General features: G+C 62.8%; 59 protein-coding genes and 2 tRNA genes. 12 read left to right on the top strand and 49 right to left on the bottom strand.

The window, feature by feature from the left end; all coding sequences use genetic code 11:
- Window positions 1-132: 132 nt before the first annotated feature.
- Window positions 133-390, bottom strand: coding sequence for a 50S ribosomal protein L27 (gene rpmA, locus ACODSM_RS18875; protein ID WP_005794180.1), 258 nt, complete (start codon window positions 388-390; stop codon window positions 133-135).
- A 15-nt stretch (window positions 391-405) separates the two neighbouring features.
- Window positions 406-717 carry a 50S ribosomal protein L21 gene (rplU, locus tag ACODSM_RS18870; RefSeq protein WP_005794184.1) on the bottom strand — a complete coding sequence of 104 codons (312 nt, stop codon included), beginning with the start codon at window positions 715-717 and terminating at the stop codon, window positions 406-408.
- 234 nt (window positions 718-951) lie between these two features.
- Here rplU and ACODSM_RS18865 point away from each other — a divergent pair, with 234 nt between their 5' ends.
- The 8 genes from ACODSM_RS18865 to ACODSM_RS18830 all read left to right on the top strand — a co-directional run bounded on the left by ACODSM_RS18865 (window position 952) and on the right by ACODSM_RS18830 (window position 7,767).
- Entirely contained in the window at window positions 952-1,881 is a 930-nt protein-coding gene (locus ACODSM_RS18865; RefSeq protein ID WP_488806548.1) for a polyprenyl synthetase family protein, read from the top strand.
- Between the two features lie 40 nt (window positions 1,882-1,921).
- Window positions 1,922-1,998, top strand: a tRNA-Pro gene (locus ACODSM_RS18860).
- 131 nt (window positions 1,999-2,129) lie between these two features.
- Window positions 2,130-3,869 carry a type IV-A pilus assembly ATPase PilB gene (gene pilB / locus ACODSM_RS18855; protein WP_488806522.1) on the top strand — a complete coding sequence of 580 codons (1,740 nt, stop codon included), beginning with the start codon at window positions 2,130-2,132 and terminating at the stop codon, window positions 3,867-3,869.
- Between the two features lie 20 nt (window positions 3,870-3,889).
- A complete protein-coding gene (locus ACODSM_RS18850; protein ID WP_488806521.1) occupies window positions 3,890-5,110 on the top strand; it encodes a type II secretion system F family protein in 1,221 nt (406 codons plus the stop codon).
- A complete protein-coding gene (locus tag ACODSM_RS18845) occupies window positions 5,110-5,982 on the top strand; it encodes a prepilin peptidase (protein WP_488806520.1) in 873 nt (290 codons plus the stop codon). The genes ACODSM_RS18850 and ACODSM_RS18845 overlap by 1 nt, the downstream gene beginning before the upstream one ends.
- A gap of 9 nt (window positions 5,983-5,991) precedes the next feature.
- Window positions 5,992-6,612 (top strand): dephospho-CoA kinase, encoded by a 621-nt coding sequence (gene coaE / locus ACODSM_RS18840; protein WP_488806519.1) that lies wholly within the window; start codon window positions 5,992-5,994, stop codon window positions 6,610-6,612.
- An 85-nt stretch (window positions 6,613-6,697) separates the two neighbouring features.
- A complete protein-coding gene (gene zapD, locus ACODSM_RS18835; RefSeq protein WP_060987282.1) occupies window positions 6,698-7,453 on the top strand; it encodes a cell division protein ZapD in 756 nt (251 codons plus the stop codon).
- Between the two features lie 95 nt (window positions 7,454-7,548).
- On the top strand, window positions 7,549-7,767 hold the full coding sequence (locus ACODSM_RS18830) for a DNA gyrase inhibitor YacG (RefSeq protein WP_488806518.1): 219 nt from the start codon (window positions 7,549-7,551) through the stop codon (window positions 7,765-7,767).
- Window positions 7,768-7,884: 117 nt separating this feature from the next.
- Here the strand turns inward: ACODSM_RS18830 and ACODSM_RS18825 are convergent, their stop codons facing one another.
- From ACODSM_RS18825 to ACODSM_RS18805, 5 genes are all read right to left on the bottom strand, one after another.
- The gene (locus tag ACODSM_RS18825) at window positions 7,885-8,355 is read right to left on the bottom strand and encodes an NUDIX domain-containing protein (protein ID WP_488806547.1); all 471 of its coding nucleotides are present in this window, start codon (window positions 8,353-8,355) and stop codon (window positions 7,885-7,887) included.
- Window positions 8,333-9,205: an ATP-binding protein gene (locus tag ACODSM_RS18820; RefSeq protein ID WP_056060299.1), complete on the bottom strand. Its 873-nt coding sequence runs from the start codon at window positions 9,203-9,205 to the stop codon at window positions 8,333-8,335. Before ACODSM_RS18820 ends, ACODSM_RS18825 begins: the two co-directional genes overlap by 23 nt.
- 62 nt (window positions 9,206-9,267) lie before the next feature.
- Window positions 9,268-10,497, bottom strand: coding sequence for a bifunctional glutamate N-acetyltransferase/amino-acid acetyltransferase ArgJ (argJ, locus tag ACODSM_RS18815; protein WP_488806517.1), 1,230 nt, complete (start codon window positions 10,495-10,497; stop codon window positions 9,268-9,270).
- A gap of 96 nt (window positions 10,498-10,593) precedes the next feature.
- Window positions 10,594-13,350 (bottom strand): preprotein translocase subunit SecA, encoded by a 2,757-nt coding sequence (gene secA, locus ACODSM_RS18810; protein WP_488806516.1) that lies wholly within the window; start codon window positions 13,348-13,350, stop codon window positions 10,594-10,596.
- A gap of 137 nt (window positions 13,351-13,487) precedes the next feature.
- A complete protein-coding gene (locus ACODSM_RS18805; RefSeq protein WP_488806515.1) occupies window positions 13,488-14,471 on the bottom strand; it encodes a M23 family metallopeptidase in 984 nt (327 codons plus the stop codon).
- Window positions 14,472-14,503: 32 nt separating this feature from the next.
- On the opposite strand from ACODSM_RS18805, the gene ACODSM_RS18800 reads away from it, so the two are divergent.
- The gene (locus ACODSM_RS18800) at window positions 14,504-14,803 is read left to right on the top strand and encodes a hypothetical protein (protein WP_015012705.1); all 300 of its coding nucleotides are present in this window, start codon (window positions 14,504-14,506) and stop codon (window positions 14,801-14,803) included.
- A gap of 39 nt (window positions 14,804-14,842) precedes the next feature.
- Here ACODSM_RS18800 and ACODSM_RS18795 read toward each other — a convergent pair.
- The 6 genes from ACODSM_RS18795 to petA all read right to left on the bottom strand — a co-directional run bounded on the left by ACODSM_RS18795 (window position 14,843) and on the right by petA (window position 19,074).
- Window positions 14,843-14,918 (bottom strand) — tRNA-Thr (locus tag ACODSM_RS18795).
- A gap of 48 nt (window positions 14,919-14,966) precedes the next feature.
- Window positions 14,967-15,503 (bottom strand): ClpXP protease specificity-enhancing factor, encoded by a 537-nt coding sequence (locus tag ACODSM_RS18790; protein ID WP_488806514.1) that lies wholly within the window; start codon window positions 15,501-15,503, stop codon window positions 14,967-14,969.
- A 52-nt stretch (window positions 15,504-15,555) separates the two neighbouring features.
- On the bottom strand, window positions 15,556-16,167 hold the full coding sequence (locus ACODSM_RS18785; RefSeq protein ID WP_005794209.1) for a glutathione S-transferase N-terminal domain-containing protein: 612 nt from the start codon (window positions 16,165-16,167) through the stop codon (window positions 15,556-15,558).
- 101 nt (window positions 16,168-16,268) lie between these two features.
- Window positions 16,269-17,030, bottom strand: coding sequence for a cytochrome c1 (locus ACODSM_RS18780; protein WP_488806513.1), 762 nt, complete (start codon window positions 17,028-17,030; stop codon window positions 16,269-16,271).
- 17 nt (window positions 17,031-17,047) lie between these two features.
- On the bottom strand, window positions 17,048-18,463 hold the full coding sequence (locus ACODSM_RS18775) for a cytochrome b (RefSeq protein ID WP_015012702.1): 1,416 nt from the start codon (window positions 18,461-18,463) through the stop codon (window positions 17,048-17,050).
- 11 nt (window positions 18,464-18,474) lie between these two features.
- Entirely contained in the window at window positions 18,475-19,074 is a 600-nt protein-coding gene (petA, locus tag ACODSM_RS18770) for a ubiquinol-cytochrome c reductase iron-sulfur subunit (protein WP_015012701.1), read from the bottom strand.
- A gap of 145 nt (window positions 19,075-19,219) precedes the next feature.
- Here petA and mscL point away from each other — a divergent pair, with 145 nt between their 5' ends.
- Window positions 19,220-19,648 (top strand): large conductance mechanosensitive channel protein MscL, encoded by a 429-nt coding sequence (gene mscL, locus ACODSM_RS18765; RefSeq protein ID WP_015012700.1) that lies wholly within the window; start codon window positions 19,220-19,222, stop codon window positions 19,646-19,648.
- 185 nt (window positions 19,649-19,833) lie between these two features.
- Here mscL and pdxA read toward each other — a convergent pair whose 3' ends face one another.
- Both pdxA and ACODSM_RS18755 read right to left on the bottom strand, forming a co-directional pair.
- Window positions 19,834-20,862 (bottom strand): 4-hydroxythreonine-4-phosphate dehydrogenase PdxA, encoded by a 1,029-nt coding sequence (pdxA, locus tag ACODSM_RS18760; RefSeq protein ID WP_488806512.1) that lies wholly within the window; start codon window positions 20,860-20,862, stop codon window positions 19,834-19,836.
- 123 nt (window positions 20,863-20,985) lie between these two features.
- Window positions 20,986-21,759: a Nif3-like dinuclear metal center hexameric protein gene (locus ACODSM_RS18755; RefSeq protein ID WP_488806511.1), complete on the bottom strand. Its 774-nt coding sequence runs from the start codon at window positions 21,757-21,759 to the stop codon at window positions 20,986-20,988.
- A 134-nt stretch (window positions 21,760-21,893) separates the two neighbouring features.
- Between ACODSM_RS18755 and ACODSM_RS18750 the strand changes: the two genes are divergently transcribed.
- Window positions 21,894-23,042, top strand: coding sequence for a Do family serine endopeptidase (locus ACODSM_RS18750; RefSeq protein ID WP_291445535.1), 1,149 nt, complete (start codon window positions 21,894-21,896; stop codon window positions 23,040-23,042).
- 345 nt (window positions 23,043-23,387) lie between these two features.
- On the opposite strand, the gene tatC is transcribed toward ACODSM_RS18750, so the two are convergent.
- The 16 genes from tatC to ACODSM_RS18670 all read right to left on the bottom strand — a co-directional run bounded on the left by tatC (window position 23,388) and on the right by ACODSM_RS18670 (window position 34,286).
- A complete protein-coding gene (tatC, locus tag ACODSM_RS18745; RefSeq protein WP_110959728.1) occupies window positions 23,388-24,182 on the bottom strand; it encodes a twin-arginine translocase subunit TatC in 795 nt (264 codons plus the stop codon).
- A gap of 59 nt (window positions 24,183-24,241) precedes the next feature.
- Window positions 24,242-24,706 (bottom strand): Sec-independent protein translocase protein TatB, encoded by a 465-nt coding sequence (gene tatB / locus ACODSM_RS18740; protein WP_015012695.1) that lies wholly within the window; start codon window positions 24,704-24,706, stop codon window positions 24,242-24,244.
- A 52-nt stretch (window positions 24,707-24,758) separates the two neighbouring features.
- The gene (gene tatA, locus ACODSM_RS18735; protein WP_488806510.1) at window positions 24,759-25,001 is read right to left on the bottom strand and encodes a Sec-independent protein translocase subunit TatA; all 243 of its coding nucleotides are present in this window, start codon (window positions 24,999-25,001) and stop codon (window positions 24,759-24,761) included.
- A 106-nt stretch (window positions 25,002-25,107) separates the two neighbouring features.
- On the bottom strand, window positions 25,108-25,464 hold the full coding sequence (locus ACODSM_RS18730) for a histidine triad nucleotide-binding protein (RefSeq protein ID WP_488806509.1): 357 nt from the start codon (window positions 25,462-25,464) through the stop codon (window positions 25,108-25,110).
- A 72-nt stretch (window positions 25,465-25,536) separates the two neighbouring features.
- A complete protein-coding gene (locus ACODSM_RS18725) occupies window positions 25,537-26,574 on the bottom strand; it encodes a patatin-like phospholipase family protein (protein ID WP_295937703.1) in 1,038 nt (345 codons plus the stop codon).
- The gene (locus tag ACODSM_RS18720; protein ID WP_015012691.1) at window positions 26,567-26,953 is read right to left on the bottom strand and encodes a DUF4870 family protein; all 387 of its coding nucleotides are present in this window, start codon (window positions 26,951-26,953) and stop codon (window positions 26,567-26,569) included. The genes ACODSM_RS18725 and ACODSM_RS18720 overlap by 8 nt, the downstream gene beginning before the upstream one ends.
- The gene (locus ACODSM_RS18715; protein ID WP_056062032.1) at window positions 26,950-27,324 is read right to left on the bottom strand and encodes a phosphoribosyl-ATP diphosphatase; all 375 of its coding nucleotides are present in this window, start codon (window positions 27,322-27,324) and stop codon (window positions 26,950-26,952) included. Before ACODSM_RS18715 ends, ACODSM_RS18720 begins: the two co-directional genes overlap by 4 nt.
- A gap of 20 nt (window positions 27,325-27,344) precedes the next feature.
- On the bottom strand, window positions 27,345-27,743 hold the full coding sequence (gene hisI, locus ACODSM_RS18710) for a phosphoribosyl-AMP cyclohydrolase (protein ID WP_082522382.1): 399 nt from the start codon (window positions 27,741-27,743) through the stop codon (window positions 27,345-27,347).
- A 124-nt stretch (window positions 27,744-27,867) separates the two neighbouring features.
- Entirely contained in the window at window positions 27,868-28,668 is an 801-nt protein-coding gene (hisF, locus tag ACODSM_RS18705) for an imidazole glycerol phosphate synthase subunit HisF (protein ID WP_295937711.1), read from the bottom strand.
- 123 nt (window positions 28,669-28,791) lie between these two features.
- Window positions 28,792-29,532 (bottom strand): 1-(5-phosphoribosyl)-5-[(5-phosphoribosylamino)methylideneamino]imidazole-4-carboxamide isomerase, encoded by a 741-nt coding sequence (hisA, locus tag ACODSM_RS18700; protein WP_015012687.1) that lies wholly within the window; start codon window positions 29,530-29,532, stop codon window positions 28,792-28,794.
- A 65-nt stretch (window positions 29,533-29,597) separates the two neighbouring features.
- Window positions 29,598-30,275, bottom strand: coding sequence for an imidazole glycerol phosphate synthase subunit HisH (gene hisH / locus ACODSM_RS18695; protein WP_488806508.1), 678 nt, complete (start codon window positions 30,273-30,275; stop codon window positions 29,598-29,600).
- Window positions 30,276-30,326: 51 nt separating this feature from the next.
- A complete protein-coding gene (gene hisB / locus ACODSM_RS18690; RefSeq protein ID WP_488806507.1) occupies window positions 30,327-30,965 on the bottom strand; it encodes an imidazoleglycerol-phosphate dehydratase HisB in 639 nt (212 codons plus the stop codon).
- Window positions 30,962-32,083, bottom strand: a complete 1,122-nt coding sequence (gene hisC / locus ACODSM_RS18685) for a histidinol-phosphate transaminase (RefSeq protein ID WP_488806506.1) — start codon at window positions 32,081-32,083, stop codon at window positions 30,962-30,964. The genes hisB and hisC overlap by 4 nt, the downstream gene beginning before the upstream one ends.
- Entirely contained in the window at window positions 32,080-32,532 is a 453-nt protein-coding gene (locus ACODSM_RS18680; protein ID WP_488806505.1) for a PIN domain-containing protein, read from the bottom strand. The genes hisC and ACODSM_RS18680 overlap by 4 nt, the downstream gene beginning before the upstream one ends.
- A 14-nt stretch (window positions 32,533-32,546) precedes the next feature.
- Window positions 32,547-32,771 carry a CopG family transcriptional regulator gene (locus ACODSM_RS18675; RefSeq protein WP_488806504.1) on the bottom strand — a complete coding sequence of 75 codons (225 nt, stop codon included), beginning with the start codon at window positions 32,769-32,771 and terminating at the stop codon, window positions 32,547-32,549.
- 60 nt (window positions 32,772-32,831) lie between these two features.
- Window positions 32,832-34,286, bottom strand: coding sequence for an aminotransferase-like domain-containing protein (locus ACODSM_RS18670; RefSeq protein ID WP_488806503.1), 1,455 nt, complete (start codon window positions 34,284-34,286; stop codon window positions 32,832-32,834).
- A 151-nt stretch (window positions 34,287-34,437) separates the two neighbouring features.
- Here ACODSM_RS18670 and ACODSM_RS18665 point away from each other — a divergent pair, with 151 nt between their 5' ends.
- Entirely contained in the window at window positions 34,438-34,869 is a 432-nt protein-coding gene (locus tag ACODSM_RS18665) for a DUF2917 domain-containing protein (protein WP_488806502.1), read from the top strand.
- On the opposite strand, the gene hisD is transcribed toward ACODSM_RS18665, so the two are convergent.
- The 18 genes from hisD to ACODSM_RS18575 form a co-directional block, all read right to left on the bottom strand.
- On the bottom strand, window positions 34,856-36,238 hold the full coding sequence (gene hisD / locus ACODSM_RS18660) for a histidinol dehydrogenase (RefSeq protein ID WP_488806501.1): 1,383 nt from the start codon (window positions 36,236-36,238) through the stop codon (window positions 34,856-34,858). The two genes, ACODSM_RS18665 and hisD, sit on opposite strands and share 14 nt — an antisense overlap.
- Before the next feature lie 20 nt (window positions 36,239-36,258).
- Window positions 36,259-36,918: an ATP phosphoribosyltransferase gene (gene hisG, locus ACODSM_RS18655; RefSeq protein ID WP_015012679.1), complete on the bottom strand. Its 660-nt coding sequence runs from the start codon at window positions 36,916-36,918 to the stop codon at window positions 36,259-36,261.
- The gene (murA, locus tag ACODSM_RS18650; RefSeq protein WP_291445509.1) at window positions 36,915-38,189 is read right to left on the bottom strand and encodes a UDP-N-acetylglucosamine 1-carboxyvinyltransferase; all 1,275 of its coding nucleotides are present in this window, start codon (window positions 38,187-38,189) and stop codon (window positions 36,915-36,917) included. The genes hisG and murA overlap by 4 nt, the downstream gene beginning before the upstream one ends.
- Window positions 38,190-38,284: 95 nt before the next feature.
- On the bottom strand, window positions 38,285-38,527 hold the full coding sequence (locus ACODSM_RS18645) for a BolA family protein (RefSeq protein ID WP_094286504.1): 243 nt from the start codon (window positions 38,525-38,527) through the stop codon (window positions 38,285-38,287).
- 1 nt (window position 38,528) lies between these two features.
- A complete protein-coding gene (locus ACODSM_RS18640) occupies window positions 38,529-39,284 on the bottom strand; it encodes an ABC transporter permease (RefSeq protein WP_488806500.1) in 756 nt (251 codons plus the stop codon).
- Window positions 39,281-40,219 carry an ABC transporter ATP-binding protein gene (locus ACODSM_RS18635; protein ID WP_015012675.1) on the bottom strand — a complete coding sequence of 313 codons (939 nt, stop codon included), beginning with the start codon at window positions 40,217-40,219 and terminating at the stop codon, window positions 39,281-39,283. The genes ACODSM_RS18640 and ACODSM_RS18635 overlap by 4 nt, the downstream gene beginning before the upstream one ends.
- 134 nt (window positions 40,220-40,353) lie before the next feature.
- Window positions 40,354-40,626: an STAS domain-containing protein gene (locus ACODSM_RS18630; RefSeq protein WP_309826443.1), complete on the bottom strand. Its 273-nt coding sequence runs from the start codon at window positions 40,624-40,626 to the stop codon at window positions 40,354-40,356.
- A 13-nt stretch (window positions 40,627-40,639) separates the two neighbouring features.
- Window positions 40,640-41,287, bottom strand: a complete 648-nt coding sequence (locus ACODSM_RS18625) for an MlaC/ttg2D family ABC transporter substrate-binding protein (RefSeq protein WP_295937785.1) — start codon at window positions 41,285-41,287, stop codon at window positions 40,640-40,642.
- Window positions 41,288-41,436: 149 nt separating this feature from the next.
- On the bottom strand, window positions 41,437-42,234 hold the full coding sequence (locus ACODSM_RS18620; protein ID WP_488806499.1) for an MlaA family lipoprotein: 798 nt from the start codon (window positions 42,232-42,234) through the stop codon (window positions 41,437-41,439).
- Window positions 42,231-42,719 (bottom strand): outer membrane lipid asymmetry maintenance protein MlaD, encoded by a 489-nt coding sequence (gene mlaD, locus ACODSM_RS18615; RefSeq protein WP_015012671.1) that lies wholly within the window; start codon window positions 42,717-42,719, stop codon window positions 42,231-42,233. The genes ACODSM_RS18620 and mlaD overlap by 4 nt, the downstream gene beginning before the upstream one ends.
- A gap of 35 nt (window positions 42,720-42,754) precedes the next feature.
- On the bottom strand, window positions 42,755-43,537 hold the full coding sequence (gene mlaE, locus ACODSM_RS18610) for a lipid asymmetry maintenance ABC transporter permease subunit MlaE (RefSeq protein WP_488806498.1): 783 nt from the start codon (window positions 43,535-43,537) through the stop codon (window positions 42,755-42,757).
- Window positions 43,534-44,352: an ABC transporter ATP-binding protein gene (locus ACODSM_RS18605; protein WP_488806497.1), complete on the bottom strand. Its 819-nt coding sequence runs from the start codon at window positions 44,350-44,352 to the stop codon at window positions 43,534-43,536. Before ACODSM_RS18605 ends, mlaE begins: the two co-directional genes overlap by 4 nt.
- A gap of 298 nt (window positions 44,353-44,650) precedes the next feature.
- On the bottom strand, window positions 44,651-46,129 hold the full coding sequence (locus ACODSM_RS18600) for a glutamate synthase subunit beta (RefSeq protein WP_488806496.1): 1,479 nt from the start codon (window positions 46,127-46,129) through the stop codon (window positions 44,651-44,653).
- Between the two features lie 48 nt (window positions 46,130-46,177).
- Window positions 46,178-50,911 carry a glutamate synthase-related protein gene (locus ACODSM_RS18595; protein WP_110959744.1) on the bottom strand — a complete coding sequence of 1,578 codons (4,734 nt, stop codon included), beginning with the start codon at window positions 50,909-50,911 and terminating at the stop codon, window positions 46,178-46,180.
- 170 nt (window positions 50,912-51,081) lie between these two features.
- Window positions 51,082-51,789: an REP-associated tyrosine transposase gene (locus ACODSM_RS18590; RefSeq protein ID WP_488806495.1), complete on the bottom strand. Its 708-nt coding sequence runs from the start codon at window positions 51,787-51,789 to the stop codon at window positions 51,082-51,084.
- Between the two features lie 142 nt (window positions 51,790-51,931).
- Window positions 51,932-52,843 (bottom strand): class I SAM-dependent methyltransferase, encoded by a 912-nt coding sequence (locus tag ACODSM_RS18585; protein ID WP_488806494.1) that lies wholly within the window; start codon window positions 52,841-52,843, stop codon window positions 51,932-51,934.
- Window positions 52,844-52,863: 20 nt separating this feature from the next.
- Window positions 52,864-53,526 carry a DUF1415 domain-containing protein gene (locus tag ACODSM_RS18580; RefSeq protein ID WP_488806493.1) on the bottom strand — a complete coding sequence of 221 codons (663 nt, stop codon included), beginning with the start codon at window positions 53,524-53,526 and terminating at the stop codon, window positions 52,864-52,866.
- A gap of 269 nt (window positions 53,527-53,795) precedes the next feature.
- A complete protein-coding gene (locus ACODSM_RS18575; protein WP_488806492.1) occupies window positions 53,796-54,977 on the bottom strand; it encodes a deoxyguanosinetriphosphate triphosphohydrolase in 1,182 nt (393 codons plus the stop codon).
- Window positions 54,978-55,084: the final 107 nt, after the last annotated feature.

Here is a 55,084-nt window from a genome sequence, read left to right as displayed (position 1 = left end):
GGCAATCCATTGTGGCGGAATGGCGACGCGTACTCCAGCCACCACGCACCAACAACACATCAGTAACGCGTACAGACCAAACAACAAAGCCCCGACAAAGCGGGGCTTCGATGAGTGCCAGAGGAAAAATCCTCAGGCGGGTGTCACATTGACCGTGGACTTGGACAATGCACCCTTGGTACCAAACGACACGTGGCCGTCCACTAGGGCAAACAGCGTGTGATCCTTGCCCACGCCGACATTGGTGCCGGGGTGGAAGCGCGTGCCACGCTGGCGCACGATGATCGAACCTGCGCTGATCAATTCACCACCGAACGCCTTGACACCCAACATCTTTGGCTTGGAGTCGCGCCCGTTTCGCGTAGAGCCGCCGCCTTTTTTCTGTGCCATGACTAGCTCCTTCGATTAAGCAGCAATCGCACCGATTTGCAGCTCAGTGAACTGCTGGCGATGGCCTTGGCGTTTTTGATAGTGCTTGCGACGGCGCATCTTGAAGATGTGCACTTTGTCGTGCTTGCCGTGGGCCACAACAGTGGCTTTCACGGTTGCGCCGGACACCAGGGGTGTACCAACCTTCAGCTCAGCGCCGTTGCCGACTGCCAGAACTTGGTCGATCACAATTTCCTGGCCTACGTCCGCAGCAATCTGTTCTACTTTAATTTTTTCGCCGGAAGCAACGCGATACTGCTTGCCGCCGGTTTTTATGACCGCGTACATGTTGACCTCTTGATTTGAGTTCTGCAGACGAATTTCTGCAGAGCTCGCAATCATAGCACGCCTCCCGACGTTTGACCAGACCCTATCGCACCACTCGGCATGGGGACGTCAAATGCCGATGGGCTTACGGTCGGCGCGGCGCGCCTTCCTATAATTCCGGCACTTTCTGTGACCATCATCTTGACTGACCATACCGCCCCCACAGCTTCCCCCCTCGCGCTCGTTGCACAAGACATGCACGAGGTTGACAAGGTCATCGGTCAGCGACTGACATCCAGCGTCCCTCTGGTGGCCCAGATTTCGCAGTACATCATCGCTGCGGGCGGCAAGCGCCTGCGCCCTGCCCTGTTACTGATGGTATGCGGAGCCTTAGGTTACCGTGGCGCCCATCGGCACAGCCTGGCTGCGGTGGTCGAACTGATTCACACAGCGACATTGCTGCATGACGATGTGGTGGACGCATCCACGCTGCGCCGTGGCCGCCCCACAGCGAACGAAACCTTCGGCAACCCTGCCAGTGTCCTCGTGGGCGACTTTCTGCACACCCGGTCATTCCAGATGATGGTTGAGGCCGGAAGCATGCGCATCATGGAAATTCTCTCCGAAGCCACGAACGTGATTGCTGAAGGTGAAGTGCTCCAGCTCATGAACATGCACGATGCCTCACTGGACGAGGCAGGCTATTTGCGTGTTATCCGCTCCAAAACAGCCAAACTGTTCGAAGCCAGCGCCCGGCTGGGCGCCATCCTTGCCAACAGCACCCCCGGCGTGGAAGAAGCATGTGCAACTTACGGGCAGGCACTGGGCACCGCTTTCCAGATCATTGACGATGTGCTGGACTACGACGGCGACGCCGCAGAAATGGGCAAAAATCTCGGGGATGACTTGCGCGAAGGCAAATCCACACTCCCGCTGATCGCCGCGATGGAGCGGGGGACTTCTAGTCAAGCGGAGGTTGTTCGCCAAGCTATCGAACAAGGCTCGACCGAACAATTGGCAGAGATCGTGAGCATTGTCCGCCAGACTGGCGCCTTGGACGTTACGCGCGCCGCAGCCTTCGCAGAAGCACACCGCGCCATGGCCGCCGCCCGACAATTACCAGCCAATGCCTACTCGGAGGGTTTGCTAGAATTGGCCTCGCAATTGCTTGAGCGGCGGAATTGAAAAAGGCATTCAATCCATTTGCAAACGCGATTGCAATATGCGGGGTGTAGCTTAGCCTGGTAGAGCGCTACGTTCGGGACGTAGAGGCCGGAGGTTCGAATCCTCTCACCCCGACCAAAAGCACTGCGCGATTACGCTTCCAAGCCTTGGTTTGTGGCGCCGTTGCCAATATGCGCCGCTGTACAGTCCATGGTTGATCGGTGATGATAGGATGGTTTCTTTTCCACACCTAACATATTTCCGGTTACATGGCCGCTGTTGATACTGCCCTCAAAGAAGCTTCCGCAGTCGCTCTGCCGGGGCTTGGCCGTGCCCTGATGTCCGCCGGCAAACTGACCCAAAAGTCAGCGGAAGACATTTACAAAAAATCACAAATCAGTCGAACCAGTTTCATTGCTGAACTGACGGGTTCGGGCGCTGTTTCTGCAGCCGATCTCGCGCACACGGTGTCGGCAGTCTTTGGCGCACCTTTGCTCGATCTGGACGCCATTGATCCGTTGCGCCTCCCCAAAGAACTGCTGGATAACAAGATATGCCAGGCATATCGCGTGGTGGTTCTGAGCAAACGCAATAACCGACTGATCGTTGCAACGGCCGACCCAACGGACCAGGAAGCCGCAGAAAAAATCAAGTTCACCACTCAAATGGGGGTAGACTGGATTATTGCGGAGTATGACAAGCTCAGCCGACTGGTAGAAGCGACCACAAAATCCACGAGCGAGTCTATGGATACACTCGTGAGTGGCGGAGGTGATTTTACTTTTGATGACATTGCCATTGAGGATGCGCCTGAAGAAGCGGATACTGGCGCCACAGAAGTTGAAGACGCGCCTATTGTCAAGTTCCTGCACAAAATGCTGCTCGATGCATTCAATATGCGCGCCTCAGATTTGCATTTTGAGCCTTATGAGCATCAATACCGGGTTCGCTTCCGCATCGACGGCGAATTGCGCGAAATTGCATCTCCACCGATCGCAATTAAAGATAAGCTGGCATCCCGCATCAAGGTGATCTCGCGGCTGGACATTTCCGAGAAGCGCGTGCCCCAGGATGGCCGCATGAAGCTCAAGGTAGGGCCAGATCGAGTCATCGACTTTCGCGTGAGCACCTTGCCAACCTTGTTCGGTGAAAAAATCGTAATCCGCATTTTGGACCCGAGTAGTGCCAAACTCGGTATTGATGCGTTGGGCTACGAGCCCGTAGAAAAAGAGCGATTGCTCCAAGCCATCGGTCGCCCCTATGGGATGATTCTGGTCACCGGTCCTACAGGCTCAGGTAAAACTGTATCTCTTTACACCTGCTTGAACCTGCTCAACAAGCCTGGTGTCAATATCGCAACAGCCGAAGACCCTTCCGAAATCAACTTGCCTGGTGTCAATCAGGTCAACGTGAATGAGAAGGCGGGGCTGACCTTTGCAGTGGCATTGAAATCATTTCTGCGCCAAGACCCCGACATCATCATGGTAGGTGAAATTAGAGATCTAGAAACTGCAGATATTTCCATCAAAGCAGCGCAGACGGGCCACTTGGTACTTTCTACCCTGCACACAAATGACGCCCCGACCACACTCACGCGCATGCGTAACATGGGTATAGCGCCATTCAATATTGCATCCAGCGTAATTCTCATTACAGCGCAGCGACTGGCCCGTCGGTTGTGTCCGGTGTGCAAGGTTCCTGCCGACATCCCGCACGAGGCTCTGGTAGACGCAGGGTATCAAGAGCACGAGATTGATGGTTCATGGGTTACCTACCGTCCCGTCGGTTGCTCGGCCTGTAACAACGGCTACAAAGGGCGACTCGGCATCTATCAGGTAATGCCGGTTTCCGAAGAGATCCAACGCATCATTCTCCGTGATGGGAGTGCACTGGAGATCGCGGAGCAGGCTCGTGCCGAGGGTGTTCGATCGCTGCGCGAATCGGGGCTCTACAAGGCCAAATTAGGCCTCACTTCGCTGGAAGAAGTGCTGGCTGTGACCAACGAATAATATTCGAGGACGAGGGCACCATGGCTACCGCAGCATCAGCTAAAGATATTAAAGATTTTGTCTTCGAGTGGGAGGGCAAGGACCGCAACGGAAAGATAGTGCGAGGAGAAATCCGCGCGGTCGGAGAAAACCAGGTGCAAGCGACCTTGCGTCGCCAAGGGGTTTTTCCTACAAAAATCAAGAAGCGCCGCATGCGCTCAGGCAAGAAGATCAAGCCGAAGGATATTGCGCTGTTTACACGCCAGTTGGCAACCATGATGAAGGCCGGCGTACCATTGTTACAGGCCTTCGATATTGTGGGTCGCGGTAATACCAATGCCAGCGTCACCAAGCTGCTCAACGACATTCGTTCCGATATCGAGACAGGGACATCGCTCAACGGTGCCTTCAGAAAGTACCCGATGTACTTTGATAGCCTCTACTGCAATTTGGTAGAGGCGGGCGAGGCTGCAGGTATTTTGGAAGCCCTTCTGGATCGACTGGCCACGTACATGGAAAAAACAGAGGCAATTAAATCCAAGATTAAATCGGCTCTCATGTATCCTATTTCTGTGGTGATTGTGGCTTTCGTGGTTGTGACAGTGATTATGATTTTCGTCATTCCCGCATTCAAAGAGGTCTTCACCTCTTTCGGTGCAGACTTACCCGCGCCCACCTTGTTCGTGATGGCTATCAGCGAGGTATTTGTCAAATGGTGGTGGCTTATTTTCGGCGTCATCGGCGGGGGCTTCTTCTTTTTCATGCAGGCATGGCGCCGTAACGAAAAGATGCAGATGTTCATGGACCGACTTCTGCTGCGTATTCCCGTGTTTGGCCCTTTGATCGACAAATCTTGCGTCGCGCGCTGGACTCGTACGCTATCCACCATGTTCGCCGCCGGAGTACCACTGGTTGAGGCACTAGATTCGGTGGGAGGAGCTGCGGGCAACTCGGTGTACTCCATAGCCACGGATAAGATCCAACAGGAAGTTTCCACGGGCACAAGCCTCACCGCAGCTATGGGAAATGCCAATATCTTTCCATCCATGGTGCTACAGATGTGCGCTATCGGCGAAGAATCCGGCTCCATCGACCACATGCTCGGCAAGGCCGCAGACTTCTACGAGGCGGAGGTGGACGACATGGTCGCAGGCCTATCCAGCCTGATGGAACCCATCATCATCGTGTTTCTGGGCACGCTCATCGGCGGGATCGTGGTATCGATGTATCTCCCCATCTTCAAGCTCGGTCAGGTTGTGTAATGGTGCTTGAAGCGTGGTTGGACGCCGCTATCGGCGGCGTGATTGGTTTGCTTTTCGGTAGTTTTCTGAATGTGGTGATTTACCGCCTTCCCAAAATGATGGAGAGGCAATGGGCAGCAGAACTGGCGCTGGTCGAAGCATCCAACCAGGGCAAAGAACTGCCAGAGGACACGCAGCCCACCTTCAACCTCATGACGCCACGCTCCCGCTGCCCGGCTTGCGGGCATGTAGTGCGGTGGCATGAAAACATTCCGGTTTTGAGTTACCTGTTTCTGCGTGGACGTTGCTCGTCCTGCAAGACGCGCATCAGCCTCCGCTACCCGCTGGTCGAGCTGGCGACGGGGGCGCTGTTCTTCTTCTGCATCCACCGCTGGGGCGCGACACCCACAGGGTTGGCATGGTGCGGCTTTTCGGCCGCTGTGGTGGCTCTGGCATTCATTGACTGGGACACCACACTCTTGCCGGATGACATTACCCTGCCCTTGCTCTGGGCGGGACTGCTGGCGTCGGCCCTGCAATGGATCAACGTGCCGTTGTTTGCCTCGGTCATGGGTGCAGCCGCGGGATACCTGTCACTTTGGCTGGTGTATTGGGGATTCAAGCTGGCCACCGGCAAGGAAGGGATGGGCTACGGAGACTTCAAACTGTTTGCGGCTTTGGGGGCCTGGTTCGGCTGGCAGGCCCTGGTGCCCATTATTCTGATGTCTTCGGTAATTGGCGCCATCATCGGGATCGCCATGAAGATTTTCAGCAGCTTGCGTGAAGGTGGCTACATCCCATTCGGCCCCTTTCTGGTCGGCGCAGGGCTCACCGCGATGGTGTTTGGGCCCAACGCCATTCTGGGTACAGTGCTCGGGCTCTTCGGACTCTGACAGACCTCCATGGCAACCTCCCGACAGCCCTCGCGCGTGGGACTGACAGGCGGCATTGGCAGTGGCAAGAGCACCGTGGGCCAGATGCTGGCAGCCCTTGGCGCTGTCCTGATTGATGCCGACCAGATTTCCCGGGACGTGACCGGGCCCGGGGGCGCGGCCATGTCAGCCATCCAAAGTACCTTCGGTGACGCGTATGTCGATGCATCGGGCGCGTTGGACCGCGCGCGTATGCGGCAACTGGCCTTCAGCCAACCGGAGGCCCGTAGCCAGCTGGAGGCCATCGTGCACCCTTTGGTGGCCCTGCACAGCGAGCAACGGATTGAGCAGGCCTTGCAGGCTGGCGCCGGATTGATCGTGCACGACATCCCGCTGCTCACAGAGTCCGGGCGATGGGCTCGCCAGCTTGACGCCGTGGTTGTGGTGGACTGCACAGAGCAGACCCAGATCGCTCGGGTCGTGCGGCGCAGCGGTCTGTCCGCTGAAACCGTACAGGGAATCATTGCCTCACAAGCCACGCGCTCAGCGCGCAGGGCGGTGGCCGATGTGCTGATTGCCAACGACGCACACTGCACACTGGAGCAGTTGCAGGCCGAGGTACGGCAAGTGGCCACACTGTTCGGGCTATGATGCGCACGAAACCGTTTGTGCTTTCGCCCCATGCCGTGCGCCACCGGCGTCAGAATACTGCCTGAGCCTCCAGGAACCCGCCAGCGTGATCCTTTACGAATACCCCTTTAACGAGCGTCTCAGAACCTACCTGCGGCTGGAGCAGCTGTTCCGCCGCTTGGGGGAATTGATCCCCCGGCCCCACGCGCTGGATCACCACTTCGCCCTGGTCACGATCTTCGAGATCATGGACGTGGCCGCCCGGGCCGATCTGAAATCGGATGTGCTCAAGGACATTGAAAAGCACAAGCACCAGCTCGACGCCTACCGGGGCAACCCCTCCATTTCTGAAGCGGCACTCGACGCAGTCATCAGCCAGTTGGACCGCTGCTTCGTGGCGCTCAACACCCAAAGCGGCAAGTCGGGCCACGCGCTGACTGAAAACGACTGGCTGATGAGCATTCGCAGCCGCATCGGCATTCCGGGTGGAACCTGCGGCTTTGACCTGCCCGCCTACTACGCGTGGCAGCACCATACTCCCGCAGTGCGCCAGCAGGCGCTGGAAGAGTGGGCCTCCACCCTGGCCCCCCTTGCCGAGTCGATCTATGTGCTGCTCAAGCTCCTGCGCGACTCAGGCGTCCCCCAAAAGGTGGCTGCCGAACGAGGACAGTTTCAGCAAAACCTGCCCCAGGGCCGCACCTTCCAGCTGCTGCGGCTTCGCATCGACCCGGCGCTGAACCTGATCCCGGAAATCAGTGGCAACCGTTTGATTGTCTCGGTGCGGCTCATGCGGCTGGAAGCTGATGGGCGTTTGCACGCCTGCAACGAAGACGCGGCGTTTGAACTGACCCTGTGCGCATAGGCCTTAGCAAGCCCTAGCCCAAGCCCAGAGACTGCATAGCGTCGAGGCCCGCAGAAGATCGGGCCGGCCGATTTGAGCAAGAGGATCACCCCAGGATGCCCCACTCCCCCGCCCCCTCCTCGCAGGCGCGCATCGTCATCTGCCCCAGCTGCGGCGGCGATAGCGTGTACAGCCCCGCGAATGTGTACCGCCCTTTTTGCAGTGAGCGCTGCAAACAGATAGACCTCGGCGCGTGGGCCAGCGAGAGCTTTCGCATGCCTACCGAAGCGCCGCCAGACGACGCTCCCCATGGCGACCCGCGCCAGCAGCATTGACCAAGATTACAGGCTCCCTTCAAGAGCCATTTCGTCCAAAACCAGCGGTATCGCTAGTACTGCATGCCTGAGCAGCTACTAATTCAATAGCACATCAGCCCGACATAGGCGGAGATTTCACTCCACCGCAGACTCAGAGCCTCGCTCCTCGGCCAGCCATTGCAGCACCGGATAGGCACCGGGCAGCACGGGAGACACCGTGATCGGCATTTGCTGCCAGGCCATGGACTGGCCTTCGCGCATCTCGAACTCACCGGTCCATTCCCAGACCTTGCACCAGTGCAGGCGAACCAGGGCGTGGGGGTAATCGTGTTCGGTCACTTTCCAGACGCTGGCCGGGCCGATGGTCACGCCCAGCTCCTCGATCAGCTCGCGGCGCAGGGCCTGCTCCACCGTCTCACCCGCTTCGAGCTTGCCGCCCGGAAACTCCCAGTACCCTGCGTAGGGCTTGCCCGGCGGGCGGGTGGACAGCAGCATCGCGCCATCAGCGCGCAGCAGGATGCCGACAGCCACTTCGGTGTGTTTGCGTTCGGCAACGGCTGGCGTGCCATGGGGGGCGATATTTTCAGCCACCATGGCGCCCCGCATAGTCGCGCGCAAACTGGTACGCCACGCGGCCGCTGCGCGAGCCCCGCTCCAGCGCCCAGACCAGCGCCTCAGGCCGCGCCTCCTCAATGGCCTGCGCGGGCACGCCGAACGACGACAGCCACTGCGCCACGATGGTCAGGTACTCCTGCTGGCTAAACGGGTAGAAACTGACCCACAGGCCGAAGCGCTCGGACAGCGAAATCTTCTCCTCCACCACCTCGCCCGGGTGCACCTCGCCGTCTTCGGTGTGGGTGTAGGTGAGGTTGTCGGCCATGTACTCCGGCAGCAAGTGGCGCCGGTTACTCGTGGCGTAGATCAGCACGTTGGGCGTCGCCGCCGCCACCGAGCCGTCCAGAATCGACTTGAGCGCCTTGTAGCCTGGTTCGCCGTCCTCAAAACTCAGGTCATCGCAGAAGACGATGAATTTCTCGGGCCGGTCAGACACTACATCCACGATGTCCGGCAGGTCGGTCAGGTCGGCCTTGTCCACCTCGATCAGGCGCAGGCCTTCGGCCGCATAGGCGTTCAGGCAGGCCTTGATGAGCGACGACTTGCCGGTGCCACGCGCGCCAGTCAGCAGCACATTGTTGGCGGGCTTGCCCTGCACAAACTGCTGCGTGTTGCGTTCGATCTTTTCCTTTTGCGGATCGATTTCCTTGAGGTCCGCCAGCCGCATCGCGCCCACGTGGCGCACGGGCTCCAGCGTGCCATGCCCACTGCTGCGCTTGCGGTAGCGCCAGGCAATGGAGGCAGACCAGTCGGGTGCTCCCAGGGGCTGGGGCAGCACCGACTCGATGCGGGCGATGAGCTGCTCGGCGCGCTCGACCAAGCGTTCAAATTTTTCGTTCATTGTGGCGACATGCGCTAGTGGAATATGCCTCAACAGCTATCACAAAGATAGCAAAAACCAGCTCACGAGCGGTAATCTGCGTTGATGGTCACGTACTCGTGGCTGAAGTCGCAGGTCCACACCGTGTCTGCTGCGGTTCCACGTCCCAGCAGCACCCTCACGGTGATCTCGCTCTGCTTCATCACGCGCTGGCCGTCTTCTTCGCGATAGGCGGGGTTGCGCCCCCCTTGCAGCGCCACATGCACATCGTCCAGGTACAGGTCGATGCCGGTCTGGTCCAGGTCGTCAATGCCTGCGTAGCCCACAGCCGCCAGGATGCGGCCCAGGTTCGGGTCGCTGGCAAAAAAGGCCGTCTTGACCAGCGGCGAATGGGCAATGGCGTAGGCCACCTTGCGGCACTCGTCGCCCGTCTTGCCGCCTTCGACGCGCACCGTGATGAACTTGGTCGCCCCCTCGCCGTCGCGCACGATGGCCTGCGCCAGCTTTTGCGACACCGAAAGCATCGCCGCCTTGAGGGCCTGGCCGTCCGAGCTGTCGAGCGAGGTCACGGGGGCATGCGCTGCCTTGTTGGTGGCGACAACCACGAACGAGTCATTCGTCGATGTGTCGCCGTCGATGGTGACGCGGTTGAAGGAGCCATCGGCCAGTTCACGCGCCAGTTGCTGCATGACGGCGGGGGCCACGCAAGCGTCCGTGGCCAAGAAGCCCAGCATGGTGGCCATGTTGGGGCGGATCATGCCCGCGCCCTTGCTGATGCCCGTGATGGACACCGTGGCACCACCGATCTGCACCTGCACAGAGAATGCCTTGGGCAGTGTGTCGGTGGTCATGATGCCCTCGGCGGCACGCGCCCAGTGGCCGGGCTGCGCGTCGGCGATGGCGGCGGGCAGTCCCGCTTCGATGCGGTCGTTGGGCAGCGGCTCCATGATCACGCCGGTCGAGAACGGCAGGATCTGCTCGGGCGCCACGCTCAGCTGGCGGGCGAGCGCAATGCAGGTGGAGCGCGCACGCGCCAGGCCGTCTGCCCCCGTGCCCGCGTTGGCGTTGCCGGTGTTGATGACCATGGCGCGGATGGGTTGGCCGCTGGCCAGATGCTCGCGGCTGATCTGCACCGGCGCTGCGCAAAAGCGGTTCTGCGTGAACACGCCCGCCACGCTGGCTCCCTCGTCCAGCAGGAACACGGTGAGGTCCTTGCGGTGGGCCTTGCGGACACCGGCTTCGGCAACACCGATGCGCACGCCCGCGATGGGGTGCAGATCGGCAGCAACGGGGGCGACTAGATTGACGGGCATGGGGGTCTTTCTCAAAAAACTGCGGCCGATTATCCGGAAAACCGTGGCGCGCCAATGAAAACACGGGCCGAAGCCCGTGTTGTCTGGATCAGTAAATCAAGCCAGTTTGCCGTGGCACTGCTTGTACTTCTTGCCGCTGCCGCAAGGGCAGGGGTCGTTACGGCCCACGCGCATGCCTTCAGGCACCGCTTGCTGGGCCACGGTCTGTGCATCCACCGTGGTCTCCACTTCGCCGGTTTCGGTGGGTGCGGTGTAGGTCACGTTGGCAATGCTTTCGGCGCGCTGCTCCATGTCCTGCGCAGCCTGGTCGAGTTGCGCCTGCGACTGCACCTGCACGGTCATGAGGATCTTGGTGACCTCGTTCTTGACTTGGTCGATGAGCTGACGGAACAGCTCGAAGGCCTCGCGCTTGTACTCCTGCTTGGGCTGCTTTTGCGCATAGCCGCGCAGATGAATGCCCTGGCGCAGGTAGTCGAGTGCGCTCAGGTGATCACGCCAGTTGGAGTCAAAGTTCTGCAGCAGCACCACACGCTCGAACTGCGTGAAGTTCTCGCGGCCCACCTGCTCGACCTTGGCATTGAAGGCCGCATGTGCTGCCTGCAGGACCTTGTCCAGGATTTCATCGTCGGTGATCGCATTGGCGCCCTGCACTTCCTGCTGCAGCGCAATCGATACCTGCCATTCTTCTGCAAGCGCCTTCTCCAGCGCGGCCAGATCCCACTGCTCTTCCACCGATTCGGCGGGCACGTACTGGCGGACCAGATCGGTCATGCAGTCTTCGCGCATGGCGGCGATCACGTCCGACAGGTCCGTCGCGTCCAGGATGTCGTTGCGCTGCTGGTAGATCACCTTGCGCTGGTCGTTGGCCACATCGTCGTATTCCAGCAATTGCTTGCGGATGTCGAAGTTGCGGGCCTCCACCTTGCGCTGGGCCGACTCGATGCTGCGGGTCACGATGCCCGCTTCAATGGCTTCGCCATCGGGCATCTTCAGGCGGTCCATGATCGCTTTCACGCGGTCGCCCGCGAAGATGCGCATGAGCGAGTCGTCCAGGCTCAGGTAGAAACGCGAGGAACCAGGGTCGCCCTGGCGGCCCGAACGGCCACGGAGCTGGTTGTCGATGCGACGGGACTCGTGGCGCTCGGTGGCGATGATGCGCAGGCCGCCCAGCGCCTTGACCTTCTCGTGATCCACCTTCCACTGCTCGCGCAGCGCGGCCACCTTGGCGGCGCGCTCGGACTCGGACAGGGATTCGTCGGCTTCGATGGCCGCGACATCCTTCTCGATGTTGCCGCCCAGCACGATGTCGGTACCGCGGCCGGCCATGTTGGTGGCGATGGTGATCATGCCCTCACGCCCCGCCTGGGCCACGATATCGGCCTCACGGGCGTGCTGCTTGGCATTGAGCACCTGGTGGGGCAGACCTTCCTTGTTCAGCAGCTGGTCGATGATTTCGGAGTTCTCGATCGACGTGGTGCCCACCAGCACGGGCTGGCCGCGCTCGTGGCATTCGCGAATGTCCTTGATCGCGGCTTCGTACTTCTCACGCGTGGTCTTGTACACGCGGTCCAGTTGGTCGTCGCGCTTGCTGGGGCGGTTGGGCGGGATGACCATGGTTTCCAGGCCATAGATTTCCTGGAACTCATAGGCCTCGGTATCGGCCGTACCCGTCATGCCGGCGAGTTTGCTGTACAGGCGGAAATAGTTCTGGAAGGTGATGGAGGCCAGCGTCTGGTTCTCGGCCTGGATGTTCACGCCTTCCTTGGCTTCCACAGCCTGGTGCAGACCTTCACTCCAGCGGCGGCCCGACATGAGGCGGCCGGTGAACTCGTCCACGATCACGATCTCGCCGTTTTGCACCACGTAGTGCTGATCGCGGTGGTACAGGTGGTTGGCCCGCAGCGCCGCATACAGGTGGTGCATCAGCGTGATGTTGGCCGGGTCATACACCGATGCGCCTTCGGCGATCAGGCCATGCGAGGCCAGAATGCGTTCGGCCGTCTCGTGGCCTTGCTCGGTCAGGAACACCTGGTGGGTTTTTTCGTCCAGCGTGAAATCGCCGGGCTTGGTCACGCCTTCACCCGTGCGGGGGTCGGCTTCGCCCTCTTGGCGCACCAACAGGGGCACCACCTTGTTCATGGCGATGTACATCGCCGTGTGGTCTTCGGCCTGGCCGCTGATGATGAGCGGCGTGCGGGCCTCATCGATCAGGATGGAGTCCACCTCGTCCACGATGGCGAAGTTCAGGCCCTGCTGCACGCGGTCCTGCGCCTCGTAGACCATGTTGTCACGCAGGTAGTCAAAGCCGTATTCGTTGTTGGTGCCGTAGGTGATGTCGGCCCGGTACGCCGCCTGCTTTTCTTCACGGGGCATGTTGGGCAGGTTGATGCCCACCGTGAGGCCCAGGAAGTTGTACAGGCGCCCCATCCACTGCGCGTCGCGGTTGGCGAGGTAGTCATTCACCGTCACCACGTGCACGCCCTTGCCCGAGAGGGCATTGAGGTACACCGGCAGTGTGGCCGTCAGGGTCTTGCCTTCGCCGGTGCGCATTTCGGCGATCTTGCCGAAGTGCAGCGCCATGCCGCCCAGCAGCTGCACATCAAAGTGCCGCATCTTCATGACGCGCTTGGAACCCTCGCGCACCACGGCAAACGCTTCGGGGAGGATGCTGTCCAGAGACTCGCCTTTGGCCACGCGGTCCTTGAACTCCTGCGTCTTGGCCCGCAGCTGCTCGTCCGACAGCTTCTCGTACTCGGGCTCCATCGCATTGATGCGGTTCACCGTCTTGCGGTACTGCTTGAGAAGCCGGTCATTGCGGCTGCCGAATATTTTGGTGAGGAAGTTGGTGGCCATGCGAACAGGACCGCCTGTCCCGCTGCCATCAGCGCGTCAGGCGACCGAAATCCCTAAAATGAATTGAGTTCAGATGGGTCCTGCGACCGGTATTGCAAGCATTGCAACGGCGGGCAGAGAACGCCGGACCCGCGATTTTACCTGCCCGTTCCCGGGGTAGCCGGCTGTCCCGCCAACGGGGAGGGCTGAACCGCGGCGACCTGGGCCCCGGTGGCTGTACCGCCCGCATTCAGAAACTTCTGAGGATCCTGGAAAACCCCCTGCACCAGCACCTCAAAGTGCAGATGGGGGCCCGTGGAGCGACCGGTGGTGCCAATTTCTGCAATCTCTTGCCCACGGCGCACGATGTCGCCTTGTTTGACCAGTACGCGGGAGGCATGGGCATAGCGCGTCACCAGCTGATTGCCATGGTCTACCTCGACCATGTTGCCGTATGCAGGGTGGTATTCCTGGGTCACGACCACGCCCCCGGCGGCCGCCAAGATGGGCGTGCCGGTATCTGCCTGGAAATCCAGCCCCGTGTGCAAGGCCGACTGCCCTGTGATGGGGTCGACGCGCCAGCCAAATCCCGAACCTGCCACGCGCCCCGTGACGGGCGCATGGGTCGGGATCATCTTCTTGCGGATGTGCTGATCAAACAGACGGGACTCCAGCACCGTCATTAGATCCACACGCTGGTTGGTCAGGCGTTCCAGATCGTCCAGCGTGGCCTGCAATTCTTCCATCGACAGATTGCGAGCGCTCACCAAGGCACCGCCGCGCGCATCCTGCTTCGGGATGTCCGCAGGCGCCATGCCTGCCAAACCCAACACACGGTCCCCCAGGGACTCCAGCTGCACCATGCGCGCCTGCATTTCACCCACGCGCCGGGCCATGGCGTCCAGGTTGGCGCGCATGAAACGGTCACGCTCCGCAAACTCGTCCTTCACCACCAAACGCACCAGCGAGCCCACAATGGGCCAGCCCTCACGCGCGCCTTTCAGAAACACCCAGTGGTACAGCCCTGCCGCCACCACCATCAAGCAAAGCGATACCGCAAGCCCTGCCAGTACCAGGCGTGTGCCAGACAAATGAATGGCCCGGCTGCGCGCCAGCCTGGCGTCCGTGATAATCAAATGCACTGTCCATACTCCACGCCCGAAGACGCTACGCCATGAATCGCCGCCACTACGCCGTCACCCTGCAGCAGGCCAGTGAGGAATCCCCCACACTGGCCAGGCTCACAGCGCTGACACGCGACTCCAGTGATCGGCTCAAGGCCATTGAATTGCTGATCCCCGCCGCGCTGCGCCCTGCAGTTCAGGCGGGTCCCATCGACGGGGACAGCTGGTGCCTGCTGGTAAAGAGCAACGCTGCGGCGGCAAAAATACGCCAACTGCTGCCTGCTTTGCAGGCGCATCTGCGCAGTCGGGGGTGGGAGGTTAACGCGATTCGCCTGAAAGTTCAAACCTGACGGCAAGCGTCGGGCCAGGGAATGGGAAAAGAAGAGAGATGGTGCCGGTTGTCGGAATCGAACTGACGACCTACCGCTTACAAGGCGGGTGCTCTACCAACTGAGCTAAACCGGCGAAGGCGGTATTTTATCCTGTAAAAACCGCCCGAAATTTGAAAACGCGTTATTTGATGCGCTTCAGCGAGGGACGCGCGCCACCCTGAGAAGGCGGAGGCCGGGGCGCATCGCCCCCATCGTCCTTGTGACCGTCTTCCACCCCCACCAGTTGCACAATGCGATCTTCCGCGGCTGCGGCCGACGCCTCCTCCGCTGGCGCGGCAGCAGGAGCGCCCGCCGCAGACAGTGCTGCCGGAGCCCCTTCTGCAGAAGACAGCAGATCCACTGGGGGCGGAAACGCCATGCCCTGACCGTTCTCGCGGGCATAGATGGCAATCACACGGCCCACGGGCACCAGGATTTCGCGGGGCTTGCCGCCAAATCGGGCTTTGAATTCGATGAATTCATTGCCCAGCTGCAACGCGCTGGTGGCATCAAAGCTGATGTTCAGAACGATTTCGCCGTCCTTCACATACTCGCGCGGCACCTGCACGGAATCGTCCACACGCACCGCCACATAAGGCGTCAGCCCGTTGTCGGTGCACCATTCGTACAGCGCACGAATGAGATAGGGGCGCGTGGAGGTCGATTCCTGTGCGGTCATGGATGGCGTTGTTACGGCTACGATGGAAGAAGTGAAGTCTGCAGGCCGCTGCTTACTTCCGCATGACCTTTTCGGACGGCGTCAGCGCTTCGATGTAGGCCGGGCGCGAGAAGATGCGCTCTGCGTACTTGAGCAGCGGAGCCGCATTCTTGGACAGGTCAATGCCGTAGTAGTCGAGGCGCCACAGCAGTGGGGCAATGGCCACGTCCAGCATCGAAAAGTTGTCACCCAGCATGTATTTGTTCTTGAGGAACACGGGGGCCAGCTGCGTCAGGCGGTCGCGAATGTGCGCGCGGGCCTTTTCCAGCGCCTTTTCGTTGCCCTTGGTGGCGCGCGATTCGAGCGTGTTCACGTGCACGAACAGTTCCTTCTCGAAGTTGAGCAGGAACAGGCGCACGCGGGCGCGGTCCACCGGGTCACCGGGCATCAGTTGGGGGTGAGGAAAACGCTCATCGATGTACTCATTGATGATGTTCGACTCGTACAGGATCAAGTCGCGCTCGACCAGGATGGGCACCTGGCCGTACGGGTTCATCACGCTGATGTCTTCGGGCTTGTTGTACAGGTCCACATCGCGGATTTCAAAGTCCATGCCCTTTTCAAACAGGACAAAACGGCAGCGGTGGGAGAAGGGACAGGTCGTACCCGAATAAAGCACCATCATGGTGGGAGGCTCCTAAAAATCAAAAGAGTGGGACGCCAAAAGCGCCCACTCTGCAATAAATCCAATGGCACCCCGCAGGGTGCTGGGAATGGATCTGGCGTTTACTTGACGTCCTTCCAGAACGCGGCGTTCAGGCGCCAGGCGATGACGGTGAACACGCCCAGGAAAATCAGCACCCAGACGCCGACGCGCCACCGGATGTTTTGCGCGGGCTCACCCATCCACTGCAGGTAATTCACCAGATCACCAATGTTCTGGTCGAACTGCAGCGGTGTCATCGTGCCGGGAGTGATCTGCTCCCAGCCCTTGAACACCTGGGTCTTGTGGCCATGGCTCTCGTGCTCTTCAAACACGGGACGACGTTCGCCTTGCATTTGCCACAGCACATGGGGCATGCCCACGCTGGGGAAAGCCAGGTTGTTCCAGCCCGTGGCCTTGGTGTCGTCGCGGTAGAAAGTGCGCAGGAAGGTGTACAGATAGTCAGCCCCCGTACCGCCGTGGCCTGCACGCGAACGTGCGATCACGGTGAGGTCGGGCGGGTTGGCCCCAAACCATTCCTTGGCCTGCTTGGGGTCGATCGACGCCTTCATGGTTTCGCCGACCTTGTCGGTGGTGAACAGCAGGTTGTCCTTGATCTGCTGCTCCGTCAGACCAATGTCGCGCAGGCGGTTGAACCGCATGAACGCAGCGGAGTGGCAGCTGAGGCAGTAGTTGACAAAAATCTTAGCACCGTTTTGCAGCGAGGCCAGGTCGTTGGTCTTGTTGGGCGCCTTGTCCCAGGCGATGGTGTCAGCGCCTGCCGCATGGGCAGCACCAGTGGCCAGACCCACAGCGGCGATCAACGTGAGGATGATTTTCTTCATTGTTGTTATCTCCAGGCTCAGTGCGCCACAAAGGTCACGCGGTCAGGCACGGGCTTGGTTTCACCGATGCGGCTCCACCAGGGCATCAGCAAGAAGAAGCCGAAGTAGAACAGCGTTCCGACTTGCGACACCCGCTCGCCAATCGGCGATGGTGGCTGTACACCCAGGTAGCCCAGGATCAGGAAGATGATCACGAACACGCCGTACAGGTACTTGTGCCAGTCAGGGCGGTAGCGGATCGACTTGACGGGGCTGTGATCCAGCCAGGGCAGGAAGAACAGGATGATCACAGCGCCACCCATCACCACCACACCCCAGAACTTGGCATCGATGGACAGCATCATGGCGATGACCACCACGGCCGCACCCGCGATACCCGCCTTCACAAAGCTGGGCAGCTTGGCCTTGAGCACGCCAAAACCGGCGCCAGCGACCACGCACAGCACGAGCACGTACATCATCTCGGTGGTGATGGCGCGCAGCATCGAATAGAACGGCGTGAAGTACCAGACCGGGGCAATGTGGGCCGGGGTCTTGAGCGGATCCGCAGGGATGAAGTTGTTGTATTCGAGGAAGTAGCCACCGAACTCGGGAGCAAAGAACACCACGGCCGTGAACGCCATCAGGAACATGCTCAACGCGAAGATGTCATGCACCGTGTAGTAAGGGTGGAAGGGCACGCCATCGAGCGGCTTGCCGTTGGCATCCTTGGGAGCCTTGGGGCCCTTGATTTCCACACCATCGGGGTTGTTAGAGCCCACGTCGTGCAGCGCCAGCAAATGCGCTACCACCAGGCCCAGCAGCACCAGGGGCACGGCAATCACGTGGAAGCTGAAGAAGCGGTTCAGCGTCGCGTCGCCCACCACGTAGTCGCCACGGATCAGCAGGGCAAGGTCCGGGCCGATGAAGGGAATGGCGGCAAACAGGTTCACGATCACCTGGGCGCCCCAGTAGGACATCTGGCCCCAGGGCAGCAGGTAGCCCATGAAGGCTTCAGCCATGAGGCACAGGAAGATTGCGCAGCCGAAGATCCAGACCAGCTCGCGCGGCTTGCGGTAGCTGCCGTAGATGAGGCCACGGAACATGTGCAGGTACACCACCACGAAGAACGCCGAAGCGCCCGTGGAGTGCATGTAGCGGATCAGCCAGCCCCAGGGCACATCGCGCATGATGTACTCGACCGAGGCGAACGCCAGGTTGGCGTCCGGCTTGTAGTGCATGACCAGGAAGATGCCGGTCACGATCTGGATCACCAGCACGACCAGCGCGAGCGAGCCGAAGATGTACCAGAAGTTGAAGTTCTTCGGAGCGTAGTACTCCGACATGTGGACCTTGTAGGCGTCAAAGGCCGTCGGGAACCGGTTCTCGAACCAGTTGGTGACCTTGGCGCCTGCGGAGGCGTTCGGCGAGATTTCTTTGAATTCGTGGGCCATGTCGTTCTCCGTCAAGCCTTCTTGTCTTCACCGATCAGCAGGCGCGTATCGGACAGGTACATGTGCGGAGGCACCTCGAGGTTGTCGGGAGCTGGCTTGTTCTTGAAGACGCGGCCCGCCATGTCGAACGTGGAGCCGTGGCAGGGGCACAGGAAGCCGCCCTTCCAGTCATCGGGCAGCGAAGGCTGTGCACCGGGCTGAAACTTGTCGGAGGGCGAGCAACCCAAGTGCGAGCAGATGCCCACACCCACAAAAATTTCTGGCTTGATCGAACGCGCCTCGTTGCGGGCGTACTCGGGCGTGAGTTCGGAGGGCTTGCGCTCCGACTTGGGATCGGCGAGCTGGCCGTCGAGCTTGGGCAGCTCTGCCAGTTGCTCGGGCGTGCGCTTGATGATCCAGACGGGCTTGCCGCGCCACTCCACAGTGACCTTTTCTCCAGGTTTGAGGGCGGAGATATCCACCTCGACTGCAGCACCAGCGGCTTTGGCACGCTCTGAGGGCTGGAAAGTACTCACGAAAGGAACGGCGGTTGCCACGCCGCCCACCGCACCAGCACATGCTGACGTGATGATCCACGTCCGCTTGCTGGAGTCGATTGGAGTGTCACTCATGGGGATCCTCGATGAACATCGCTAGATTGGGGTCAACCGCGAATTGTAGCGGAGTGAAAATGGTTATTTCCAAGTGGTTTGCTGCCTTGACAGAGGGGCGAACCGGGCGATACTCGCCGATCACCGTTTTACCAGGAGAAACTACATGGGGATGATGCAAGAGTTCAGGGAGTTCGCGGTCAAGGGCAATGTGATTGACCTCGCGGTGGGCGTCATCATTGGCGGTGCCTTTGGCAAGATCGTGGATTCGGTGGTAGCGGACCTGATCATGCCCGTGGTAGGGCTGGTCTTTGGCAAGCTCGATTTCTCCAACCTGTTCATCGTGCTGGGCACCGTGCCCCCGGGCACGGGCACCACGCTCGATGCCCTCAAAAAAGCGGGCGTACCCGTGTTTGCCTATGGCAACTTCCTGACCGTGGCGGTCAACTTTGTGATCCTAGCGTTCATCATCTTCATGATGATCAAGCAGATCAATCGCCTCAAGCGCGAAGCTCCTCCCGCCCCCGCCGCGCCGGTGGCGCCCCCCGAAGACATCGTGCTGCTGCGCGAAATCCGCGATAGCCTGAAGAAGTAGCCCCCTTGGGCAAGCGGCCCCTGCGGCCGTACATTACGCCACCGCTACGCTGCAACGACCAGCCGCCGGTGGCGTTGGCTTTTCTGGACAGCTTGGGGCGCTGCTGCGCCCGGGCAGGCACCCACTTTTTCAGCCGTTCGTTTGATTTCGATCAGCGCCGGGCTGGAAAGCCTCGGCGGCCGACATCACCCGCACAGCGCCCGCGCCATGCGCACCGCCTCGATCAGGCTGGAGGGGTCTGCAATGCCCTGCCCCGCAATGTCAAACGCCGTGCCATGGTCGGGGCTGGTGCGCACCAGGGGCAGGCCCAGGGTCACGTTCACGCCCTTTTCCACCCCCAAGTACTTCACCGGGATCAGGCCCTGGTCGTGGTACATGGCAATCACCACGTCGAATTCGCCCGCGCGCTGCGGCGTGCTGCGAGCGCGCATGAACACCGTGTCGGGCGCAAAGGGGCCGTGTACGTCCAGCCCCTCGCCACGCGCGGCTGCAATGGCCGGAACGATCACCTCCAGCTCTTCGCGGCCGAACAAACCGCCCTCGCCCGCATGGGGATTGAGCCCCGCCACACCGATGCGCGGGACGCGGCCCAGGCTGCGCTGCAGGGCCGCGTGGGTGATGTGCAGCGTCTGCAGCACGTTGTCTTGTGTCACGGCCGCAATCGCGTCGCGCAGCGACACATGGATGCTGACGAGCACGGTGCGCAGCTCGTCATTGGCCAGCATCATGCGCACCGGCATCTGGGCCAGCGGCACGTCCTGGTGCGCGGCGGCCTCTGCCTGCAACAGCTCCGTGTGCCCCGGAAAGTCCACCCCGGCTGCGGACAGCGCCTCCTTGTGTAACGGTGCCGTCACCAGCGCCGCCACCTCCCCACGCAACGCGGCGCGCGCGGCCCAGACCACGCTATCCGCCGCAGCGCGGCCCGCGGCGGCACTGATCTCGCCCCAAGGCTGGGCCCCCGGGATACCGGGCAGTTGCAGCACAGGGATGCAGCGAGGCGGAGCGTCCGCCGCCTCGCCGGGTGCACCGATCTGCGCTACGGGCACACCGGGCACGCCGGGGCGCGTGATGACACCTGCAGCGCGGCGCACAGTGGCCAGGTCACCGACGACAAAACAATGGCGCAGCGCATCGGGCGCATCCCGAAAAGCCTTGGCCACGATCTCGGGGCCGATGCCGGCAGGGTCACCCTGGGTGATGGCGATGGGTTGCATGGGTTTGAAGCCAAAAGTGCCTCTAGCGCCAGTTGATCAAGCGCCATTAGCTATGAATAAGTGAGCAAATGAACCACACAACCTGACAATTCGACGCCTTGTTGTGCGGTTTTTCGCCGTGGGCTAGGCGGGGTTGTCGATCTCGATGAACTGGTGGGTCAGCCCGCACTGTTCTGCCACATGGCCCGCCACAGCGGGGGCGCCGTAGCGCTCGGTGGCATGGTGCCCGGCAGCAATGAAGCCCACGCCCGTCTCGCGCGCAAGATGCGTCTGGGGCTCGGAGATTTCGCCGGTGATGAAAACATCCGCCCCTGCCGCGATGGCCGACTCGAAATACCCTTGCGCGCCGCCCGTGCACCACGCCACGCGGCGCACGGGGCGCTGTGCAGCGGCATCACCACCCACATCACCCGGAGACGCCAGGGTGACTGAGCGTCCGAGCACCTGGGCCACATGGTCGGCCACGGCCTGGACATTGTCGAACGCCGCTGGCGCCGCAAAGCCCAGGTCCTGCTCGCCAAACCGCGCATCGGCGGCAAAACCCAGCACCCGGCCCAGCTGTGCGTTGTTGCCGAGGTCAGCATGGGCATCGAGCGGCAGGTGGTAGGCAAACAGGTTGATGTCGTGTGCCAGCAGCAGCTGCAGCCGCTGCTTCATCCAGCCCGTGATGCGGCCGTCCTGCCCGCGCCAGAACAGGCCGTGGTGCACAAAGATGGCGTCGGCCTGCGCTGCAATGGCCGCTTCGATCAGCGCACGGCTGGCGGTCACGCCGCTCACCACTCGCCGGATCTCGGCCTTGCCCTCGACCTGCAGGCCGTTGGGGCCGTAGTCCTTGAAGCGCTCGGGTTGCAGCAGGCTGTCAAACGCCTGCAAAAGTTGACTGCGGTGAATGCTCATGCCGCTATTGTGGCGCGCCGTCCGCACCCCACATTGGGAGACAATCCCGCACTGGAGGAATACACCGGGCCGCCCAGGAGAATCTGCGGGGCCCGCCTCCATTGCCCACCCTGTACCACCGGTAAGCACCTTTCATGAAGCGACTCTGGCTGCTGTTTTCCCAGTCCGTGACGGTCCTCGTTGCGGCCTACTTTGTTGTCGCCACGCTCCAGCCTGAATGGCTGGGCCGGGGCACCACGCGCTCCGGGGCGGGCATTGCGCTGCTGGAGGCCCCCGCCACACCACCTTCCCAGCCCGCAGCGGGCAGCTTCAGCGGTGCGGCGCGCAAGGCGGCACCGGCCGTGGTCAGCATCAACACCAGCAAGGAAGTGCGCCACCCGCGCAGCAACGACCCCTGGTTCCAGTTCTTCTTTGGCGACCAGGGCAGCCAGGCACAGGCGGGCCTGGGCAGCGGCGTGATCGTGAGCCCCGAGGGCTACATCCTGACCAACAACCACGTGGTGGAAGGCGCGGACGAGATCGAGGTGACCCTCACCGACAGCCGCCGCGCCCGTGCGCGCGTGATCGGCACTGACCCCGACACCGACCTGGCCATCCTCAAGATCGAACTCGACAAGCTGCCCGTCATCGTGCTGGGCAACTCCGACGCCTTGGACGTGGGCGACCAGGTGCTGGCCATCGGCAACCCCTTCGGTGTGGGCCAGACCGTGACCAGCGGCATCGTGAGCGCGCTGGGCCGCAGCCAGCTGGGCATCAACACCTTCGAGAACTTCATCCAGACCGACGCGGCCATCAACCCCGGCAATTCGGGCGGCGCGCTGGTCGATGTGAACGGCAACCTCATGGGCATCAACACCGCGATCTACTCGCGCTCGGGCGGCAGCATGGGCATCGGCTTTGCCATCCCCGTGTCCACGGCGCGCATGGTGCTCGATGGCATCGTGAAGGACGGGCAGGTCACGCGCGGCTGGATCGGCGTGGAGCCCAACGAACTCTCGCCCGAACTGGCAGAAACCTTTGGCGTGAAGAAGGCCACCGAGGGCGTGATCATCACCGGCGTGCTGCAGGATGGCCCCGCCGCCCAAGCTGGCATGCGGCCCGGCGACGTGATCGTGCAGGTGGATGGCAAGGCCGTGAGCAATGTGTCGCAGCTGCTGACCGCTGTGGCAGCGCTCAAGCCCGGCCAGGCGGCAGCGTTTGACGTGCAGCGGGCTGACAAGCGGGTGGAGCTGAGCATCAACCCGGGCGTACGCCCCCGACCCCAGCGCAATGTGAGACGCTGACGCCTGAACAGGCTAGGACCGGAATCACCAAGGCCGGGTACGAGCCGTCAGCGCAGCGGAGAGTGGGAACAGGTCAGCGAAGATTGGCGGCCTCGATGGCCCTTGTGCGAGCTCAGGCGGGAATGAAGCACGGGCCGGCAGGAAGGGATCGGATGGCTCATGTCACGCCAACGCGTGTGCAGCCAACTCCACGCAGCACTATGAAAATGATAGCTTCAAGCGCATATAACACTAGCGCTTGCGGCTGTCTTTATTGAATATTCGCTTTCGCAGCCTGGGCGAAGCCCCAGAGACGTGATCTGCGCATACCTTCGTCGCGGCCCCGCCCCTTGCGAGGCCAGAGGGTCAGGATGCGGAAGCGGACTCGCCAGGCTCTTCGGGCGCCTGGGTGTGCTTGATGAAGATCTGTGCGGCCCAGATGCCCACTTCGTACAGCAGGCACATCGGCACGGCCAGCGACAGCTGCGACACCACATCGGGCGGGGTCACGACGGCGGCCACCACAAAGGCCAGCACGATGAAATAGCCACGAAACTCGCGCAGCTTCTGCACGCTCACGATGCCCATGCGCGCCAGCACCACCACAGCAATCGGCACCTCGAAGGCCATGCCAAACGCCAGGAACATGGACAGCACAAAACTCAGGTAGGCCTCTATGTCAGGTGCCGCCGTGATGCTCTTGGGCGCAAAGCTCTGGATGAAGGCAAACACCTGTCCAAACACCAGGTAGTAGCAAAACGCCACTCCCACGAAGAACAGCAGCGTGCTGGAGATCACCAGCGGCAGCACCAGCTTCTTCTCGTGCGAATACAGGCCGGGCGCCACAAAAGCCCAGATCTGCCACAGCACAAAGGGCAGCGCCAGCAAAAACGCCGACATCAGCAAGATCTTGAGCGGCACCATGAAGGGCGAGATCACCGAGGTGGCGATCAGCGTGGCTCCCTTGGGCAGATGGGCCACCAGGGGGGCGGCCAGAAAGTCATACAGCGCGCCGGGCCCCGGGAAGAAGAACAGGATCGCCGCCGCAATGGCGATGGCGATCATGGCCTTGACCAGGCGGTCGCGCAGCTCCATGAGGTGCTGTACGAACGGCTGCTCAGTGCCGGCCAGTTCGTCTTCTTTGGAGGGAGTTTCGGACATGGTGGGTTTTCGTGGGCGTCAAGGCCGCCCATGCAGCGCAGGGGGCGCGGCAGGCTGCGTCAGTGGAATTTTTGGGGGCGGTAGCGTGCTACGCGGGCTGCGCCAGACTGCGCCTTGGTGCGCACGCCACTGCGTGCCTTGTACCACTGGGGCACCGCGCCGCGCTTGAGGCGCCAGTTCTTGCCAGGGTGCTTGTAGGCAGGCACCACGGCCGCCTGCTCGCGCAGATCAGCGTTGCTGCTCGAATCGATGGCCTCGTTCCAGTCCTTCTCGAACTCGCTGGCGCTGGTCTGGATGGTGTTGTGCACGTCGCGCGCGGCGTTCTCCACCGTGTCCTTCATCTTCTTGAGCTCATCGAGCTCCATGGACCGGTTGACCTCCGCCTTCACGTCGGAGACATAGCGCTGCGCCTTGCCCAGCAAGGTGCCGACGGTGCGGGCCACGCGGGGCAGCTTTTCGGGGCCGATGACGATCAACGCCACGGCACCGATCAGCGCCATTTTGGACAGACCAATATCAATCATGGATCAGGCGCCCGTTCAAGGCAGGCAAAGGCAGCAGGTCGATGGCACCCGCTCAGCTCTTTTGCTTGGCTTCGACATCGATGGTGGTCTTGTCGGCAGCTTGGCTGTTGGCCACCTGGCCAGCGGGGGGCGTGGCAGCAGCGGGAGAGTCCGAAGCGCCGTCCTTCATGCCGTCCTTGAAGCCCTTCACGGCGCCGCCCAGGTCGGAGCCCATGTTCTTGAGCTTCTTGGTACCGAACACCATCACAACGATCAACAGCACGATCAGCCAGTGCCAGATGGAAAAAGAGCCCATGAAATATCTCCTAACGAATTGCAATCATTTTAGACGGGGGGCGTGACAGGAGTTCAATGCCGGGACATGCCGGCACCTCTGTATCTGCCCCGATCGTCAGCCTGGTTCAGCCTTTGAGCCACGGGCGGGGTCCGCCCATCACGTGGATATGCAGGTGGTGGATTTCCTGCCCACCTTCAAGCCCCGTGTTTACCACGACGCGAAAGCCACCATCCGGGTACGGGTTGCAGCCCTGCTCCAGCGCCAGCTTCGGCGCCAGCGCCATCATGCGCCCCAGCACGCCAGCGTGCTCCGGGGTGACCTGTGCCATGGAAGGGATATGCAGCTTGGGCACCATCAAAAAGTGCACTGGTGCCCACGGGTGGATGTCGTGGAAGGCGAAGACTTCTTCGTCCTCATAGACCTTCTTGGAAGGAATCTGGCCCGCGATGATTTTGCAGAAAAGGCAGTTCGGATCGTGCATGGGAAGGATCGGAGCAAAAGGAATCAGTGGTGCACAGGTGCAAAGCAACCCTGACAGCACCTAGCGTATGGGCTAGGCATTGTCAGCGATCTTGATGCTGGGGCGCACGCCCACATCCTTGCGGTGTGCGTGCAGCCACTCCTGCCCTGCTGTGCGGCCCAGCGCAAACAGCTTGCGCACAAAGGCCAGGTCCGCGCGCAGCTTGCTGTCGGCCCCGAAGGGCGCCAGCACCGAGCCACCATCGATGCGGTGCATGCGCACGCTTTTGTAGCGGCGGGCATCGAGCTTGCCTTCGGCGAGCAGGCGGCGCACAAACTCGATGGCGCGCAGCTCGGCCAGCAAGCTGGCGTTGAAGGTGACTTCGTTCATGCGCTCCATGATCTCGGAGGCGCTGCTGGGCACGTCCAGGTGCTCGACGGGGTTGATCTGCACGAGCAGGATGTCCGAGGTATCGGTCTGGTAGATCAGCGGATGCAGCGCGGGGTTGCCGGAATAGCCGCCGTCCCAGTACGCCTCGCCCTCGATCTCGACCGCCTTGAACAGCATGGGCAGGCAGGCCGATGCCATCACCGCATCGGCACTGAGCCGGGGCCCAAAAAAAATCTCGCCCCGGCCGGTGCGTACATTGGTCGCACACACAAACACCTTGGGGCCGACCACACCGGTGCGGGCGGAGCACAGCAGGCTGAAGTCCACCTCGCGCTCCAGCAGCTTGCGCAGGGGGTTGATGCCCAGCGGATTGGTCTGGTAAGGCGAGAACCACTGCGACATCATGCCCACCAGCGGGTTGGCGGCGGACAGCGGCGTTCCCCAGGTCAGGCTGCCCAGCGCGCCCACCCCTTCCCACAGGCGGGTGAGCGATTCGCGGGCCAGGGCGCAGCCTGCGAGGTGGGCGTCTTCGGGGTCCTTGTGCTGCTGCGCGGCCTGCGCAAATCCGTGCGCCAGGGCCACGGCGTTCATGGCGCCTGCGCTGGTGCCACTGACACCATCGAACTGCCACTGGCCGTCCTCCAGCAGCGCGTCGAGCACGCCCCAGGTGAGCGCACCGTGCGAGCCACCGCCCTGCAGCGCCAGGTTCAGACGCGGGCGGGGACGGGTTGCCTCATGCATCCACGGCCTGGCTCTTGTTCATGGCGACCATGCCACGCACGATGCGGTAGAGGAACCAGATGGAGATCAGGCCCCAGGCGATCCAGCCGGGCAGGAAGAACAGCAGCCACAGCGGCGCGGTGACGATGTAAAGCACGCCCGCCCAGATCACCGTGCGGATGCGCCACGAGAAATGGTTGGCCTGCCAGGTGCCTTCGGCATCGCCTTTTTTCACCAGGTCGATCACCAGCGCCACGATCAGCAGCGCAGCGCCAGGCTGTGCGCCCGGGATGACCGCCCCCAGCGCCACGATCAGGTGCAGCACATAGCTGACCCAGCCGATGGCCTTGAGGTCTTCGGCCTTCTGGTCGCTGGTCTGCACGTCGATGATGTCGCTCACGGTGTGCCTTCTTCGGCAGCGCGTTCCGCCACCTTGCGCAGGGCCTTTTCCTCGATGCCGCTGGTGCCTTCGCGGCGCTCCAGCTCGGCCACCACGTCGGCGGGCGTGAGGCCGTAATGGGCCAGCGCCACCATGGTGTGGAACCACAGGTCGGCCACTTCGTAGACGATCTTGGACTTGTCGGCGCCGTGGTCCACGTCCTTGGCGGCCATCACCACCTCGGTGGCTTCTTCACCGATCTTCTTCAGGAAGGAATCCGGCCCCTTGTGCAGCAGGCGCGACACGTAGCTGGTGGCCGGGTCGCCACCGTTGGCGGGCTTGCGGCTCTCAATGACGGCGGCAAGACGCGCCAGGGAATCGTGGGAACTCATGGTCTTGTCGTCCATTGCCATTACTTGTAGATGGATTCGGGGTCTTTCAAGACCGGATCGACCGCGTGCCAGGCACCGTCCTTGAGCACGCTGAAAAAGCAGCTGTGGCGGCCCGTGTGGCAGGCGATGCCGGGCTCGTGGCCCTGCTGGGTGACCTTGAGCAGCACCACGTCGTTGTCGCAGTCCAGGCGGATTTCGTGCACGGTCTGCACGTGGCCGGACTCTTCGCCCTTGAACCACAGCTTCTTGCGCGAGCGGCTGAAGTACACGGCGCGGCCCAGCTCAGCGGTCTTCGCCAGGGCCTCGCGGTTCATCCACGCAAACATCAGCACGTCGCCCGTGCCCTGCTCTTGCGCAATCACGGGCACCAGGCCCTGCGCATCCCATTTCACTTCATTGAGCCAGTTCATGGGAGCCATTGTCGGTGATCTGGTTGGCGCGCCCGTGCCCGCCAAGGCGCGCATCCACGTTTTTCAGGTGTTCTTGGCCGCAAGCGCAGGTATTACATGCGCCAGCAGCTATCAAATCAGGAGTAAATGCCGATCACATCCGCACGGGGATGCCCCGCTCGGCCATGCGCTGCTTGGCCTGGCCCACGGTGTATTCGCCGTAGTGGAAGATGCTGGCGGCCAGCACCGCGTCGGCACCGCCGGTCTGGATGCCGTCGGCCAGGTGGTCGAGGTTGCCCACGCCGCCCGAGGCGATCACAGGCACGCTGACCGCATCGCTCACGGCGCGGGTCAGCTCCAGGTCAAAGCCCGCCTTGGTGCCGTCGCGGTCCATGCTGGTCAGCAGGATCTCGCCCGCACCGCGCTGCGCCATTTCGGTGGCCCAGGCGATGGCGTCCAGGCCCGTGTTCTTGCGGCCGCCGTGGCTGTACACGTCCCAGCCCGCCCCCACGGGCTGGCCGTTGGCGCCCAGGCGTTGCGCGTCTTCGGCAGAGCGGCGCTTGGCGTCGATGGCCACCACGATGCACTGCGCGCCGTACTTGGCCGACACGGCGTTGATCACCTCAGGGTTGGCAATGGCGGCCGAATTGAAGCTGGTCTTGTCCGCACCGGCATTGAGCAGGCGGCGCACGTCGTCCACGGTGCGCACGCCCCCCCCCACGGTGAGCGGAATGAACACCTGGCTGGCCACGGCCTCGATGATGTGCAGGATGAGGTCACGGCCATCGCTGGTGGCGGTGATGTCCAGGAAGGTGAGCTCGTCAGCGCCCTGCGCGTTGTAGCGCGCGGCAATTTCGACCGGGTCGCCGGCGTCGCGCAGCTCGACGAAATTGACGCCCTTGACCACACGGCCTCCGGTGACGTCAAGACAAGGAATGATTCGTTTTGCGAGCATGTCAGTGAGCGATTCGTTGATTTGGCGCTACCGAGGCCAGCAGACGCCGTGGAACTGGCTTCGCCAGGCCACTGGCGTCGTCCCCTGGGGGAAGCGGCGAAGCCGCTCAGGGGGTGATCGATTTCAGCCGTTCAGTTCGTCGGCACGCGCCTGCGCCGCCGCGAAGTCCAGGTCGCCGCTGTAGATGGCGCGGCCGCAGATCACACCTTCCACGCCCTCGTCTTCCACCGCGCACAGCTGCTCGATGTCCGCCATGTTGGACAGGCCACCCGAGGCAATCACGGGAATGGTCAGCGCCTGGGCCAGTTTGACGGTGGCGTCGATGTTGATGCCCGAGAGCATGCCGTCGCGGCCGATGTCGGTGTAGATGATGGATTCGACGCCCCAGTCCTCGAACTTCTTGGCCAGGTCCACGACCTCGTGGCCGGTGAGCTTGCTCCAGCCGTCGGTGGCCACCTTGCCGTCCTTGGCGTCGAGCCCCACGATGATGTGGCCGCCGAAGGCGCTGCAGGCGTCTTTGAGGAAGCCGGGGTTCTTCACGGCTGCCGTGCCGATGATCACGTAGCGCAGGCCGCCGTCGATGTATTTTTCGATGGTGTCCAGGTCGCGGATGCCGCCGCCCAGCTGCACGGGGATGTCATCGCCCACCTCTTTCAGGATGGACTTGATGGCGCTGTAGTTCTTGGGCACGCCCGCAAACGCACCGTTCAGGTCCACCAGGTGCAGGCGGCGTGCGCCAGCATCCACCCACTTGCGCGCCATGGCGGCGGGGTCTTCACCAAAGGTGGTGGATTGGTCCATATCGCCTTGCTTGAGGCGTACGCAGTGGCCGTCTTTGAGGTCGATGGCGGGAATGAGCAGCATGGTGGTGAAGTTCGGGTGAAAAAGGGCGAGACGAAGCTCGGCCCGAACGGGTGGGGGTTAAGGGATCAGGGATTCCAGTGCAGAAAATTGCGGTACAGGGCCAAGCCGTGCTCCGCGCTCTTCTCCGGGTGAAACTGGGTGGCAAAAATATTATCGCGCGCAACGGCGGCAGCAAACAAACCGCCGTAGTCGGCCTGCCCGGCGCAATGGGCGGGATTTTGCGGCACCGCGTAGAAACTGTGCACGAAGTAGAAATAACTGTTGTCCGGCACGCCCGCCCACACCGGGTGCACGCCGCCCCCGTGGTGCGCGTGGGGCATCTGCCGCACCTGGTTCCAGCCCATCTGGGGCACCTTGAAGCGGCTGCCGTCGGGCTGGGTGCGGCCTGCCAGGTCGAACTTGAGCACGTCGCCAGGGATCAGGCCCAGCCCAGGGGTGTCACCCTCGGCGCTGTGGTCCAGCAGCATCTGCATGCCCACGCACACGCCAAACATCGGCTTGGTGGCAGCGGCTTCGAGCACCGATTCCTGCAGGCCCGACTCGCGCAGCTCGCGCATGCAATCGGGCATGGCGCCCTGCCCTGGCAGCACGATGCGCTGGGCGGCGCGCACGTCTTCGGGGCGCTGGGTGACGACCACGGTCCAGCCCGTGCCCTCGGCGGCGGCCTGCACGGCCTGCGACACCGAGCGCAGATTGCCCATGCCGTAGTCCACGACCGCCACTGTTTTTGCTTCCATATTCATAGCTACTAGCGCATACAAATCAAGCGCTTGCGCCTGATTTGACTGAAAAATTCACAGAGAACCCTTAGTGGAGGGGATGACACCGGCCGAGCGCGGATCACGCTCCAGCGCCGCACGCAGCGTGCGCCCGAACGCCTTGAAGATGGTCTCGCACTGGTGGTGTGCGTTGACGCCCTTGAGGTTGTCGATGTGCAGCGTCACGCCCGCGTGGTTCACAAAGCCCTGGAAGAACTCGAACACCAGTTGCGTGTCGAGCTGGCCGATGCTCCCGGCGGTGAACTTCACGTCCATGTGCAGCCCGGGGCGGCCCGAAAAATCGACCACCACGCGCGACAGCGCTTCATCCAGCGGCACGTAGGCGTGGCCGTAGCGGCGGATGCCTTTCTTGTCGCCCACGGCGCGCGCAAAGGCCTGGCCCAGGGTGATGCCCACGTCTTCCACTGTGTGGTGGCCGTCGATGTGCAGGTCGCCTTCGCAGTCGATGTCGAGGTCAATCAGCCCGTGGCGGGCGATCTGGTCGAGCATGTGGTCAAAGAAGCCGATGCCGGTGTGCAGCTTGGCCTGGCCGGTGCCGTCGAGGTTGATGCGCACACTGATGCGCGTCTCGGCGGTGTTGCGGCTGCCCTCGGCAATGCGGTCGGCCATCGGGTCGGCCGATGGGGCGGAAGGTACGAGTGCGGAGGAAGTCATAGGGAGGCTTGGAGTGCGGCCAGCATCTGCGCGTTGTCTTCGGCATTGCCTACCGTCAGGCGCAAGCAGTTGGCCAGCAATGGGTGCATTGTAGAAACGTTCTTGACGAGCACCTTGCGGTTTTTCATGCCCTCGTAGGCCTTGGCGGAATCCGCCACACGCAGGAGCACCATGTTGGCCTCGCTGTCCCAGCACTTTTCGACCCCCGGCATCTGGCGCAGCGCGGCGATGAGCGTGGTGCGTTCGGCACGGATTTCCGCCGCCTGGGCGGCGAAGACCTCGGCGTGTTCCAGCGCAAACAGGGCGGCTTCGCAGTTGAGCACGCTCACGTTGTAGGGCGGGCGCACCTTGTCGATCTCGCTCACGAACGCCGAGGGCCCGATGAGGTAGCCCAGGCGCACGCCTGCGAGGCCAAACTTGCTGAGCGTGCGCATGAGCAGCACGTGCGCATTGCGCGCAGGCTCGGCACGCATGCGGTCGATCCAGGTGCGGCTGGCAAAGGGCTGATAGGCCTCATCCATGACCACGATGCCGCCCTGCGCGCCCGCAGCGTCGATGATGCGCTGCACCGCGCCCTCGTCCCACAGCGTGGCCGTGGGGTTGTTGGGGTAGGCGATGTAGGTGATGGCCGGGCGGTGCTGTTCGATGGCGGCCAGCATGGCAGGCTCGTCCAGCTCAAAATCAGGCGTGAGCGGCACGCCGACAAAGTCCAGGCCCTGCAGCTGCGCCGACAGCGGGTACATCACAAAACCGGGCATGGGTGCCAGCATGGTGGCGCGCTGACCTGTGCCCGGCTGTGCGCAGGCCAGGGCCAGCAGGGTGATGAGTTCGTCCGACCCATTGCCCAGCACGATGCCATAGCCCTCGGGCATGCCCGCGTACTGCGCCAGGGCCGCCTTCAGGTCGGCAATGCGGTCGCCGGGGTAGCGGTTGAGTGCCACCGAACCCAGGCGCTGGCCCAGCGCGGCCTGCAAATGCGCGGGCAGGCGGAAGGGGTTCTCCATCGCGTCCATCTTGAGCATGCCGGTGGACGGCTGCACGACATAGGAATGCATCGCGCGCACGTCAGGGCGGATGCGGGCCAGGGCCTGGAGGGGGGACGACGCGGGAGTAGTCATTCGGTGGTGTCCAGTTCGTTGGGGGTGACAAGGAAAGGGTTGATGGGGCGCACGGCGTCCATCGCCTGATCGTGCGGCAGTGCCTCGGTCAGCAGGTAGCGGCAGCCTTGCTGGTGGGCGGACGAGAGGATGAGCGCATCCCAGTAGCCCAGGCGGTAGCGGTCCTGCAGGTCCCAGGCGCCGTCCACGGTGTAGGAGTCCAGGTGCGGCGGCAGCCACACGCGCAGGCGGCGCACCTGGGCGCGCACCTGCTGCAGCACGTGGGGACCGTCAAAACGCTGGATGGCCTGGTTGTACAGCTCGTTGAGCACCTGCGAGCTGATGCGGCCGCTGCGCGTCTGCCAGCAAAAGCTGATCCATTCCCGCGCCCGCGCCTGGCGCTCGGCATCGCGGTCGTCCACGCTGGCGAGCAGGATTTCGGTATCGACAAAGATGGGGACGGTGGCCATGCGTTCTGCCCCGTTCAGCGCAAAAACAGGGTTTCGCGCGGCACATAGGGGCCGCTCGAAGTACCCCAGCTTTCAAAACTCAGTGCCTCGCGCATGGCCTGGGCGTAGGCGTCTTCCTGGCGCATCTTTTCGGCCAGCCATTCACCGAGCAGGCGGGACACGCTGCTGCCGCGCTTGGCGGCTTCCACGCGCACCCATTCGGCAACGGGGTCGTCCATGGTCACGGTGATGTTTTTCATGGGTTAAATGTTACACGAACTTCGTGCGCCACGAACTTCGTGTTGATTAAAACACCACTTTCAAGCTGCCTTGCGGGGTGCCCCGCTTTGCAGCATCTGGCACGCCATGTCACCCACGGTGCGCAGCGCCTCCAGGTGGGCGGGCGACCAGTCGCCGCCCACGCCAATGCGCAGGCAGTTGCGGAACCGCCCGCTGGCGCTGAACACCGTGCCGGGTGCGATCAGGATCTGCCGGGCCAGGCAGGCCTCGTGCAGTTGCACGGAATCGAGCGCGCGCGGCAGCTCCAGCCACAGCAGCAGGCCGCCGGGCGGGTCACTCACGCGCGTACCCTGCGGGAAGTGCGCGGCGATCACATGGCGCACCTCGTCCATGCGCGCCGCCACGGCCGTGCGCAGCTGGCGCATGGCGGCGGCGTGGCCCGCCTGGGTGATGAGGTCGGCCAGGGCCAGTTCCAGCACGGCGGACTGGCCGCCCGCCTGCAGGTCCTTGATGGCGCGCAGCTTGTCGGCCCAGCGGCCGGCCTCCAGCCAGCCCAGGCGCAGGCCCGGCGCCAGCGTCTTGGAGAACGAGTCGCACAGCATCACATGGCCGGTGGTGTCGTAGGACTTGACGGTGCGGCGCATCTCGTCCACCTCGACCAGGTCGTTGTAGATCGCGTCCTCGATCACCGCCATGTCGTACCGCGCCGCCATCTGCACCAGGCGCTTGCGCTCGGCCTGGGGCATGCAGCTGCCCAGCGGGTTGCTGAGCGTGGGCACCACCATCACCGCCTTGACGGGCTGGGTGTCCAACGCCAGTTGCAGCGCATCGAGCGACAGGCCGTTGCGCGGGTGGGTGGGAATCTCCAGCGCCTTGAGGTGCAGGCCCTGCAGCACCTCCAGAAACGAAAAATGCGTGGGCGACTCCAGAGCCACCACGTCGCCCGGCTGCGTGACGGCGCGCAGGCACAGCGCAATGCTGTCCATGCAGCCTCCAGTGATCACGATGTTCTCGGGGTCCAGGCTGCAGCCCAGGCTGACGGCATAGCGCGCCAGGGCGCGGCGCGCGTCCTCATGGCCCGACGAACCGGGGTAGGTGCACAGCAGGTTGCGGTGGCGCTGCGCGGCGCGCACCACGGCGCGGCGCACGCGGTCAGGGTTGAACAGCTCGGGGCCAGGCGTCCCGCTGCTGTACGAAATGATGTCCACCGGCTGGTTGCGCCCCAGGATGCGCTGGCCCAGCCAGTCCACCGACACCTCGCGGGGGCGGCGCATCGGGCGCGGCGTGCTGGGCTCGGGCAGGCTCACCGGCCGCGCCGCCACAAAAAAGCCGGAGCGCGGGCGCGCGGTGATCAGGCGCGCATCTTCGAGCCAGTGGTAGGCCTGCACCACCGTGGTCTGCGCCACGCCGTGCTGGCGCGCCAGCTCACGCACTGAGGGCAGCTTCTCGCCGCGCGCCAGGGTGCCGTTGCGGATCAGCTGCGCAAGCTGTTCGGCGATTTGAAGGTACAGCGGGGGTGCGTCATCGGTGGCCATGCTGCATTCTGTACTGGCACTTTGACCGGCAGACAGTACAGAGACGGCCCAGTGCATACAGTACAGATGGGCCGGTTCGCTGTTCTGTACTGGGCCAGATCGCACGCGCCTGTGGCTGGTGGCCCACGGCAGCTGGTCGCACAGTGAAGGCATGAACACGCTGCACACCCCCACCCCGCCGTCGCCCACGCTGCCCGTCCAGCCTGCGGTGCCCCTCACCCTGCAATGGAAGCGCCAGCCCCTGCCGCCACTGCAGGCCGTCCAGGTGCTGGACTTCCGCACGGGCGACATTGCCCTGCTCGAAGTCGAACAGGGCCGCGTCTGGGTGACCTGTGATGGTCTGCTGGAGGATTATTTTCTGGAGGCTGGACAGCGCCTGTCGTTCGCCGGACCTGTGCGGCTGCGCGTCAGCGCCGAAGGCCACCGGCCTGCACGGCTCAACTGGGCGCAGCACCGGGCAGTGGAAGGCGCCGCGTATCCGCCAGCGCCCTCTACAACCGCAGCGCCGGCCGCAACCCCTCAGCCCAGGACAGCAGCCCCCACGCAGGGCGCCCTGCCCCGGGGTGCCATCAGCGCGGCTTGACGGGCGTGGTCAGCCGCATCTCTGCGGCTTGTGCGTGGGCCTGCAGGCCCTCGCCATAGGCCAGCTCGGCGGCAATGGTGCCCAGCACCTGGGCACCGGCCTCGCTCACCTCGATGAGGCTGCTGCGTTTCTGGAAGTCGTACACGCCCAGCGGCGACGAGAAGCGCGCCGTGCCGCTGGTGGGCAGCACGTGGTTGGGGCCTGCGCAGTAGTCGCCCAGGCTTTCGGAGGTGTAGGCCCCCAGGAAGATCGCGCCCGCGTGGCGCAGCAACGGCTCCCAGCGGTGCGGGTCGGTGCTGCTCACTTCCAGGTGTTCCGGTGCGATGCGGTTGCTGATCGCGCAGGCTTCTTCCATGTCCTTGGTGAGGATCAGCGCGCCCCGGCCGGTGAGGCTCTTGGCGATGATCTCGGCGCGCGGCATGGTGGGCAGCAGGCGGTCGATCTCGCGCTGCACGGCGTCGAGGTAGGCGGCGTCGGGGCACAGCAGGATGCTCTGGGCCAGCTCGTCGTGTTCGGCCTGGCTGAAGAGATCCATCGCCACCCAGTCGGGCGGCGTGGTGCCATCGGCCAGCACCAGGATTTCGCTCGGACCCGCGATCATGTCGATGCCCACCGTGCCGAACACGCGCTTCTTGGCGCTGGCCACGTAGGCGTTGCCGGGGCCGGTGATCTTGTCCACCTTGGGCACGGTCTCCGTTCCATACGCCAGCGCGGCCACGGCCTGGGCGCCGCCGATGGTGAAGGCGCGGGTCACACCGGCCACGTAGGCGGCTGCCAGCACCAGCTCGTTGCGCTCGCCCTTCGTCGAGGTGCCCTCGCCCGTTCCGCCGGTTGCCACGCTGCCGCGCACGGGCGTGGGCACAACCATGATGATTTCCTGCACACCCGCCACATGGGCCGGGATGGCGTTCATCAGCAGGCTCGACGGGTAGGCAGCCTTGCCGCCGGGCACGTAGATGCCCACACGGTCCAGCGGCGTGACCTTCTGGCCCAGCAGCGTGCCGTCTTCGTCGCGGTAGCTCCAGCTCTCGCCCGAGGCCTTCTTCTGCGCTTCGTGGTAGCTGCGCACGCGCTTCGCTGCGGCCTGCAGCGCGTCGCGCTGGGCCTGTGGAATGGCGTCGAACGCGGCCTTGAAGTCGGCTTGCGTCAACTCCAGCGCGGCCATGTGGGAGGCGCTGAGGCCGTCGAAGCGGGCGGTGTACTCCAGCACGGCCGCGTCACCGCGCTTTTGCACATCGGCCAGGATGTCGGCCACGCGCTGCTCGATGGCCGCGTCGGTGTCGGCAGACCAGTGCAGACGGGCTGCGAAATCAGCCTCGAAAGTGGCCGCAGTGGTGGACAGACGGGCGGGAGCAGCTACCAAAGTCATAGTGTCAGTCGTAGGGTGAATCAGTTTTTGTCAGCCGGTATGGCCGAGGCAAACGCATCGATGATGCGGCGCAGCGGCGCCTGCTTGAGCTTGAGCGCGGCCTGGTTCACGACCAGGTAGGAGCTGATGTCCATGATGCGCTCCACTTCGATGAGGTTGTTGGCCTTGAGCGTGTTGCCGGTGGAGACCAGGTCCACGATGGCGTCGGCCAGGCCGGTGAGCGGCGCCAGCTCCATGCTGCCGTAGAGCTTGACCATGTCCACGTGCACGCCCTTGCTGGCAAAGAAGTCGCGCGCAATGCCGGTGTACTTGGTGGCGACCTTGAGGCGCGAGCCCTGCTTGACGGCCTGGGCGTAGTCGAAGTCGTTGCGCACGGCCACGCTGACGCGGCACTTGGCAATGCGCAGGTCCAGCGGCTGGTACAGGCCCTGGCCGCCGTGCTCGATGAGCGTGTCCTTGCCAGTCACGCCGATGTCGGCGCCGCCGTACTCCACGTAGGTGGGCACGTCGGTGGCGCGCACCAGCACCACGCGCACGTTGGGCTGGTTGGTGGGCAGGATGAGCTTGCGCGATTTTTCGGGGTCTTCGAGCACCTCGATGCCTGCGGCGGCCAGCAGCGGCAGGGTTTCGTCAAAGATGCGGCCCTTGGAAAGCGCCAGGGTGATCATGTTGCTGCTCATGCTTTTACTCGTTCGATGTCGGCGCCAATGCCGCGCAGTTTGGCTTCCATGCAGTCGTAGCCACGGTCCAGGTGGTAGATGCGGTCCACCACGGTCTCGCCGTCGGCCACCAGGCCCGCGATGACCAAGCTGGCGGACGCGCGCAGGTCGGTGGCCATCACGGTGGCGCCGGACAAGCGGGGCACCCCTTCGATGACCGCCACCTTGCCATCCACCTGGATTTTGGCGCCCAGGCGAACCAGCTCGTTGACGTGCATGAAACGGTTTTCAAAAATGGTCTCCGTCACCGTGGCCGTGCCCTGGGCAATGCAATTGAGCGCCATGAACTGCGCCTGCATGTCGGTGGGAAAACCGGGATATTCGGTGGTGCGAAAGCCCTGGGCCTTGAGCGTGGCACCGCCCGCGCTTTGCACGCGGATGCCGCCGTCCACGGCCTGCACGGTGGCACCGGCCTCGCGCAGCTTTTCGATGACGGCGTCGAGGTGGTCGGCACGGCCGTGGCGCAACACCACATCACCGCCCGTGGCGGCCACGGCGCACAAGAAGGTGCCTGCTTCAATGCGGTCAGCCACCACGCGGTGGGTGCAGCCGTGCAGCTTCTCAACGCCCTGGATGCGGATGCGGCTGGTGCCATGGCCTTCGATCTTCGCGCCCATGGCGATCAGCATCTCGGCCAGGTCTGAAATCTCGGGCTCTTGCGCGGCGTTTTCCAGCACCGTCTCGCCCTCGGCCAGCGCGGCGGCCATGAGGAAGTTCTCGGTGCCCGTCACCGTGACCATGTCGGTGGTGATGCGTGCGCCCTTCAGGCGCTTCCAGCCGGCGGGCAGCTTGGCGATCATGTAGCCGTGTTCGACCACGATCTCGGCGCCCATGGCGGCCAGGCCCTTGATGTGCTGGTCCACCGGGCGCGAACCGATGGCGCATCCGCCGGGCAGCGACACCGTGGCCTCGCCAAAGCGCGCCAGCAGCGGGCCCAGGGCCAGCACAGAGGCGCGCATGGTCTTGACCAGTTCGTAGGGCGCCTCGGGTGTGCTCAGCGCGCTGGCGTTGATGCGCACCGTGCCGTCATCGGCCCGCTCCGCCGCCACGCCCATGTTGCGGATCAGCTTGAGCATGGTGCTCACGTCCTGCAGCTGGGGCACGTTGAGCAGCGTCACGGGCTCTGCCGTGAGCAGGGCGGCGCACAACTCCGGCAAGGCGGCGTTCTTGGCGCCGGAGACCAGCACCTCGCCTTGCAAGCTACGTCCGCCGCGAATCAGGAGTTTGTCCATCTCAAATCACCAAAATAGGGTCAAAAGTGCCGCTTGCGCTAGTGGAATATGCGCCAGCAGCTATCAAAAAGTGAGTTCTAGTGGGTGTGCAGGCGCTACTGCGCCTGGGCAGCCCATTCGGCCGGTGTGAGGGTCTTCATCGACAGCGCATGCACCTCGTCGGTGTGCATTTTCGCCCCCAGCGTGGCATATACGCGCTGGTGGCGCTGGATGGCGCGCTTGCCCTCGAACTCCGCCGAGACGATGGTCGCGTACCAGTGGCGGCCGTCGCCTTCGAGCGTGATGTGTTCGCAGGCCAGGCCAGCGGTGATGATGTCTTTGAGTTGGTCAGCGGTCATGTCAATTCCGAATCTTGTAGCCCGTGCGCAAGAGGTGCACGGCCAGCGCGCTTACGGCCAGCCAGGCGATGCCCACGATGCCCAGGCTGAGCCAGGGCGAGGTGTCGCTCTGGCCGAAGAAGCCGTAGCGGAAGCCGTCGATCATGTAGAAGAACGGGTTGAGGTGGCTCACGGCCTGCCAGAACGGAGGCAGCGACTGGATCGAATAGAACACGCCCGACAGGAAGGTCATGGGCACGATGATGAAGTTCTGGAACGCGGCCATCTGGTCGAACTTGTCGGCCCAGAGCCCCGCAATCAGCCCCAGCGTGGCCAGCAGTGCCGCGCCCAGCAAGGCAAACACCAGAATCCACAGCGGCGCCGCAAACTCCGGCCGCGCAAACGCCAGCGTGACGATGAACACGCCCAGCCCCACCACCAGCCCGCGCACGATGGACGAGCCCACGTAAGCGCAGAACCAAGCCCAGTGCGACAGCGGCGTGAGCAGCACAAACACCAGGCTGCCCATGATCTTGCTCTGGATGATGCTGGACGAGCTGTTGGCGAACGCGTTCTGCAGCACGCTCATCATCACGAGGCCCGGCACCAGGAAGGCCGTGTAGCTGATGCGGTCGTAGACCTTCACATGGTCCTCGAGCACATGGCCGAAGATCAACAGGTACAGCACCGCCGTGAGCACGGGAGCCGCGACGGTCTGGAAGCTGACCTTCCAGAAGCGCAAAACTTCCTTGTAAAACAGCGTCTGCCAGCCGGTCATAGCGCGACGCCCTCCAGCGGGATGTTGGAAGCCGACGTGCCCGACATCACCTGCAAGAACACATCCTCCAGATCGGGCCGGCGAATCTCCATGTCCTGCACCTCGACCCCGGCCACGCGCAAGGCAGCCAGGTGGTTTTCAATCTCTGCCGCGTCGTGGGCGGGCAACTGGACGATGCGACCGGTGACCCGCGCCACGGCAGCCAGCGCGGGCGGCAGGGCCGTGTCGGTCTTGAACTGCAGCACGCTGCCCGAGGCCGCCTTGAGCAGCTCACTGGTGCGGTTCAGCGCCACCACCTGCCCGGCCTTGAGCATGGCGATGCGACCGCACAGGGCTTCGGCTTCTTCGAGGTAATGAGTGGTGAGCAGCACGGTGTGCCCCTCCTTGTTCAGGCGGGCGATGAAGTGCCACAGGGTCTGGCGCAGTTCCACGTCCACGCCCGCCGTGGGCTCGTCGAGCACGATGATGGGCGGCTTGTGCACCAACGCCTGCGCAACCAGCACGCGGCGCTTCATGCCGCCCGACAGCTGGCGCATGTTGGCGTTGGCCTTGTCGGCCAGGCCCAGGTTTTCGAGCAGCTCGTCGATCCAGGCGTCGTTGTTCTTCACGCCGAAGTAGCCCGACTGGATGCGCAGCGCCTCGCGCACGTTGAAGAAGGGGTCGAACACCAGCTCTTGCGGCACGATGCCCAGCTTGCGGCGGGCGTCGGCGTACTGGGCCTGCACGTCGCTGCCCTGAACCAGCACGCGGCCGCTGGTGGCACGCGCCAGGCCGGCCAGGATGCTGATCAGGGTGGTTTTGCCGGCACCGTTGGGGCCGAGGAGCCCAAAGAACTCGCCCTCCTCAATGTCCAGGTTGACCTGGTTCAGTGCCTGAAAAGGGCCTTTGGGCGTGGCAAAGGTCTTGGAGATGGCTTGGAAGGAGACTGCGGGCATGAAGCCTTCGATTTTAAGGCCTCAGCCCTCTGCAGGCAGGGCGACCGCTTCAATGGCCCCTGTCGGGCGCTGTGGGCCCTCAGTTTCATGGCTTGGGTCGGCAAAGCCACCGGGACCATGAAAGTTATTTCGTATCAAGGTGCGGCGACCAGCAGCGCATCCACCCCGTACAACCCCGCCATGCCCGCCAGACCAGTTGGCATGCCTTGCACGGCAAACTGCTTGCCCTCGGACAAGGCTTCGCGCCGGCATTCGAGCAGCACGGCGAGGGCCGAGGTATCGAACACCGTCAGCGCATGGGCATCCACCACCACCGTGCTGTCGCGGTGCACCCGCAGGCCCTGCTTGAGCATGTGCAGGCAGGCGGTGGCCTGACGGTGGGTGAGTTCGGGAGGCAGCACCAGCATGGCGAGGGGGCTGTCAGCCCTTGGCAGTGCCCGCATTGGTCTTGTTGCGGGCGGCCAGGGTGTCGATCAGGCCTTCAATGCCCTTGGCATTGATCTCCTGCGCGAACTGGCCACGGTAGGTTTCGACCAGCCAGACGCCCAGCACATTCAGGTTGTAGATCTTCCAGCCTGCACCATCGCCCGGGGTCTTTTCGAGGCGGTAGTCGAGCTGGATGGGGTCGCCGCGGCCCACGATTTCGGTGCGGACCAGCACGTCCTTGTCTTCGGCGGCTGCACGCAGGGGCTTGACCTGGATGGTCTGGTCATTGACCTGGGCCAGCGCCCCGGCATAGGTGCGCACCAGCAGGATCTTGAACTCGTCCTGCAGGCGCTTTTGCTGCTCGGGCGTGGCCTGGCGCCAGCCGGGGCCGACGGCGGCGGCCGTCATGCGGCGGAAGTTGACGTTGGGCATCACCGTTTTATCGACCAAGGCGATCACCTTGCTCAGGTCTCCGGCCTGGATGGCCTTGTCGGACTTCACCGTGTTGAGCACATCGGCGGACAGCCGCTTGATCAGCGCATCGGGTGCCTCATCGGCCGCCAAAGCGGACAGCGGCAGGCTGAACGCGGCACTGGCTGCAATGCAAAGGGCGGCACGGCCCAGGGAACGTCGATTCATCATCTTCTCGGCTTTCATCGGTGCGGGCTTGTGCCCGTCAAATCATTGTGGAGGTGCTGACCCACCAGCATGCGTCGCAGCGGTTGCGGGTTGCAAGCAAGTGCAACAGGGCCAGGCCCAGGGCGGAGCATGGTGCCCCGCCCGGCAGGCCATCAGCGGGGAGGCTCTTCCGGCAGTACGCCGTTGCTGGCGCCGCCGTCGTCCTTGCCGTCGTCATTCTGCGCCTCACCGGCATGGCTGCGCACTTGCAGGTACACGTCACGCGTAAAGCTGTACTTGTCCAGAGCAGCGCTGTCGAGCACCGAGCTGGCGCGCAGCAGGTTGGCCCGCGTGTCCACCACGCGCAGGGCATACAACGAATTGCGGGCAGAGACCGGGTCCACGTAGCTCACCACATTGCCCTTCATGTCCACCGGCAGAGCGAACGTGTCGCGGATGGTGGAAGGCCCCAGGATGGGCAGCACCAGATACGGCCCCGTGCCCACGCCCCAGCGCCCCAGGGTCAGGCCAAAGTCCTGCTTGTAGCGGTCAATGCCCAGCTCGCTGGCGATGTCCAGCAAGCCACCCAGGCCCATGAAGGTGTTCACATTGACCCGCATGAAGCTGGACGCAGCGGCTTCGCCGCGCAGCTGCAGCACGTTGTTCACAAAGGACCAGACATCGCCCAGGTTTGCAAAGAAGTTGCTGACCCCTGTGCGCACGGGCGCGGGCGTGACCTCCTTATACGCCGTCGCCACGGGCTTGAGCACCATGGCATCGACCTGTTCATTGAAGTTGGTCATGCTGCGGTTGTAAGACTCCAGCGGGTCGCGGGGGTCAGGGTTGGCCACCGTGGCGCACCCGGTGAGCAGCACACCCCCCAGCAGCAGCGCCAGGCCTGTCGCCAGGCGGGAAATCGACCACCTGTCACCAGCGATGCTGGCGCGGAATGTAAGAAGTGAATGCATCATTTTTTGCCACCTGTCCCTGCAGGTTTTGCGCCGTCTTCGGCTTTGCTGTAAAGAAATTGTCCGATAAGGTTCTCAAGCACCACTGCCGACTGGGTGGACGTGATCGTGTCGCCCGCCGCCAGGTTTTTTTCGTCGGCACCGGCCTCGATCCCGATGTACTGCTCACCCAGCAGGCCGCTGGTCAGGATCTTGAGGGAGCTGTCCTTGGGGAAGGCGTAGCGGTCTTCCATGGCCAGCGTGACACGCGCCTGGAAGGTCTTGTCGTCAAAAGTGATGGACTCCACGCGCCCCACCACCACTCCGGCGCTGCGCACTGCTGCCTGGGGCTTGAGGCCACCGATGTTGTCGAACTTGGCAGTGATGCGGTAGCCCGAATGGAATTGCAGGCTCAGCAGATTGGCCGACTGCAGCGCCAGAAACACCAGTGCCACCGCGCCCAGCATCACGAAGAGCCCTACCCACAGATCGTTTTTGGAACGTTGCATACCTTTGATTCCTAGAACTGCCAGCACCGCCAGCGTCAGATACTGAACATCAGCGCAGTGAGCACGAAGTCCAGTGCCAGCACCGCCAAAGACGCCATGACCACGGTGCGCGTGGTGGCGCGCGACACCCCTTCGGGGGTGGGTTTGGCGGCGTAGCCCTGCAGCAGCGCCACAAAAGTTACCGTGAAGCCAAAGACCACACTTTTGAGCACGCCGTTGCCCAGGTCCTTCCAGACATCCACCCCGCCCTGCATCTGGCTCCAGAACGCGCCGGGGTCGATGCCGATCATGAGCACCCCGACGATCCAGCCGCCGATGATGCCCACCGCACTGAACACCGCCGCCAGCAGCGGCATGGTGATCACACCGGCCCAGAATCGTGGAGCCAGGATGCGCTGCACCGGGTCCACCGCCATCATCTCCATGGCGCTGAGCTGCTCACCCGCGCACATCAGGCCGATTTCGGCCGTGAGCGATGTGCCAGCGCGTCCCGCAAACAACAGCGCCGTGACCACAGGCCCCAGCTCGCGCACCAGGCTCAAGGCCACCAGCAGGCCCAGCGCCTCGGACGAGCCGTACCGCTGCAGCGTGTAGTAGCCCTGCAAGCCCAGCACAAACCCGACGAACAGGCCCGACACGGCGATGATGGCCAACGAATAGTTGCCCAAAAAATGCACTTGGTCGCGCACCAGCGCGGGCCGCAGAAACGTGGCACCCAGCAACCGCACCAGCCGCCCGAAGAGCCGTGCGCCCATACCGATATCGGCGAGCTTGTGGCGCACCGCAAAGCCAACGTCGGAGGGCTTGTACCAGCTCATAGCGCACGCCCTCCCACTGGTCCAAAATCCTCCGCTACGACCGGGCCGGGGTAATGGAACGGCACAGGCCCTGCAGGCAGGGCATTCACAAATTGGTGCACCAGCGGATCGCGGCTGGCAAGCACCTCTTCGGGCGTGCCTTGGGCTGCCACCACGCCTTCGCCCAGGATGATCACGTGGTCCGCCAGGCGGAAGGTCTCTTCCAGGTCATGCGACACGACGATGCTGGTGAGCCCCATGGCGTCGTTGAGCTGGCGAATCAGCTGCGCCGCCGTGCCCAGGGAAATCGGGTCCAGGCCCGCAAAGGGCTCGTCGTACATGACCAGTTCCGGGTCCAGCACGATCGCACGGGCCAGCGCCACGCGGCGCGCCATGCCGCCCGAGATCTGGCTGGGCATCAGGTCACGGGCTCCCCGCAGACCCACCGCGTGCAGCTTCATCAGCACGACATCGCGAATCAGGTCTTCGGACAAATCGGTGTGCTCACGCAGCGGAAACGCCACGTTCTCGAACACGCTGAGGTCGGTAAACAGCGCCCCGAACTGGAACAGCATGCCCATGCGCCGGCGCGCGGCGTACAAAGCCTGCACGTCCATGCGCCCGACGTCCTGGCCGTTGACCAGCACCTGGCCGCTCTGGGCCTTGTGCTGCCCTCCGATCAAGCGCAGCACGGTGGTTTTGCCCCCCCCCGATGCCCCCATCAGCGCCGTGACCTTGCCGCGCGGAACCGCCAGCGTCACGTCGCGCAGGATCACGCGGTCACCGTACGAAAAGGTGACGTTGCGCAACTCGGCAAGAAAGGAGGACTCGGCCATGCAAGAAGGAGTGATCGGAATTCGGGCCTGCCAAAACACCACCCGCCCCCGAAAAACGGAGCGCAGATGGTAGCTGAAGACACAAACATACATTCACGTATGTTTGTAAAGAAAAGCACAACAGGCAGAGCCCCACCCCTTGGGACCGAGGCAAGCCCGGATTGACAGAACCCCTGATTGTGCCAACAAAGCCTCCAGAAGGCTGACGCCCGGTCATTGCCACAGCTTGAAGCCAAGCCCCACCAATACAAACGGCGCCCGAAGGCGCCATGACCGTGAGGGTGCGCAATGCGCAGGATCAGCGTGGCAGGTCCGAATAACCCATGAGGAACTCGTCCACGGCGCGCGCAGCCTGGCGGCCTTCGCGGATGGCCCAGACCACCAGCGACTGGCCGCGACGGATGTCGCCGGCCGCAAACACCTTGGGCACGTTGGTGGCATAGCCGCCCTCAAAGTCGGTCGTGGCGCGGGCATTGCCACGGGCGTCCTTCTCCACGCCGAATGCGTCCAGCACTGGGGCCACCGGGCTCACGAAGCCCATGGCCAGCAGCACCAGGTCGGCCTGGTAGTGCTTCTCGGTGCCGGGGATTTCGACCAGCTTGCCGTCCTTGAACTCGACCTGCACGGTGGTCAGGCCCTTGACCTTGCCCTTTTCGCCGACGAACTCCTTGGTGGAGATCGCGAACTCACGCACGCAGCCTTCTTCGTGGCTGGAGCTGGTGCGCAGCTTCAGTGGCCAGTAAGGCCAGGTCAGGGGGCGGTTTTCCACTTCGGGGGGCTGGGGCATGACCTCGAACTGGGTAACGCTGGCCGCACCATGGCGGTTGCTGGTGCCCACGCAGTCGCTGCCGGTGTCGCCGCCACCGATCACAATGACGTGCTTACCCGTCGCCGTGATCTGGCCCTTGAGCTTGTCGCCCGCGTTGACCTTGTTCTGCTGGGGCAGGAACTCCATGGCGAAGTGAATGCCATCGAGCTCGCGGCCAGGCACAGGCAGGTCGCGCGATTGCTCGGCGCCACCGGTCAGCAGCACGGCGTCGAACTCCTTGTTCAGCTGCTCGGGCGTAATGGTTTCCTTGGCCCAGTTGGTGACCTTGGAGTCCTTGCCCAGACCGTCCTTGGCAGCGCCCACGAACACGCTGGTGCGGATGACTACGCCTTCGGCTTCGAGCTGCTTCACGCGGCGGTCAATGTGCGACTTCTCCATCTTGAAGTCGGGGATGCCGTAGCGCAGCAGGCCGCCCACGCGGTCGTTCTTTTCAAACAGCGTGACGCTGTGGCCTGCGCGGGCCAGTTGCTGGGCAGCGGCAAGGCCTGCGGGGCCAGAGCCCACCACGGCAACCTTCTTGCCCGTTTGGTGCTTGGCGGGACGGGGCTTCACCCAGCCCTCTTCCCAGGCGCGGTCGATGATCGCGTGCTCGATGGACTTGATGCCCACGGCGTCGTCGTTCACATTCAGCACGCAGGCCGCCTCGCAAGGCGCAGGGCAGATGCGGCCGGTGAACTCGGGGAAGTTGTTGGTGCTGTGCAGCACCTCGATCGCGCTCTTCCAGTCCGCGTGGTACACGAGGTCGTTGAAGTCCGGAATGATGTTGTTCACCGGGCAGCCGTTGTTGCAGAACGGCGTGCCGCAGTCCATGCAGCGCGCGCCTTGCACCTTGGCCTGGCTTTCGTCGAGGCCGATGACAAATTCCTTGTAATGCTTCAGGCGCTCGGGCACGGGCTTGTAGCCCTCTTCGATGCGCTCGTATTCCATGAAGCCGGTAGTTTTTCCCATGACGATGTCCTTGTCTATGAATGCTGTGCGAAGGGGGATGGCGTCGCCTTACTTGGCAGGAGCCACTTCTTTTTTGGTAGCAGCTACCGCTGGTGTAGCGGACTCCTCCAGCACTTTTCGTTCATAAATTTCAGCCAACGCACGCTTGTACTCGGTCGGGAAGACCTTGACGAACTTGCTGCGCGAAGCGGCCCAGTTGTCCAGCAGCTCGCGCGCGCGCTTGCTGCCTGTCCAGCGGTTGTGGTCTTCCAGCAGCTTCTTGAGCTGGGCCTCGTCCGTCTGGCCGTTGTGCCAGATCGAGCGGGGCACGGTGGCCTCCTGCTCGGTGGCGGGCAGGATGCGCTCCAGCGTCACCATCGACAGGTTGCAGCGCGTGTCGAACTGGCCATCTTCGTCATAGACGTAGGCCACGCCGCCGCTCATACCGGCCGCGAAGTTGCGGCCTGTCTTGCCGAGCACGACGACGGTACCGCCGGTCATGTACTCGCAGCCATGGTCGCCTGTGCCTTCAACAACAGCCGTGGCACCCGACAGACGCACGGCAAAGCGCTCGCCAGCCACGCCGCTGAAGAAGGCCTCACCGGTGGTGGCACCGTACATCACGGTATTGCCCACGATGGTGTTGCGCACGGCCTCGCCCCGGAAGTCGATGCTGGGACGCACGATCACGCGGCCGCCCGACAGGCCCTTGCCGGTGTAGTCGTTGGCATCGCCAATCAGGTACAGCGTGATGCCGCGCGTCAGGAACGCACCGAACGACTGGCCGCCCGTGCCTTCCAGCTGGATGCGGATGGTGTCGTCCGGCAGGCCCTCGGGGTGCACACGGGTGACAGCGCCGGACAGCATCGCGCCGACCGACCGGTTCACGTTGCGCGCCACTTCGATGAACTGCACGCGCTCGCCCTTTTCGATGGCGGGCTTGCTGCGCTCGATGAGCTTGCGGTCCAGCGTGTGCTCGATGTTGTGGTCCTGCACGTCTACGTGGAAGCGGGGCACGTCGGCGGGCACGTTGGGCTGAGCGAACAGGCGGCTGAAGTCCAGGCCGCGTGCCTTCCAGTGTTCCAGGCCCTGGCGCATGTCGAGCAGGTCGGTGCGGCCGATCAGGTCGTCGAACTTGCGGATACCCAGCTGGGCCATGATCTGGCGCACTTCTTCCGCGATGAAGAAGAAGTAGTTGACCACGTGCTCAGGCTTGCCCGAAAACTTCTTGCGCAGCTCGGGGTCTTGCGTGGCCACGCCCACGGGGCAAGTGTTCAGGTGGCACTTGCGCATCATGATGCAGCCCTCGACCACCAGCGGAGCAGTGGCGAAGCCGAATTCGTCCGCGCCCAGCAGCGCGCCGATGGCGACGTCACGGCCCGTCTTCATCTGGCCGTCGGCCTGCACACGAATGCGGCCGCGCAGGCGATTCAGCACCAGGGTCTGCTGGGTTTCGGCCAGGCCGATTTCCCACGGACCGCCCGCGTGCTTGATGGACGACCAGGGCGATGCGCCCGTGCCGCCATCATGGCCGGCGATCACGACGTGGTCGCTCTTGCACTTGGCCACGCCTGCGGCGATGGTGCCCACGCCCACTTCAGACACCAGCTTGACGCTGATACCGGCATGCGGTGCCACGTTCTTCAGGTCGTGGATCAGCTGGGCCAAGTCCTCGATGGAGTAGATGTCGTGGTGTGGTGGGGGCGAGATCAGGCCCACACCGGGCACGCTGTGGCGCAGCTTGCCGATGTAGTTGGAGACCTTGCCGCCAGGCAGCTGACCCCCTTCGCCAGGCTTGGCGCCCTGGGCCATCTTGATCTGGATCTGATCGGCCGACGAGAGGTATTCCGCCGTCACTCCAAAGCGGCCCGAAGCCACTTGCTTGATCCGACTGCGCAGCGAATCACCATCTTGCAAAGGCAGATCGACCTCGACGTTCTCGGCACCGATCACGCTCTTGAGGCTGTCGCCCTTCTTGATCGGGATGCCCTTGAGTTCGTTGCGGTAACGCGCAGCGTCTTCACCACCTTCACCCGTGTTGCTCTTGCCGCCGATGCGGTTCATGGCGACAGCCAACGTGGCGTGCGCCTCGGTGGAGATGGAGCCGAGCGACATGGCGCCCGTAGCGAAACGCTTGACGATTTCCTTGGCAGGCTCGACCTCGTCGATCGAGATCGCCTTGGACGGGTCGATCTTGAACTCGAACAGGCCGCGCAGCGTCATGTGGCGCTTGCTCTGGTCGTTGATGATCTGGGCGTATTCCTTGTATGTGTTCCAGTTGTTGGCACGCGTGCTGTGCTGCAGCTTGGCAATCGCGTCCGGCGTCCACATGTGGTCTTCACCACGGGCACGCCAGGCGTATTCACCACCGGCGTCCAGCATGGTTTCGAGCACGGGGTCGTCACCAAAGGCGGCCTTGTGCATGCGGATGGCTTCTTCGGCGATTTCGAACACACCGATACCTTCCACGCGGCTGGCGGTGCCGGTGAAGTACTTGCTGACGGTTTCCGAGTTCAGACCGATGGCCTCGAACAGCTGGGCGCCGCAGTAGCTCATGTAGGTGCTCACGCCCATCTTGGACATGATCTTGGACAGGCCCTTGCCAATCGCCTTGACGTAGTTGTAGATGGCCTTGTCGGCAGAAAGGTCACCACCCAGGTCCTTGTGCATGCTGGCCAGGGTTTCCATGGCCAGATAGGGGTGCACAGCCTCTGCGCCGTAGCCTGCCAGCACGGCAAAGTGGTGCACCTCGCGGGCAGTACCGGTCTCGACCACCAGGCCCGCTGTAGTGCGCAGGCCGGTGACCACCAGATGCTGGTGGATGGCAGACAGTGCCAGCAGCGCAGGAATGGCAACCTGCGTGGCGCTCACGGCGCGGTCGCTGATGATGAGGATGTTGGCACCGCCCTTGATGGCATCCACAGCCTGAGCGCACAGCGAAGCCAGCTTGGCTTCCACGCCTTCACGGCCCCAGCTCAGCGGGTAGGTGATGTCGATGGTGGCGCTCTTGAACTTGCCGTTGGTGTACTGCTCGATATTGCGCAGCTTGGCCATGTCGGCGAAGTCCAGCACGGGCTGGCTCACTTCCAGCCGCATGGGTGGGTTGACCTGGTTGATGTCCAGCAAGTTGGGCTTGGGGCCAATGAAGCTGTTCAGCGACATCACAATGGCTTCGCGGATCGGGTCGATCGGCGGGTTCGTCACCTGGGCGAACAGCTGCTTGAAGTAGTTGTACAGCGGCTTGTTCTTGCCGGACAGCACGGCCAGCGGGCTGTCGTTGCCCATGGAGCCGATGCCTTCTTCGCCGTTCTTGGCCATGGGCGCCATCAGGAACTTGATGTCTTCCTGGGTGTAGCCAAAGGCTTGCTGGCGATCCAGCAGCGGCAGGTCGGCAGCCTGCGGTGCCGCAGCTTGGGCACCAGCTTCGATGCTGTCGAGCTTGATGCGCAGGTTTTCAATCCACTGCTTGTAAGGCTTGGTGTTGACGATGTTGGCTTTGAGCTCATCGTCCTCAATCAGACGGCCCTGCTCCAGATCGATCAGGAACATCTTGCCAGGCTGCAGACGCCACTTGCGCACGATCTTGTTCTCAGGCACGGGCAACACGCCCGATTCGGAGCCCATGATGACCAGATCGTCGTCGGTGATGCAGTAGCGCGATGGACGCAGGCCATTGCGGTCCAGTGTGGCGCCGATCTGGCGCCCATCGGTGAACACGATGGACGCGGGGCCGTCCCAAGGCTCCAGCATCGCGGCGTGGTATTCGTAGAAGGCGCGACGGCGCTCGTCCATGGTGGTGTGCTGCTCCCAGGGCTCGGGGATCATCATCATCACGGCTTGGCTGATGGGGTAGCCCGCCATGGTCAGCAGTTCCAGGCAGTTGTCGAACGTGGCCGTGTCGGACTGGTCAGCAAAGCTGATGGGGTAGAGCTTTTGCAGATCGGCTGCCAGCACGGGCGAGGCCATCACGCCTTCGCGCGCCTTCATCCAGTTGTAGTTGCCCTTGACGGTGTTGATTTCACCGTTGTGCGCCACATAGCGGTAGGGGTGGGCCAGCGGCCACTCGGGGAAGGTGTTGGTGGAGAAACGCTGGTGCACCAGGCCGATGGCCGAGACGCAGCGCTCGTCCGCCAGATCCTTGTAGTACACGCCCACCTGGTCGGCCAGCAGCAGGCCCTTGTACACCACCGTGCGGCTGGACATGCTGGGCACGTAATACTCTTTGCTGTGCTTGAGCTTGAGGGCCTGGATGTTGGCGCTGGCCGTCTTGCGGATCACGTACAGCTTGCGCTCCAGCGCATCCTGCACGATCACGTCGTTGCCACGGCCGATGAAGACCTGGCGCAGGATGGGCTCCTTCTTGCGCACGGTGGGAGACATGGGCATGTCCACATTGACCGGCACGTCGCGCCAGCCCAGCAGCACCTGGCCTTCGGCCTTGATGGCGCGCTCCATCTCCTGCTCGCAGGCCAGGCGCGAAGCGTGCTCCTTGGGCAGGAAGATCATGCCCACGCCGTATTCACCGGCCGCCGGCAAGGTCACGCCTTGCTTGGCCATCTCTTCCCGATACAGCGCGTCAGGGATCTGGATCAGGATGCCGGCGCCGTCGCCCATCAGCGGGTCAGCACCCACCGCACCACGGTGGTCGATGTTTTCCAGAATCTTCAGAGCCTGCGTCACGATGTCGTGGCGCTTGATGCCCTTGATGTGGGCCACAAAACCGAGGCCACAGGCGTCGTGTTCGTTACCCGATGAATACAAACCGTGTTGTTGCAGATGCTGGATCTCGGCAGCCGTGGTCATGGCGCACTCCTATATTTTTCGCAGGGGAGCCGAGATTAGTGCATTGCAGCATATGTTGGCAAGCAAATTAAATGGGGTCAGATTCTTATTTAAGATAATCCATGCATCGCAGGGAAATTATTGGGGACATATCAAAAATAATAGCAAACAAATCATGTAACACTTTCGCATCAACCTTCTTTCGCTATGTTTTTGATACTTCGTGGCCTGCCAGGCGCCCCCCGGGTGACACGGCGCGGCGTTTGCAGCTGAAGCCCCTCCAGGAACTCCGCATCACCCAATGCCCACCCGCTGAGTGCCGAATCGGTCAGAGACGTTTGCATCGAGGCCCCCAAACCAGCCTGAACCAGCGCTGCGTACGCCGCCTCCCGCGCAAACGGGGTGTTGCCCAAAGCCCAGTACAGCGCATGTGGTGCCAACCACCGGTCGTTTCGCAAGCCCACCCAGTGCGCATGGCTGGACCAGGCGTAGTCTGCAGGTTGCTGCACCAACCCGGCCCGCACAGGGTTGAGATCCAGATACACCATGCATGCCAGCAAATACCGTTCCGGCTGCAATACGGTGGACCGGTACCGCCCCTCCCAGAGGGTGCCCGTACGGGCGTGTCGGCGATTGAAATACTGCACATACCGCCGGCCCATCGCCTGCATCATCCGGGGCAGGCCGTCTTGCGTCGTCGGAGTGACGAGCAAGTGGAAATGGTTGTCCATCAGCACATAGGCGTGAACCGCCACTGTCTCTTTGGCTGCGCCGTCTTTCAACAGCGTCAGCAGTGCCTCGAAATCTTCAGCGCCGTGGAAGATGGGTTGGCGGTTGTTACCCCTCAGGATGACGTGGTGCAGATGACCTGGCAGGGTCAGGCGTGGCAGGCGAGCCATGGTTTTGATTCAGAAATAGGATGCCTGCGATCATAGACCTGTCCCTTATTTGAATGGGTTGTGGCAACACACAGCATCCACACTTGCCCAAGGAAAGCACCCGCCTGCTGCAGAACCGGGCGGGCTCGCTGTGTGGGTGCTGTCAGAGGGAGGTCGGGTGGATTTCCAGGCCTGTCACCGCATCCACGCCAAAGCGTGCGCCCATGACTTTCTCCAAACCAAATTCGGCAAGGAGCGCCCGCAAACGCTCCGCCGCACTGCGCTTTTTCTGGCCGGTGTAACGCGCAATGATGAGTTCATTTTTCATGCTGTGCTCCCAGCCTACCAACTCGGTCACAGTGACCCGGTAGCCGCTGGCCTCCAGGTACAGGCAGCGCAGCACATTGGTCACTTGGCTGCCCAGTTCGCGGGTATGCAGCGGGTGGCGCCACAGCTCCGCCAGGGGAGTACGCGCCAGCTGCAAGGCCTTACCTTGGCGCAGGCAGGCCGCCATTTCGGCTTGGCAGCAAGGCACCAGAACCATAGCCCGGGCCTTCTTTTGCAACCCAAATGCGATGGCGTCGTCAGTAGCGGTGTCGCAAGCGTGCAATGCGGTGACCACATCAATCTGGTCGGGCAACTCCCGGGCATCGGCGGATTCAGCCACCGACAGATTCAGGAACGACATGCGCTCGAAATGAAGCCGTTGCGCGAGCGCGCGCGACTTCTCTACCAGCTCCGCCCGTGTCTCCACCCCATAGATATGCCCGTGACCCAGCGCCTTGAAATACAGGTCATACAAGATGAAACCCAAATAGGATTTGCCCGCGCCGTGATCCGCCAGCGTGGGCCCACTACCCTTCTCAGATAGCTCTGTCAGCAAGGGCTCGATGAAATTGAACAGGTGGTACACCTGCTTGAGCTTGCGGCGCGAGTCCTGATTGAGACGGCCATCCCGGGTAAGGATGTGCAGTTCTTTGAGCAGTTCTACCGATTGGCCTGGACGCAATTCCTGCAGCTCCGCACCCTCGCTCTTGGGTTTGCTCAGGTCGCGGACGGGCTTTCCGGTCGTCACTGCAGATGTCTTCCTTTTATTCATACCCTGGGGCCTCGTGTTGGCGGAATGTCATCGCTGGCGACGGTGCCTGCCACGCTCTCGCCGCCGTTGTCATGGGGGCCCACGTCCAGCGCCAGCCAACCGGCCATGCCCATCTCTTCCAGCACTTCCATGTTGCGCTCGAAAATGGCTTCCGCCTCGGGGAAGACTGAAACCGCCCGGTCAATACTGGCCTCGCGCAGCAAATGCAGCGTAGGGTACGGAGCACGGTTGGTGCAATTGGTCACGTCGTCTGCATCGGTGCCCGCGAACTGAAACTGCGGATGAAAGCTTGCGACCTGCAGCGTGCCCTCCAACCCCATAGCGTGCACCACGTCGTCCACATCACTCAGAAAGTCATTGAAGTCCAGGAAGTCGTGCAAGCAATGCGGCACCACCACCAACGTAGTCTCTCTGACTTCAGCGGGTGTGTTGGCAAGCGCCTGGAGTTCTTCGCGCAGCACCGCCAGCACATCCTCAGCAGTCGTAGCCAAGGTCACCACATGATGAATCTGCCCTTTGACGTGCACTGACTTGGCAAAGGGACAGAGATTCAACCCAATGACAGCCCTCTCCAACCACCGGACGGTGTCCTGGACGTAGGTATCTGTGGATTCAGAATGGGGGAGCGCCCTAGCGGCGTTGGTGGCGGAGGATGTCATGGGCGCGCGCAAAAGCGCAGGGTAGAGGAGGATTTTATCGGTGTGCGTTACTTGCGGATCTCGCTATAGCGGCGACCCAACCTAGAGCCTCACCGCCCTTAAGTAACAGCCCACGTCGACACGAGGACTGTAGTGGTAACGAATACACACGCACGCGCAAAGCATGCTCCACGCGGTGGCGTCGCTTCAAGCCTAAATATTTCGCGACACCAACTGCGAGCAGCACTCAGATCAACACAGCTCGTCCAGCATTGACCCCGAACTGGGTGCTATTCCTGCAACAGGCGACGCCCTGTAAGACGCTCATGTTCCCGTACCGCAAAGCGATCCGTCATTCCGGCAATAAAGTCGGCCACCGCCCGCGCTCGCCCGTACCGGTCGCCCTCCAAGGCACGCGCGGCAAAGGCAGCCTTCATTTCTTGAGGCTGGGCCATGTAAGCATCGAACAACTCACGCACAATTTCTTGTGCATGGCCTGTAGTCGCCATCACCCTGGGATGCCGATATAGATGCTTGAAGAGGAATCGCTTGAGTGCAGTAGAGCGTTCACGCATCTCGGCACCAAAGCTCACAAGAACCGGGAGCCTCCGCACCTCATCGGGATGAGCCGGCGCATGCTCTTGCAGCGCGGCTTTTGTGGTGTCAATGACGTCGTACACCTGCGCACTGAGCATCCGCCGGATGGCCTCATACAACAAGCGACGTTGCATTGATGGCGCGCTAAGGTCAGGATGCTCCCTCTGGGCTGAAAAACGGTATGCGTCAAACAAAGGCACTTCTTGCAACTGCGCCAAGGTAATCAACCCGGAACGCACACCATCATCAATATCGTGTGCGTTGTACGCAATCTCATCCGCCAGATTGCACAACTGCGCCTCCAAGCTCGGCCGCTCATTGCGCAAAAAGCGTGCACCGACTCCGTTGGGCTCCACGCTCTCCAACTGCAAAGCGTGAGTACGCGAGCAGTGTTTGAGAATCCCCTCCCGAGTCTCGAACGTGAGGTTGAGTCCGTCGTAAAGTGGGTAACGCTCTTCCAGCTGGTCCACTACCCGCAAACTCTGCAAGTTGTGCTCAAAGCCCCCGAATCCAGCCATGCAGCCATTCAAGGCATCTTGACCTGCATGCCCAAACGGGGTGTGCCCCAGATCATGGGCCAGAGAGATAGCCTCTACCAAGTCTTCGTTGATCTGCAACGAACGCGCAATAGACCGCCCGAGTTGCGCGACCTCCAAAGAATGGGTCAGCCGGGTCCTAAACAGATCTCCCTCGTGGTTCAGGAAGACTTGTGTCTTGTAGACAAGCCGGCGGAATGCTGTGGAGTGGACGATTCGATCGCGGTCGCGCTGGTAGTCAGTTCGGGTTGGAGGTGGTGACTCAACGATCCTGCGACCCCTTGTCCGCGATGGGTCGCACGCAAAAACCGAAAGTGAAATTCGCCTAGCCTTGTTCACCTAAAAACCTCTGAGAGAGATGCAATCCGACTCACATCAAGAAAGGCTAACACGAATCGACAAAGGCATGCCAAAGAGCAGGTAGGCCTGGCGTCTCATGTCCAGAC

This window comes from Acidovorax sp. FG42 (genome assembly GCF_057809195.1).
The sequence above is the reverse complement of the archived record's forward strand: the minus strand, read 5'-3'. Positions and strand labels throughout refer to the sequence as shown.

Coding starts and splice junctions, on each gene's coding strand:
- ACODSM_RS18645 (WP_094286504.1), bottom strand. CDS start 38,527: ATGACCGCTGACCAACTCAAAGACATCATCACCGCTGGCCTGGCCTGC.
- argJ (WP_488806517.1), bottom strand. CDS start 10,497: ATGCCCGTCAATCTAGTCGCCCCCGTTGCTGCCGATCTGCACCCCATC.
- hisD (WP_488806501.1), bottom strand. CDS start 36,238: ATGACTTTGGTAGCTGCTCCCGCCCGTCTGTCCACCACTGCGGCCACT.
- ACODSM_RS18595 (WP_110959744.1), bottom strand. CDS start 50,911: ATGACCACGGCTGCCGAGATCCAGCATCTGCAACAACACGGTTTGTAT.
- ACODSM_RS18715 (WP_056062032.1), bottom strand. CDS start 27,324: ATGAGTTCCCACGATTCCCTGGCGCGTCTTGCCGCCGTCATTGAGAGC.
- tatC (WP_110959728.1), bottom strand. CDS start 24,182: ATGTCCGAAACTCCCTCCAAAGAAGACGAACTGGCCGGCACTGAGCAG.
- ACODSM_RS18605 (WP_488806497.1), bottom strand. CDS start 44,352: ATGGCCGAGTCCTCCTTTCTTGCCGAGTTGCGCAACGTCACCTTTTCG.
- hisI (WP_082522382.1), bottom strand. CDS start 27,743: ATGGCTCCCATGAACTGGCTCAATGAAGTGAAATGGGATGCGCAGGGC.
- ACODSM_RS18750 (WP_291445535.1), top strand. CDS start 21,894: ATGAAGCGACTCTGGCTGCTGTTTTCCCAGTCCGTGACGGTCCTCGTT.
- ACODSM_RS18800 (WP_015012705.1), top strand. CDS start 14,504: ATGAATCGCCGCCACTACGCCGTCACCCTGCAGCAGGCCAGTGAGGAA.
- ACODSM_RS18580 (WP_488806493.1), bottom strand. CDS start 53,526: ATGACATCCTCCGCCACCAACGCCGCTAGGGCGCTCCCCCATTCTGAA.
- ACODSM_RS18675 (WP_488806504.1), bottom strand. CDS start 32,771: ATGAAAAACATCACCGTGACCATGGACGACCCCGTTGCCGAATGGGTG.
- secA (WP_488806516.1), bottom strand. CDS start 13,350: ATGGCCACCAACTTCCTCACCAAAATATTCGGCAGCCGCAATGACCGG.
- hisH (WP_488806508.1), bottom strand. CDS start 30,275: ATGAATATGGAAGCAAAAACAGTGGCGGTCGTGGACTACGGCATGGGC.
- pilB (WP_488806522.1), top strand. CDS start 2,130: ATGGCCGCTGTTGATACTGCCCTCAAAGAAGCTTCCGCAGTCGCTCTG.
- ACODSM_RS18785 (WP_005794209.1), bottom strand. CDS start 16,167: ATGATGGTGCTTTATTCGGGTACGACCTGTCCCTTCTCCCACCGCTGC.
- ACODSM_RS18640 (WP_488806500.1), bottom strand. CDS start 39,284: ATGACCGGCTGGCAGACGCTGTTTTACAAGGAAGTTTTGCGCTTCTGG.
- ACODSM_RS18620 (WP_488806499.1), bottom strand. CDS start 42,234: ATGATGCATTCACTTCTTACATTCCGCGCCAGCATCGCTGGTGACAGG.
- mscL (WP_015012700.1), top strand. CDS start 19,220: ATGGGGATGATGCAAGAGTTCAGGGAGTTCGCGGTCAAGGGCAATGTG.
- tatA (WP_488806510.1), bottom strand. CDS start 25,001: ATGGGCTCTTTTTCCATCTGGCACTGGCTGATCGTGCTGTTGATCGTT.
- ACODSM_RS18680 (WP_488806505.1), bottom strand. CDS start 32,532: ATGGCCACCGTCCCCATCTTTGTCGATACCGAAATCCTGCTCGCCAGC.
- mlaD (WP_015012671.1), bottom strand. CDS start 42,719: ATGCAACGTTCCAAAAACGATCTGTGGGTAGGGCTCTTCGTGATGCTG.
- rpmA (WP_005794180.1), bottom strand. CDS start 390: ATGGCACAGAAAAAAGGCGGCGGCTCTACGCGAAACGGGCGCGACTCC.
- hisG (WP_015012679.1), bottom strand. CDS start 36,918: ATGAGCAGCAACATGATCACCCTGGCGCTTTCCAAGGGCCGCATCTTT.
- ACODSM_RS18755 (WP_488806511.1), bottom strand. CDS start 21,759: ATGAGCATTCACCGCAGTCAACTTTTGCAGGCGTTTGACAGCCTGCTG.
- coaE (WP_488806519.1), top strand. CDS start 5,992: ATGGCAACCTCCCGACAGCCCTCGCGCGTGGGACTGACAGGCGGCATT.
- ACODSM_RS18825 (WP_488806547.1), bottom strand. CDS start 8,355: ATGCGGGGCGCCATGGTGGCTGAAAATATCGCCCCCCATGGCACGCCA.
- ACODSM_RS18730 (WP_488806509.1), bottom strand. CDS start 25,464: ATGCACGATCCGAACTGCCTTTTCTGCAAAATCATCGCGGGCCAGATT.
- ACODSM_RS18600 (WP_488806496.1), bottom strand. CDS start 46,129: ATGGGAAAAACTACCGGCTTCATGGAATACGAGCGCATCGAAGAGGGC.
- ACODSM_RS18830 (WP_488806518.1), top strand. CDS start 7,549: ATGCCCCACTCCCCCGCCCCCTCCTCGCAGGCGCGCATCGTCATCTGC.
- hisA (WP_015012687.1), bottom strand. CDS start 29,532: ATGCTGCTCATTCCCGCCATCGACCTCAAAGACGGCCACTGCGTACGC.
- ACODSM_RS18635 (WP_015012675.1), bottom strand. CDS start 40,219: ATGCCCGCAGTCTCCTTCCAAGCCATCTCCAAGACCTTTGCCACGCCC.
- ACODSM_RS18665 (WP_488806502.1), top strand. CDS start 34,438: ATGAACACGCTGCACACCCCCACCCCGCCGTCGCCCACGCTGCCCGTC.
- ACODSM_RS18865 (WP_488806548.1), top strand. CDS start 952: ATGCACGAGGTTGACAAGGTCATCGGTCAGCGACTGACATCCAGCGTC.
- ACODSM_RS18790 (WP_488806514.1), bottom strand. CDS start 15,503: ATGACCGCACAGGAATCGACCTCCACGCGCCCCTATCTCATTCGTGCG.
- ACODSM_RS18630 (WP_309826443.1), bottom strand. CDS start 40,626: ATGCTGGTGCTGCCTCCCGAACTCACCCACCGTCAGGCCACCGCCTGC.
- ACODSM_RS18780 (WP_488806513.1), bottom strand. CDS start 17,030: ATGAAGAAAATCATCCTCACGTTGATCGCCGCTGTGGGTCTGGCCACT.
- pdxA (WP_488806512.1), bottom strand. CDS start 20,862: ATGCAACCCATCGCCATCACCCAGGGTGACCCTGCCGGCATCGGCCCC.
- murA (WP_291445509.1), bottom strand. CDS start 38,189: ATGGACAAACTCCTGATTCGCGGCGGACGTAGCTTGCAAGGCGAGGTG.
- petA (WP_015012701.1), bottom strand. CDS start 19,074: ATGAGTGACACTCCAATCGACTCCAGCAAGCGGACGTGGATCATCACG.
- tatB (WP_015012695.1), bottom strand. CDS start 24,706: ATGATTGATATTGGTCTGTCCAAAATGGCGCTGATCGGTGCCGTGGCG.
- ACODSM_RS18670 (WP_488806503.1), bottom strand. CDS start 34,286: ATGGCCACCGATGACGCACCCCCGCTGTACCTTCAAATCGCCGAACAG.
- hisB (WP_488806507.1), bottom strand. CDS start 30,965: ATGACTTCCTCCGCACTCGTACCTTCCGCCCCATCGGCCGACCCGATG.
- ACODSM_RS18820 (WP_056060299.1), bottom strand. CDS start 9,205: ATGAACGAAAAATTTGAACGCTTGGTCGAGCGCGCCGAGCAGCTCATC.
- ACODSM_RS18850 (WP_488806521.1), top strand. CDS start 3,890: ATGGCTACCGCAGCATCAGCTAAAGATATTAAAGATTTTGTCTTCGAG.
- ACODSM_RS18775 (WP_015012702.1), bottom strand. CDS start 18,463: ATGGCCCACGAATTCAAAGAAATCTCGCCGAACGCCTCCGCAGGCGCC.
- hisC (WP_488806506.1), bottom strand. CDS start 32,083: ATGACTACTCCCGCGTCGTCCCCCCTCCAGGCCCTGGCCCGCATCCGC.
- ACODSM_RS18590 (WP_488806495.1), bottom strand. CDS start 51,789: ATGGCTCGCCTGCCACGCCTGACCCTGCCAGGTCATCTGCACCACGTC.
- ACODSM_RS18845 (WP_488806520.1), top strand. CDS start 5,110: ATGGTGCTTGAAGCGTGGTTGGACGCCGCTATCGGCGGCGTGATTGGT.
- mlaE (WP_488806498.1), bottom strand. CDS start 43,537: ATGAGCTGGTACAAGCCCTCCGACGTTGGCTTTGCGGTGCGCCACAAG.
- rplU (WP_005794184.1), bottom strand. CDS start 717: ATGTACGCGGTCATAAAAACCGGCGGCAAGCAGTATCGCGTTGCTTCC.
- ACODSM_RS18725 (WP_295937703.1), bottom strand. CDS start 26,574: ATGCATGAGGCAACCCGTCCCCGCCCGCGTCTGAACCTGGCGCTGCAG.
- hisF (WP_295937711.1), bottom strand. CDS start 28,668: ATGCTCGCAAAACGAATCATTCCTTGTCTTGACGTCACCGGAGGCCGT.
- ACODSM_RS18625 (WP_295937785.1), bottom strand. CDS start 41,287: ATGATGAATCGACGTTCCCTGGGCCGTGCCGCCCTTTGCATTGCAGCC.